Raw genomic sequence first — 57,671 nt, forward strand, 5'->3', positions numbered from 1 at the left:
ACATTCCGCAGCAGGATTTGATTGGACATCAGCTGGCGTTGCCGCGTCTGCATCATGACGATGAGATTGGCCTGCTGGTGCGCAGTTACAACCTCAATCAGCAGCTGGTCCAGCGCCACAGCGAAGAGCAGACGGACAACGCAATGCGTTTTCCGGTCTCCGAACTGCCGAACAAAGCGTTCCTGATGGGGCTGCTTGAACAGGTTGTGGCGCGTCAGCAAACCACGGCGCTGATGATTGTCACCTGTGAAACGCTGCGCGACACGGCGGGCGTGCTGAAAGAGGCGCAGCGGGAAATCCTGCTACTGACGCTGGTGGAGAAGCTAAAATCGGTGCTGTCGCCGAGAATGGTGCTCGCACAGATTAGCGGTTACGATTTTGCCATTATCGCCCACGGCGTCAAAGAGCCGTGGCACGCGATTACTCTAGGTCAGCAAGTACTCACTATCATTAATGAGCGACTGCCGGTACAGGGGATCCAACTGCGTCCGAGCTGCTGCATTGGCGTGGCGATGTATTATGGCGATCTCAGCGCCGAACAGCTCTACGGACGCGCGGTCTCGGCGGCGTTTACCGCCCGACACAAAGGAAAAAACCAGATACAGTTCTTCGACCCTGAGCAGATGGAAGCGGCCCAGAAACGGCTAACCGAAGAGAGTGATATTCTTACCGCTCTGGACAACCACCGCTTTGCCCTGTGGTTACAGCCTCAGGTGGAGATGAGCAGCGGCAAGGTGGTGAGTGCCGAAGCGTTGCTGCGCATGCAACAGCCGGACGGAAGCTGGGAATTGCCGGAAGGGATGATTGAACGTATTGAATCCTGCGGCCTGATGGTCACCGTGGGCCATTGGGTGCTGGAGGAGTCCTGCCGCCAGCTCGCGGCCTGGCAGGAGCGGGGGATCACGCTACCGCTGTCGGTCAATCTGTCGGCGCTCCAGTTGATGCACCCGAATATGGTGTCAGACATGCTGGAACTGTTAAACCGTTACCGTATCCAGCCGGGCATGCTCATTCTGGAAGTGACAGAGAGTCGGCGGATCGACGACCCGAATGCCGCCGTGACGATACTGCGTCCGTTGCGTAACGCAGGCGTGCGTATTGCGCTGGACGATTTCGGCATGGGCTACGCGGGGCTGCGCCAGCTCCAGCATATGAAATCCCTGCCAATCGATGTGCTGAAAATCGACAAAATGTTTGTCGATGGTCTGCCAGAAGATAACAGCATGATCTCGGCCATTATCCTGTTGGCGCGTAGCCTGAATCTGCAGATGGTGGCGGAAGGCGTCGAGACCGAAGCCCAGCGTGAATGGCTGGCGCAGGCGGGCGTTGAAATCGCTCAGGGCTTCCTTTATGCCCGTGCTGTACCCGCAGAAACCTTCGAAGAACGTTACCTGAAGCACAATTGACGTGATTACAATACTTTAAAAAGGTCCGGCTTGTGCGAGCCAGCTCAAGGTTTTTAACATTTTTGTTTCAATTATGATCCTTGTGCATTTCTGCCATGTTGTCTGGGTGTTATTTTAAGGCCGCAGGTTAACCAAAACCTTACAAGACCTGTGGTTTTTACTTCAAGGACACCTTATGAAAATCTCTCTGTTTAAAAGCCTCTACTTTCAGGTCCTGACAGCAATAGCCATTGGTATTCTCCTTGGCCATTACTACCCTGAAATTGGCGCACAAATGAAACCGCTTGGCGACGCGTTCGTTAAGCTGATTAAGATGATCATCGCCCCTGTCATCTTCTGTACTGTCGTGACCGGCATTGCAGGTATGGAAAGCATGAAGGCAGTGGGCCGTACAGGTGCGGTTGCGCTCCTTTACTTTGAGATTGTCAGTACGATTGCGTTGATAATTGGTCTTATCATCGTCAACGTCGTACAACCCGGTGCCGGAATGAACGTCGACCCGGCAAGCCTTGATGCGCAAGCGGTCGCGGTCTATGCCGCTCAGGCGAAAGACCAGGGCATTGTTGCCTTCCTGATGGATGTGATACCGGGCAGCGTCATTGGCGCCTTTGCCAGCGGCAACATCCTGCAGGTTCTGCTGTTTGCGGTATTGTTTGGTTTTGCCCTGCATCGTCTGGGCAGCAAAGGTCAGTTGATTTTCAACGTGATTGAAAGCTTCTCGCAGGTCATTTTCGGCATCATCAATATGATCATGCGCCTGGCGCCAATCGGGGCGTTCGGGGCGATGGCCTTTACGATTGGGAAATATGGTGTCGGTACGCTGGTGCAGTTGGGGCAGTTGATTATCTGCTTTTACATCACCTGTATCGTGTTTGTGGTGGTGGTTCTGGGTTCAATTGCCCGCGCCACAGGCTTCAGCATCTTTAAATTTATCCGTTATATCCGTGAAGAACTGCTTATTGTGCTGGGTACGTCCTCTTCCGAGTCCGCGCTGCCGCGTATGCTCGACAAGATGGAGAAACTCGGCTGTCGCAAGTCGGTCGTGGGGCTGGTTATTCCCACCGGGTATTCGTTTAACCTTGATGGGACATCGATATATCTGACGATGGCGGCGGTGTTTATCGCCCAGGCCACCAACAGTCATATGGATATCTTCCATCAGATTACGTTGCTGGTGGTTCTGCTGCTCTCCTCTAAAGGGGCGGCGGGCGTCACCGGAAGTGGCTTTATCGTGCTGGCGGCGACCATCTCTGCGGTTGGTCATCTGCCGATTGCCGGCCTGGCGCTTATCCTGGGTATCGACCGCTTTATGTCTGAAGCTCGTGCGCTGACCAACCTGGTCGGTAACGGTGTGGCAACGGTGGTTGTGGCGAAGTGGGTGAAGGAACTGGACCACAAGAAGCTTGACGATGTGCTGAATAATCGTGCACCTGAAGGCAAAACGCACGAAATATCCTCTTAATCTCGACACTTATGACCGCAGTCCCTTGTGGGGCTGCGGCCTCCTGCGCATAATTGACCCCTGGGCCCGAATCCTTCAACATGGAGGTATCGGGTTTATTTCACTTCTTCCGTGACATTTTCATGTTCTTGCGGTCTAACACGAAGTGTTTTTAACGTCATATTCAGGCAAACCCAACAGGGGTTGTCTTTTTATTACCAGGATTGTTGATCAGGGGTTCACATGCAGGGCACAAAAATTCGACTTATAGCGGGCGGTTTGCTGATGATGGCCACTGCTGGCTATGTGCAGGCAGATGCGCTCCAGCCAGACCCGGCATGGCAACAGGGGACGCTGGCAAATGGTTTACAGTGGCAAGTGTTAGCCACCCCGCAGCGCCCCAGCGACCGTATCGAGGTCCGTCTGCTGGTAAATACCGGTTCGCTCACCGAAAGTACTCAACAGAGCGGTTTCAGTCATCTTATTCCCCGTATTGCGTTAACCCAGAGTGGCGGCCTCGATGCCGCACAGGTGCGTTCACTGTGGCAGCAGGGATTTGACCCTAAGCGTCCGATGCCGCCCGTGACGGTCTCTTACGATTCCACGCAGTACAATCTCAGCCTGCCCAATAACCGTAACGATCTGCTGAAAGAGTCGCTGAACTATCTGGCGAATACGATGGGCAAACTGACTATCACCCCTGAGGTCGTGAATCACGCGCTGAGCACGGAAGACATGGTCACCACGCTGCCCGTTGATACCAAAGAGGGCTGGTGGCGCTATCGTCTGAAAGGGTCAGCGCTGCTGGGCCACGATCCTGCCGAGCCGGTGAAAATGCCGGTGGATGCGGCGAAAGTTCATGATTTCTACCAGAAATGGTACACCCCGGATGCGATGACGCTGATTATCGTCGGTAACGTCGATGCGCGTTCGGTGGCCGAGCAAATCAACAAAACGTTTGGTGAACTGAAAGGTAAACGCGAAACGCCTGCGCCAGTGCCGACGCTTTCACCGCTGCGTGCGGAAGCGGTAAGCATCATGACCGACGCCGTGCGCCAGGATCGTCTCTCCGTGATGTGGGATACGCCATGGCAGCCGATTCGTGAGTCCGCTGCGCTGCTGCGCTACTGGCGCGCGGATTTAGCGCGTGAAGCGCTGTTCTGGCACATTCAGCAGGCGTTGAGCAAAAACAACGCGAAAGACATCGGCCTCGGCTTTGACTGTCGCGTGTTGTTCCAGCGCGCCCAGTGTGCTGTCAACATTGAATCGCCAAACGACAAGGTTACCGCCAATCTGAGCATGGTGGCGCGTGAACTGGCGAAAGTGCGTGATAACGGCCTGCCGGAAGAAGAGTTCAACGCGCTGGTAGCGCAAAAGAATCTGGAATTGCAGAAGCTGTTTGCGACCTACGCCCGTACCGATACCGATATTCTGATCGGTCAACGTCTGCGTTCGCTGCAAAATCAGGTCGTGGATATCGCGCCCGAGCAGTATCAGCGTTTGCGTCAGGATTTCCTGAACAGCCTGACCGTTGAAATGTTGAATCAGGATCTGCGTCAGCAGTTATCACAGGATATGGCGCTGATTCTGCTGCAGCCGAAAGGTGAGCCGGAATTCAACATGAAGGCGTTACAGGCGACGTGGGAACAGATTATGACCCCGGTTGCGGCAGCGGCGACGCCAGCTGAGACGGATGAAGTGCATCCTGAAGTGACAGATATTCCGGCGGCGCAGTAGTGAAATCACAGAATTGCTGAATGTTGCTCGTTTATCAGGCCTACGGAGACGATTTCTGTAGGCCTGATAAGGCGTTTACGCCGCCATCAGGCGCTGGTCGATTTTACTGCGGCATGGCGTCGCGTGGGATAATCGCCCCGCGATGCTGAATGACGGTGCTGGCTGTCAGGTGACCCCGTCTGGCGGCTTCGGCGGCATCGCCACCGGTTAAACGAACGGCCAGATACCCGGCGCTGAACGAGTCGCCAGCGGCAGTGGTATCGATCACTTTCTCTTTTGGCAGTTTTACCGCAGGAACGTCGATCGGTTCTTGACCGTCGACAGACACCAGGCAAGAATCTGCACCCCGTTTCACGACCACTTCCTGCACTCCCGCGGCATGCGTACGTGCGATCACCTCTTCAACCGGCTTCACGCCCCAGAGCGCATCTTCGTCGTCCAGCGTCAGGAAGGCGATATCGGTGCATTCCAGCATCTTCTGATAAACCTGCTGGGTCTCTTCTTTGCTGGCCCACAGGCGCGGACGGTAGTTGTTGTCGAAAATGACTTTCCCGCCGTTGGCGCGGCATTCGCGCAGCAGCGACAGCAGTTTGTCACGGCTCGATGGGCTCAGGATCGCGAGGCTGATACCGCTCAGGTAGAGATAGTCAAAGGTCGCCAGCGCTTCGCAAATGGCCGCTGACTGCTCGCTCTCCAGCCAGAATTTCGCCGCCGCTTCGTTACGCCAGTAATAGAACGTCCGCTCGCCGGTGCTGTCGGTCTCGATGTAGTAGAGGCCCGGCAGACGGTTTTCCATGCGCTGCGTCAGTGAGGTATCCACGTTTTCACCGTGCCATGACTCCAGCATCTGCTGGCTGAAACTGTCCGTGCCCAGTGCCGTGACGTAGTGTACGGAGAGTGCCGCAGCATCAACCTGACGGGCAATGTAAACGGAGGTATTCAATGTATCGCCACCGAATCCGCGCTGAACATCTGCGCCTTTCTGTGACAGCTCAATCATGCATTCGCCAATCACGGCAATCTTTTTGGACATAGTCGTGAACCTGCTTAGAAAAAGTTAGCGTTAGTGTGCGCTGTGGGTGTTGGGTGGTCAATCATATTAAAACAACGTTCCAAAATTTTTTTTGAGCCAGTCCGTATTCTGCGTTGATTTTTACAAACGCGTTTTCAATTTTGCGCGTGACCGAACATAAAGTTCTCCGCCTGAAGGCCGATAACCTTTGACGAGTCGGGGCAGTAACACACTTAATCACGGGACATCTGAGATGATAAACCAGGTTATCCAGCAGCTAAGCAATTCCGAGGCGAGCGTTGAAAGCTTGCAGGATCGGCGCTTTTGGCTGCAGTGCGAGCGTGCTTACACTCACCAGCCGATTTACCAGACCAACGGACGCCTGTTAGCGGTTGAACTGCTGACGGTGGTGACGCATCCGGACAATCCGACCCAACGTATCGCTCCCGATCGCTATTTTGCCGGGGTGGCAGTGCGCCATCGCGTTGATATTGTCAAAGAACAACTTCAGTTGCTGGAGCAAAAGGCTGACTTTTTCCAGCGTCATGAATTACTGGCCTCCGTGAATGTCGATGGTCCAACGCTGCTCACCATGCGCCAGCAGCCCAACATTGTGCAGATGATTGAACGGATGCCGTGGCTGCGTTTTGAACTGGTAGAACATATTCATCTGCCAAAAGAATCCTCCTTCGCCAGCATGTGCGAGTTTGGCCCGCTGTGGCTGGATGATTTCGGGACCGGGATGGCTAACTTCTCTGCCCTGAACGAGGTCCGCTATGACTACATCAAAATCGCGCGCGAACTGTTCGTGATGCTTCGCCAGACGCCTGAGGGGCGCAATCTCTTTACCATGCTGCTGCAACTGATGAACCGCTATTGCCGCGGCGTGATCGTTGAAGGAGTGGAAACGCTGGAAGAGTGGCGCGATGTACAACGTTCGCCTGCCTTTGCCGCACAAGGCTATTTTCTGTCGCGCCCGGTCCCATTTTCCCATCTCGATGAGGTCATTCTGTCACTGTAAAAACCGGCGGTTTCCGCTAACTCCGTCTGGCTGGACTATCTTTAGGACAGGCAAGGGAAGACGTGAGGACGCTAACTATGACCAAAGCCGGAAAAATAACGACAGTAATAACAGGGACTTTCTTGTTGTTGATCGTTGTCGTTATCGTACTGATAGCGACATTTGACTGGAACCGTCTCAAACCGACCATCAACCAGAAAGTCTCTACCGAACTTAACCGACCGTTCGCCATTCGTGGTGATTTGGGTGTCGTCTGGGAGCGCCAAAAGCAGGAGACCGGCTGGCGCAGTTGGGTGCCGTGGCCGCACGTGCATGCTGAAGATATTATCCTCGGCAATCCCCCCGATATTCCCGAGGTGACGATGGTGCACCTTCCCCGCGTTGAAGCGACGCTCGCGCCGCTGGCGCTGTTAAGCAAAACCGTCTGGCTGCCGTGGATCAAACTGGTGAAACCCGATGCGCGGCTGATTCGCCTGTCTGAGAAGAACAATAACTGGACATTTGACCTGGCAGGCGCAGAAAACAAAGACGCCAATGCCAAACCTTCTGCCTGGTCTTTCCGGCTGGACACGATTCTCTTCGATCAGGGGCGGATCGCCATTGACGATAAGGTCAGCAACGCGGATATCGAGATCCTGGTCGATCCGCTGGGCAAGCCGTTGCCGTTCAGTGAAGTGACGGGAAGCAAAGCAAAAGGCGATAACGCGAAGGTTGAAGATTACGTGTTTGGCCTGAAGGCACAGGGGCGATACAACGGCGAACCGCTTACTGGAACGGGAAAGATGGGCGGTATGCTGGCGCTGCGTAGCGAAGGCGCCGCGTTTCCAGTGCAGGCTGATTTACGCTCCGGCAATACCCGAGTGGCGCTGGTGGGCGTGGTTAAGGACCCAATGAAGATGGGCGGCGTCGATCTGCAACTGAAATTCTCCGGGGATTCACTGGGCGAGCTGTACGATCTGACGGGGGTGCTGCTGCCGGATACGCCGCCGTTCGAAACGGACGGTCGGCTGGTGGCGAAAATCGATACCAACGCCTCGTCGGTGTTTGACTACCGGGAGTTCAATGGGCGAATCGGCGACAGCGATATTCATGGCTCGCTGACCTATACGACGGGGAAACCGCGTCCGAAACTGGAAGGCGACGTGGAATCACGCCAGCTCAGGCTGGCGGATCTGGGGCCGCTGATCGGCGTTGATTCCGGTAAAGGCGCGGAGAAAGCGCAGCGCTCAGAACAGAAAAAGGGGGAAAAGAGCATACAGCCAGCGGACAAAGTGCTGCCCTATGACCGCTTCGAAACGGACAAATGGAACGTGATGGACGCCGACGTGCGCTTCAAAGGGCGGCGTATTGAACATGGCAGCAGTCTGCCGATCCGCGATCTCTCAACCCACATCATTCTGCAGAATGCCGATCTGCGCCTGCAACCGCTGAAGTTTGGTCTGGCGGGTGGCAGCATCAGTTCAACGATTCATCTGGAAGGCGACAAAAAGCCGATGCAGGGGCGCGCAGATATTCAGGCGCGGCGCTTAAAACTGAAAGAACTGATGCCGAACGTCGAACTGATGCAGAAAACGCTGGGTGAAATGAACGGTGACGCCGAACTTCGCGGCAGCGGGAACTCCGTGGCGGCGCTGCTGGGCAACAGCAATGGCAACCTGAAACTGCTGATGAACGACGGGTTGATCAGCCGCAACCTGATGGAGATCGTTGGCCTGAACGTCGGGAACTACATTGTCGGGCAGATCTTTGGCGATGACGAAGTGCGGGTCAACTGTGCGGCGGCGAATCTCGATATTGTGAACGGCGTGGCGCGTCCGCAAATTTTTGCATTCGACACCGAAAATGCGCTGATCAACGTCACCGGGACGGCGAGCTTTGCCTCAGAACAGCTGGATTTGACCATCGACCCGGAAAGCAAAGGTATCCGCATCATTACCTTGCGTTCACCGCTGTATGTACGCGGAACGTTTAAGGATCCGCAGGCGGGGGTAAAAGCCGGTCCGCTGATTGCCCGTGGCGCGGTGGCTGCGGCGCTGGCGACGTTAGTGACGCCCGCCGCTGCGCTGCTGGCGCTGATTTCACCCTCGGAAGGGGATGCCAACCAGTGCCGGATGATTTTATCGCAGATGAAGAAATGATGGTGTGGTCTGCGTTGTGCCGGGTGGCGCTTGCGCTTACCCGGCCTACGGAAGTGGGGGTGTTTGTAGGCCGGGTAAGGCGTAGCCGCCACCCGGCATGTAAAGATTACAGCGACTGGTGACGCGTCTCATGGGTTAACAGCAGCGCGATCAGCGTTAACGCCGCCATAGACGCGAGATAGGTCCCTACTGCCGCCAGCCCATAGTTGGACTGTAACCATGCAGCGATATACGGCGCAACGGACGCGCCCAGAATCGAAGAGACATTATAGGAGAACGATGCGCCGGTGTAGCGCACTTCGGTCGGGAACAGTTCAGGCAGCAGTGCGCCCATCGGCCCAAACGTCAACCCCATCAGACTCAGCCCCAGCAGCAGGAAGGCGAAGACCAGCGCCGGATTGCCGGATCCCAGCAGCGGTTTAAAGGCGAACAGCGCGAACAGGATAATCATCGTGGTGATGATGACCATGCTCTTGCGACGACCAAAGGCGTCAGCGAGCAGGCCAGCAACCGGTACCATCACGCCAAAGCCAATGACCGCCATCATCAGCATCCACAACACTTCATTACGCGGCAGGCCCAGACCGACCGGCGCAGCGGCGGTACTGAACGTCATCGAATACACGGTCATGATATAAAACAGCGTATAGGTCGCCAGCATGATGAACGTGCCAAGGATCGTCACGCGAACGTGTTTGGTCAGCAGGGTTCCGAGCGGGATTTTCACCTGCTTTTTCGCGGCAGCCACTTTGGCGAAGACCGGCGTCTCATGCAGCGACACGCGGACATACAGACCGATAATCACCAGCACCGCCGAGAAGATAAACGGTACGCGCCAGCCCCAGCTCATGAACTGCTCATCGGTCAGCAGCCAGGAGAGCAGCAGGAAGGTGCCGTTGGCAAAGAAGAAGCCAATGGGGGCACCCAGCTGCGGGAACGAACCGTACAGCGCACGCTTACGCGGCGGGGCATTCTCTGTTGCCAGCAGCGCCGCACCGCCCCATTCTCCGCCCAGTCCCAGCCCCTGACCAAAACGTGCCAGCGCCAGCAGCAGCGGGGCGAAGATGCCAATGGTGGCGTAGCCGGGCAGCAGGCCGATGATCACCGTCGAGATCCCCATTGTCAGCAAAGACGCCACCAGCGTCACTTTACGCCCTACCCGGTCGCCAAAGTGGCCGAAGAGCGCGGAACCAATCGGGCGCGCGACAAAGGCGATAGCGAACGTGGCGAGCGACTGTAGCGTTGCCGCCGTCGGGTCGCCCTGCGGGAAGAAGATGTGCGGGAAGACAATCACGGCGGCGGTCGCATAGATGTAGAAGTCGAAGAACTCAATGGCAGTGCCAATGAGCGAGGCGACGACAACTTTATTGCGCGAATTGACCGGGGTATGTTCCTGCTCGTTATCGAGTGTGGTGGCGGTTGCTTGCATAGTATTTTCTTATTTTTGGCGAACGAACGGCCATATTACGCACAGCAAAAGCGACATTTCAATCTGTAACAACCGCTCAACATGGTTAAAAATCAGGCAAAAAGCGGATAATGTTTATGCCTGCGATTTCTCGTCCATGAAATGCTTCACACAATTTTAAAATTAGTGGATAAAACTGGTTTTTGGTTAAATAAAAGTTAAGGGCTGGATTTAAATGCTGAATGAGTGAGGCGATGCGGAAGTAAGTGCCTGACCATATTGCCGGATGACGGCGCAAGCGCCTGATCCGGCCTACGATTTGCGATGTTTTGTAGGCCGGATAAGCGCAGCGCCATCCGGCAGAGGGTGAGAATCAACGGTGCGTTTTGCCCGGCATCCGGGGATCGTCCTTGTACTCGGCGGTCGCAATCCACGCCGCGCAGAACAGCGTCAGGCGCGCGAAAAAGTAGAAGAACGCCATCAGCCCCAGCACGGAACCAAACGCCGCGCCGGAGGGCGATTTCACCAGCGCCGGCAGGGTCCAGGTCATGATGATTTTAATGACTTCAAAGCCAATCGCCGCAATCAGCGTGCCGCGAATCAACGCTTTTTTACGTGGGCGATGACGCGGTAAGCGCCAGAAAATCCAGAAGAACAGCAGATAGTTAGCGAAAATAGAGATCGCCAGGCCAATCAGCCGCCAGGTGGGCTTCAGCCACTCTATGCTGTCGAGGTAGAGGGCAGAGATAATCATCTGCTGCGCTGAACCGGCGACCGAGGTGATCGACAGCGTCACAATCAGCGCAATCAACAGGCCAATCAGAGAGATAAAATCACGCAGGTATTTGATCCAGATTTTCTCCTGATCCTGTGGCGTGCGTTCCCAGACGTCCCGCGACTGGGCGCGTATCGCCTCGCGCAGGTTACCCATCCAGTTAATCCCGGAGTAGAGGGCAATCCCTAATCCGACCAGGCCGACGGTGGTACGCTGCTGGACAGCCGTATTGATGGTGCTTTTCAGCGTAGCGGCAAGCGTCGGGTCGCTGACGTTCATCAGGATTTTATTGAAGATGTCCTGCAACAGCGTGGGATGTGAGGCGAGAATAAAGCCCGCGGCGGCAAACGACACCATCAGGATGGGGATCATCGACAAAAACGAGAAGTAGGTGATGGCCGCGCCGAACTGATTCCCTAACCGATCGTTAAAGCGTTCTGCCGCGCGGAGCAGGTGCGCAATTACCGGGATGCGCTGGATTTTTTCGACGGTGGTGGTCACCGTTTTCAGCTTCTCGCTGGCGGCGTTTTTCATCTCGTGCTTTGCGGCCCCGGCTGTGTCGACTTTGCGTACCGGGTCGTGTTCAAGTTCCTCAGTGGGGCGTTTTACGTCGTTATCCTGCATCATCAGGTCAGGCGTCCTTCTTTTGTTAATTCTCTGGACAGTATAGCGTCTCAGCCCACGTAGTCCTTCATCACGCCGGTCAGCCACTCCATAAACAGGTGCACGCGGCGTGAAAGATTACGCCGGTGCGGGTAGAGCAGCGATACCGGCATCGGCGAGGCGCGGTACTGCGGGAGCACCTCAACAAGCGTACCGCTGCGTAACGCCTCACGAACCCCGACACGAGGAACCTGAATAATTCCCAGCCCTGCCAGACAGGCGGCGTGATAGGTTTCGGTGCTGTTTACCGTCAGAGTGCCGCCGGTTTTAATCCACTGCGTCCCGCTGCTGGTGGCGATTTCAAAACCCGGAGGTCGTGTCCCCAGGTTTAGCGAGTAGTGCACCACTGCGTGGGAAGCGAGATCCTCCAGGCTTTCCGGATAGCCAAAACGCGCCAGGTACTGCGGGCTGGCGCAGTTGATCACGGTAAGCTTGCCCAGCGGGCGGGCGATCAGACCGGAATCCTTTAGCGTGCCGACCCGCACCACGCAGTCAAAACCTTCGCGGATCAAATCCACCAGCCGATCGCTGCTGCTGAGCTCCAGCTCGATTCCCGGATACTGCTGTAAAAAGGCGGGTAGTCGAGGGATCACCAGATTTCGTGCGACGCCAACCGGCATATCGACCCGTAATTTGCCGCTGATACTGGTGGGATCGTGCTGGAACAGACCATCCAGTTCATCCAGATTGCTCAACAAGTCTTTCGCCCGCTCGTAGTAGACCATGCCGTCTTGCGTCAGTTGTACCCGCCGCGTGGTGCGGTGCAAAAGCTGAGTCCCCAGATGGTTCTCCAGCGCCTGAATCTGGCGCGATACGCTACCTTTAGGGAGTCCCAGGGTGTCGGCAGCGCGAGAAAAACTCTCCAGCTCCGCGACACGAATGAATAACTGCATTGCATGAATTTTATCCATTCTATGACCCTATTGTTGTTCCGGATGAAACAGTTATGCGCAATTAGCGACATTTATTGTTTTTCTATCACCTAATAAGCTTTATCTCAATCAACACAACAGATGAAATGAGGTTTCTTATGACGCAACGTATCGCATTGGTGACCGGCGGGAGCCGCGGACTGGGTAAAAACGCCGCGCTTAAGCTGGCGGACAAAGGAACGGATATTCTCTTTACCTATCACAGCCAACAGCAGGCAGCGCTGGATGTCGTCGCTGAAATTGAGCAAAAGGGCAGGAAAGCGGCGGCAATTCAACTGAATGTCGGTGATACGGCTGGCTTTGTCGCTTTCGCCGCCGAGGTGAAAACGCAGTTGCAAACCCGCTGGAATCGACAGACGTTTGATTATTTAGTGAACAACGCCGGAATCGGCTTATATGCGCCCTTTGCCGACACGTCAGAAGAGATGTTTGACGAACTGATGCGCATCCATTTTAAAGGCCCGTTTTTCCTGACGCAGCACCTGCTGCCGCTGATCAACGAAGGCGGGCGTATTCTTAATGTTTCAACCGGGCTGGCGCGTTTTGCGTTGCCGGGGTACGCCGCCTACGCATCCATGAAGGGGGCGATGGAAGTGCTGACACGTTACCAGGCGAAAGAACTTGGTGCGCGTGGGATCTCGGTCAACGCCATCGCGCCCGGCGCGATTGAAACCGACTTTGGCGGTGGACGCCTGCGGGATAATAAAGAGCTGAATGCGTACGTGGCTTCGCAAACGGCCCTGGGCCGCGCCGGTCTTCCCGATGATATTGGCGATGCGATCGCCGCGTTACTCAGCGACGAGCTGGCCTGGATGACGGCGCAGCGTATCGAAGTTTCGGGAGGGATGTTCCTGTAAGCCGAATTCAGCGAGCCGTTGTGCTTGCTGAATGAACATGAAATGCGAATTTTAATTCTGTTACATAATTCCGCGCAGGAGACAATTTCTTTTCTCATGCGCGTTCGTTATTCTTTCCGTGATTTAATATTCAATTAATTTAAGAAGTGGTGAGATATAAGGAATGTCTTACTTTATTGCCTGCTTTCTATACCTGAATGTAATTCTCATGTTTCAGCTGTAAAAATTTATTTTTTTACTTTTCTCCCATCCCGATATCTGTAGAATGACCCTCCGCCAAATGGCGAATGTTTATTTTACCCGTCGGGTAATACCCTTCCCCTCCTTAATATTATTATCGAAAACGGTGGAGAGAGTAATGAAAATCATCATGTTTGACAGGCAGTCAATATTTATTCATGGAATGAAAATCAGTTTACAACAGCGAATTCCAGGAGTGAGTATTCAGGGTGTCAGTCAGGCCGATGAACTCTGGTACAAACTGGAAGAGAACCCGGAAGCCCTGCTTATGCTGGACGGCGATCTTGACGGCGAATTCTGCCGTTGGCTTCTGCAAAAAATGGTGCAACAGTTTCCACTCGTCAAAACCTTAATTATCGCGACAGACTGCGGTAAAAAAGGGTTGCAGGAGCTGGCGCAATATAACGTTTTGGCCATTATTCCACGCGATTCTGAGGCGGAAAAATTTGCGCTGGCGATCAATAGCGTCGCGATGGGGATGATGTTTTTACCCGGCGAATGGTTAACGACGCCGCCCACAGAATGCCGCGATATTAATGCGCTAAGCGCTCGTCAACGAGAGATTCTCGCGATGCTGGCGTCAGGTGAGTCAAATAAGGAAATTGGCCGAGCGCTAAATATTAGTACCGGAACGGTGAAGGCGCATCTTGAATCACTCTATCGCCGACTGGATGTTAAAAATCGCACCCAGGCGGCCATGCTGTTGGTTCAGTCGTAATAATCTGTAGTTATATTACGACCGGAGATCCTGCGGTCGTAATATATTCCTGTTTTAATAACCCCAGCAGCCAGTCATTCTGCCAGCGCTGTTGCAGCCAGTAGCTCTCCCTGAGCGTGCCTTCCAGTACAAATCCCACTTTTTCCAGCACATGTCTGGAAGCCTGATTACCTTCAGTGACGCAGGCGGTCAGACGGCGCAGGCCACCGCAGGTAAATGCGTAATCACAGACGGCCCGTAACGATTCTGTCCCGTATCCCTTTCCCTGCGCGTCAGGCGCCAACAAAAAGCCAACCTCGGCACACGCTTCTGCGCGATGAATGTAGCCCGTTACACCGAGGGGATTGTGGGTTTCGTTATCGCACAGGATCAGACACAGCCAGTGCGGGTCACCCGGATGCCATGCCGGTAAGCGAGAATCGAACGCTTCCCGAATCTCGCCCTCGCTTCGCGCGTCTGCCACATGGCGCATCACATTCCTATCTTGCTGGAGTGCGAGAAAAAAAGGCCAGTCGGCAGGGGCGATAGGGCGGCAGGTCAGACGGGCTGTTTTCAGTATGGGCACGGGCTCTCTCCTGAGATATTTCTCAATGTTCACGTAGCGGTCACTGTAATAATTATTGAACTTGTTATATCTATAAAAACTAATAATTAAAACAAAGAACTAAAACAAAATTAATGACCTCCGCATGGGGGCACTTTTGGCGAAGGAAGAGAATGACAATTAGCGTTTTGACGACACGCACGACCTTTGAGCACTGCCTGGGGATTATCCGCCAGGCCTCGGTGGAGATCCTGCTGCTGCTGGGGGTGCATGCCTCCGACGGTAAAGATCCGCGCTGGTTTCTGGAACATCTGGATCAGGCCCGGCTGAATCTGGGCGGCTGGAGCCAGGTCGCCAGGCGTTTGCACCTTAACGACGCTCAGTTGAGCCAGTTCACGCTGCAACTGCGCCATCTTCAGCAGTGCGTACCGCAATATGACAGCGGGCAGGAGGTCAGTGAAAACCAACTGATTGCCGCTCTGCGCGTGGTCAGGTCGCTGGAACAACTGCGCCATCATCAGTCGTTACTTAATTTTAAAACAGAGATTGAAGAGGCGGACCACAGTCAGCAAGTGCGCGCAGAGCGGCAGTTACGCGCGATTGAACTGACCCTGACCGCGCTGATCTCGCAGATGTGGCCGGATAAAACGCAGCTCAATAATTACCTTAAAGACAACTTTGGCGCGGATAAGCTCAGGCGCTGGATTAAGCTGGGCGAACGCCAGGATCCGCTGAATGGCATGCGTTTTGGTGAGCTGGCGCTGATGATTGTCGATAAGAAGATTTTTACCCGCCACTATTCCGGAATCTTTAACGATGCCTCAGTGCTGACCCTGTTTGTCGAACCGCGTCTGACGCTGCGGGTGTTTCTCGATGACTGTCGGCAGGCTCGTAACACGGTGCTGGCCGGAGAGCCGCTGTCATCAGCACAGTTGACGCTACTCTCCTGTCAGTTTCAGCATATTGTCCGTCCCGTCCAGCGTGCCTATGAACAGGGACGCGCCCGCATTAACCCGGCAACGTTGATGATTGTGGAAGAGGGGCAACTGGCACAGTTTTGGGAGGACGCGCGGAAAAAGGACCGTCAGGCCGGGGGGGACACAGAGGAAATTGGCGAATCTGTTGAACCGCCGCGTAAGCGCTCGCTGCGTACGGCAGAAGAACGTGAGCAGCTGATCACGGGCGTGCTCTGGGGCGCGGTGGGGCTCATGGTGATCGCCATCCTGGGCGGCGGTGCGTGGTTAGTGAGTTCGCAGCCGCCCGCGCCCTCGCCGAACATCAAGATCACTCAGGCGGAACCTAAGCGCGAATTGCCTTCCGCACGCGAAATGGTGACGCAGATGGGCATCACCTGGGATGTGTTTAACATGCGTGCGGCGATAGACAGGAATGACAGCCGGGTCACCGCGCTCTTTTTGCAGGGCGGCATGAACTGGCAGGTCTCGTGGACCGAAGCGGCGTTTGCCCGCAACAATACGGATGTCCTTGAGTTGCTGTTGCGTTATCCCTCACAGATGGATGAAAACAAACCCTGTCGCCGGTTTATCAACACGGTTGGTCACGCGATGTCTGGCGGCGCGCCGTTGACGAGTCAACACAAAGCCTATTTGCGGCGCTTTTGCACGGTGCCTGCGGTGGTATCGCGACAGCAGCATGATACCGAGCAGGCAGAGAGACGCTATCGTGCCGATCCCAGCGCGGATAACAAGAAGTGGCTGAAAATCCAGAGCGCCGTTTATGAGGTGATCCGTTAGCCATTACGGCTCCCCATACAACCCGATTAAACGGCGCGCGACGCCGTTGGTCCAGCCAAAGCCATCCTGCAACGGATATTCCCCGCCGCCGCCTTCGCGCGGGGTGCCGCTGGCGATGTGGTATTTCTCAATGAGCTTATGGTGCTGCTGATAAAAGTGATTCACCGTCTGGAGCCAGCTATGGGCGATTTCATCTCCCAACGCATCATCGCCGTACATCTTAAAGCCCTGAATCGCCATCCACTGTAGCGGTGCCCAGCCGTTGGGTTTATCCCACTGTTCGCCCGTTTCGTATTCGGAGGCCATAATACCGCCGGGGGTCAACAGACGGGTACGCACGGTATCTCCCAGCCGATCGGCCTGTTCATGGGTCGCCATCCCGACGTAGAGCGGAACGATGCTGGCGGCAGAAAACAGCGCCATTTGCTCACGCCGCCAGTCATAGTCGCGGTAGCAGCCATTTTCCTCATCCCACAAATAGCGATTGATGGCAGCCCGCCGGTTGCTCGCCTTCTGGCGGAACTGCGCTTCAACGTCGCGCTCCCCTTTCAGCGCCGAGATATTGGCAATAGCGCTCTCCAGTTTGAACAGGAACGCGTTGAGATCGATAGGGATAAACTGCGTAGTGCGAATGCTTGCCAGTCGCCCGGCGTCGCGCAGCCAACGGGAGGAGTAATCCCAGCCGGATGCCGCGCCCGCACGCAGATCGCGGTACACCTCATTCGGTGGACGTCCTGAGTGTTTGGCGGTTTCCACATCCTCCAGCCATGACTCATCGCGCGGCGTGTCGCGGTCATCCCAGTAGCGGTTAAGCAGGGAACCGTCCGGCATCCTGACGACATGACGATAGGCCTGATTGAGCACCAGCGACTCTGCGCCGTCCATCCAGAAGGCATACTCCATTTTCAGATGATCGAGGTAGCGCCGTGCGCCGCGTACGCCGTCCTCCTCGAACAGCTCGACCATCAGCGCAAACACCGGCGGCTGCGAGCGGCTGAGATAATAGGTGCGGTTGCCGTTCGGAATGTGACCGTAGTTTTCAATCATCCATGCGAAGTTATCCGCCATACACTTCAGCAGGTCTTCTCGACCGCTTTCCGCGAGGCCCAGCATGGTGAAATAGGAGTCCCAGTAGTAGGTTTCGCTGAATCGACCACCCGGTACGATATAGGACTGCGGCAGTGCCAGCAGCGATGACCACGGAATGTGATCCTGCGGTTCACGGGTTAGCACCGGCCACAGCTGGTCGATATGCTCTTTCAGGGAATTTTCGGGGTTGGAGACATATTCGGTACCGTACTCTTCCGGTAACCAGAAATGATTTTCAACAAAGCGTCGCAGGTCGAAGTCCCGATGACGGCGGACTTTACGGTAGCGAATCAGGATATCGAGCGGATCCATTTTCGGCGCGCAGTCAGGAAAGGTTTTGCTGTCGGCAAAAATCTTTGAGCACTGAACGTGCTCAAAGAGTTCCAGATAACGGTCGGCTGGCGTCAGCGCGTCAGAGGCGGGAAGCCCCTCGATCATCTCAGGTTCCGGCTCTGCCTCGATCATCTCATCCAGCTTTAACTCGCACGGATCCGTTTCGTAGAAAAGATCGACGTCGATCGTGAATTCCTCTGACGGGGCGTGTTGTAGTTTCTGGTTGATCATAATGAGAAAGGCCTCCGGATTGCGTCGTAAAAGATACGGGTGTTGCCCGGCTGTCTTTTAAGCGTAGACATTCGCTTCGATACGTGGGGGATAAAGCGTGCGGTAGATCACGTTTATATAGCATCCATAAATGAACACTTTTGTATATCCGACTGATTTATAAATGATTAATGGATGACGGAAAAGTTGGAAAGAAAAACAAAATTAGGAACATTCGTTCAGCCCTCAGTCTGGTATGAGATATAGCATAGCAATGGGGAGTATTATCTATCGATACTTTTAGTTAACTAACACGATTATCATTATTTTGCATTTTCTATAGATAATCTGTCTAAACAGTGTCTGCTATTATCGATGATATTCATGGGACGTTTGAATAATGGGAAAATGGAATGAATAGAGAACTGGAAATCCTTATCGATCAGAATACATGGCCTAAAAAAAATAAACTACCACACTTTCCAAAAAGTTTTCATAACGGTTCTATTATTGATAATATCAATATCCCTTCCATGCTTTTGATGATAGGTTATTTAACGACGCCGACCTCATCGACAGGCGTTTCGTTAAGTGAATTTTGGGCGTGGATAAGATATCTTTCAGCTGTTACCAACGATAAAGATATGCGTCTGACGGATAGTTTCTACGCTCTTGATGCCCACCAAAAAACAATACTGAGTGATGATTTTGGTATGGGCGTTCCTATGCTTTGGTTAATGTCCTCTCTTTCACTCAATCAGATTGTGGATGGTAATTATTTTATACAAAAAATAGCCGCATCCGTTAATGCAAAATCCGTAAGAACAGGTAAGCGCGGACCTAATAAGACCCCTGATTTTGTAGCCAAAGATCATTATGGCGACTGGCATGTTATCGAATGTAAAGGTACTCAATCAGGACCCGAATACAGCGATAAGCAACTGGGGATAAAAGGGAAGAAAGGTACGGGTGGGATAGTACAAAAGAAATCGATTGTTTTCCCGACAGGGCATACCGGACAAAGGCTAGCCTGTGGCTTGAGTATCGGTATTGAGAACCGTAGCTCAAGCCTTCTGAAAATCGTGGATCCGGAACCCGACGAACCCTTTGAGGTCGATGAACAGAATATGATCTATGCCGAGGATGCGATTACTCGTGGTGCGATATCCAAATATCTGCGTTTGTCCGGGCTGGAAATCACAGCTGAACGTATTGCGGCCCCTTTGGGACGTACTCCTGATGTAAATCGATATAAAAGTCGAACGGCTGAAAGTCATCGTGTGGAATGGGTTAAAGAACGGGAACAGCGATCTTATTTTGAGCTTCGCCAGTTTCTGGATACACAAAAAATAAAAAAACATTTTAACGGTCGAGAGCGCGTTATTGAACTACCCAGGTCTGTGGTCGTAGACGATAAAATAATCTCTAAAGTTATTATCAGACAAGAGATAAATAATGAAGCAATAGAAGATCTTTTAATACGTCAATATAATGATGGGCCTATTGTCGAGTCTTTTGCTTATCGACTTGCGACTGCACGAAGAAATCGTATTATGTCGACAGAATTTGCATCTCGACTGAATTTTGGTGAAATTTTTCAATCGGAAATTATCTTATCCAGATAAGACGCGATACATGCCTTATTGAACAAGACTTATCCGGGTAGATAAGTCTTGTTATTTTAACGATTAACGCATGGTCACGAACTCTTCCGCTGCCGTCGGGTGAATGGCGACGGTATTGTCGAAGTCTTTCTTGGTGGCGCCCATTTTCAGCGCCACCGCAAAGCCCTGCAACATTTCGTCCATGCCAAAGCCGATGCCGTGGATGCCGACGATTTTCTCTTCCGGGCCAACGCAGACTAACTTCATACGGCACGGCTGACGGTGCGAGGTCACCGCGGTATACATTGCGGTAAATGAGGATTTATACACTTTCACCTGATCGTCGCCATACTGCTCGCGCGCCTGCGGTTCAGTCAGACCCACGGTGCCAATCGGCGGGTGGCTGAAGACCACGGTCGGGATGTTGCTGTAGTCCAGATGTTCGTCCGGCTTGTTGTTAAACAGACGCTCGGAAAGACGACGGCCTGCCGCAACGGCAACCGGAGTCAGCTCGACGGCACCGGTATTGTCACCGACGGCATAAATTCCATCCACGCTGGTGTTCTGGTATTTATCGACAACGATATACCCTTTTTCGTTGGTTTTTACCCCAGTCGCGGCCAGGTTGAAGTTATCGGTGGCCGGTTCGCGACCAATCGCCCAAATCAGGCAATCGACCGTTTCGCTGCGACCGTCTTCCAGTTCGAGCGTCAGGCTACCGTCGGCATTTTTTATCACCGCTTTCGGGATCGCATGGGTATGGAGCGCCGGCCCTTCGGCATTCATCACTTCGACCAGGGTTTCGGTGATCATCGGATCAAAGCTGCGCAGCGGCGCGTGTTTACGCACGAACAGATGGGTTTTGGCCCCCAGACCGTTAATCACGCCCGCCAGTTCCACGGCGATATAACCGGCACCGACAACGGCGACGCGCTCAGGCAGGGCTGGCAGTTCAAAGAAACCGTCGGAGTCGATACCGTATTCCACGCCCGGAATATTCGGGTGGCTCGGACGACCGCCGGTGGCAATCAGGATATGGTCAGCGGTAATGGTCTCACCGTTGACTTCGATCGTTTTGGCATCGACGAAGCGGGCAAAGCCTTTGATCACATCAACGTTATTCTTACCCAGCACGTTGTCATACGAGGTGTGAATGCGGTCGATATAGGCGGTACGGCTGGCAATCAGCGTATCCCAGTTGAATTTATTGATCGTGGTGTCAAACCCGTAGTCCGGGCCGTACAGGTGGATCGCTTCACGGATTTGTGCAGCATGCCACATCACTTTTTTCGGGACGCAACCAACGTTGACGCAGGTGCCGCCCAGTTCTTTGGCTTCAATCAGCGCACACTTCTGGCCGTACATGGCTGCACGGTTAATCGAGGCGATACCGCCGCTACCACCGCCGATGGCGATGTAGTCATAATGCTTGCTCATGAGTCTTATCCTTCCATTCTGATTGCCGCGATTGTATACCTGAAATCACCAGGTTTCACCGATGGCTGCGATTACTCTGGCACGATCCAGTTTACCGAGGTATGCCCGGTACCTGCTGGCACCAGCTTGCTGTGTAGCCAGGGCAGCACGGTGTTCATTTGCGCTTCCAGCTTCCATGGCGGGTTGATCACAATCATGCCGGAGGCGGTCATGCCGCGCTGGTCGCTGTCCGGGCGCACCGCCAGCTCAATTTGCAGGATTTTACGGATACCGGTCGCTTCCAGGTCATGCACCATGCGCTTGATTTGCTGACGCAATACGACCGGATACCACAGGGCATATGTCCCGGTGGCAAAACGTTTATAGCCTTCGTTGATCCCGGCGACGACGGCCTGATAGTCCGATTTAATTTCGTAAGGTGGGTCGATGAGGATCAAGCCGCGACGGGAGACCGGCGGTAGCTTCGCCTTCAACTGCTGATAACCATCGGCACGGGCCACGCGGGCACGCTCATCTTTCTGGAATTCTCCTCGCAGCAGCGGGAAGTCGCTCGGGTGTAACTCAGTCAGGTGCAGACTGTCCTGCGCGCGTAGCAGCTGACGGGCAATAAGCGGAGAACCCGGGTAGTAACGCAGCTGTCCGCTGCGGTTAAAGTGTTTGACCACGCCAATGTATGGCTCCAGCTCGGCAGGCAGATCGTCCTGCTGCCAGACGCGAGCGATGCCTTCCAGGTATTCGCCGGTACGTTCAGCCTGCTCGCTGCTTAGCTGATAACGGCCCGCGCCTGCATGGGTGTCCAGATAGAGAAACGGTTTATCTTTCTCTTTAAGCGACTCGATGATCAGGCTCTGAACCGTGTGTTTAAGGACGTCGGCGTGGTTGCCAGCGTGGAAGCTGTGGCGATAACTGAGCATGGGTAAACGTGTTCCAGGTTATAAACGTAGGCCCGAGCAGCGTCACGCTTTCGGGCGAAAAAAAGCATATCGCCACAGTATACAGAAAAGTCACCGCTGCCGCGAAAGCGCAACGCCTGGCATTGAAATTCACTACACTTAACCCCATGCTACATACATTACATGGCGGATGGCGACGCTAACGCGTCTTATCCGACTTACGGGTCCCTGCCTTTGTAGGTCGGGTAAGGCGCAGCCGCCACCCGACAACAACGCGCATACGCGTTTGTTTCCCCCTTTTTAACCAGGACTGTGCATATGACGAATCCATTACTGACTCCCTTCGAACTGCCGCCGTTTTCCGCAATCAAGCCTGAGCATGTTGTTCCCGCCGTCACCAAAGCGCTGAACGACTGCCGTGAGAATGTGGAACGTGTGGTCGCGCAGGGCGCACCGTATTCCTGGGAAAATCTTTGCCAACCACTTGCGGAAGTCGATGACGTCCTGGGGCGTATTTTTTCTCCGGTCAGCCATCTGAATTCAGTGAAAAACAGCCCGGAACTGCGCGAAGCCTATGAGCAAACCCTGCCGCTGTTGTCGGAATACAGCACCTGGGTTGGTCAGCATGAAGGTCTGTATAAGGCATACCGCGACCTGCGTGATGGCGACCATTACGCCACACTCAATACCGCGCAGAAAAAAGCCGTTGATAATGCGCTGCGTGATTTTGAACTCTCCGGGATTGGCCTGCCGAAAGAAAAACAGCAGCGTTACGGAGAGATCGCCACCCGCCTGTCTGAGCTTGGCAACCTGTACAGCAACAACGTGCTCGACGCCACCATGGGCTGGACGAAGCTGATTACTGACGAAGCAGAGCTAGCCGGGATGCCGGAAAGCGCGCTGGCGGCGGCGAAAGCGCAGGCTGAAGCGAAAGAGCAGGAAGGGTATCTGCTGACGCTGGATATCCCGAGCTATCTGCCGGTGATGACCTACTGCGACAATCCGGCATTGCGTGAGGAGATGTACCGCGCCTATGTGACCCGCGCCTCCGATCAGGGGCCGAACGCCGGTAAATGGGATAACAGCCCGGTGATGGAAGAGATTCTCACCCTGCGTCATGAACTGGCGCAACTGCTGGGCTTTGAAAGCTACGCCTTTAAATCGCTCGCCACTAAAATGGCGGAAAACCCGCAGCAGGTGCTGGGGTTCTTAACCGATCTGGCAAAACGCGCGCGTCCGCAGGGCGAGAAAGAGCTGGCGCAACTGCGTGCTTTCGCAAAAGCAGAGTTTGGCGTTGATGAGCTGAACCCGTGGGATATCGCGTACTACAGCGAAAAACAGAAACAGCACCTTTACAGCATCAGCGACGAACAGTTGCGTCCGTACTTCCCGGAAAACAAAGCGGTGAACGGCCTGTTTGAAGTGGTGAAGCGCATATACGGCATCACCGCGAAAGAGCGTCACGATGTGGATGTCTGGCATCCGGACGTGCGGTTCTTCGAACTGTATGACGAAAACAACGAACTGCGCGGCAGTTTCTATCTTGACCTGTACGCCCGTGAAAACAAACGCGGCGGGGCGTGGATGGACGACTGCGTCGGTCAGATGCGCAAAGCGGACGGTTCTCTGCAAAAACCGGTCGCCTACCTGACCTGTAACTTTAACCGCCCGGTCAACGGCAAACCGGCGCTGTTTACCCATGACGAAGTGATCACCCTGTTCCACGAGTTTGGTCACGGCCTGCACCACATGTTGACCCGTATCGAAACCGCAGGGGTTTCCGGGATCAACGGCGTGCCGTGGGATGCGGTCGAACTGCCGAGCCAGTTTATGGAAAACTGGTGCTGGGAGCCGGACGCGCTGGCGTTTATCTCCGGTCATTACGAGACGGGCGAACCGCTGCCGAAAGAACTGCTGGATAAAATGCTGGCGGCGAAGAACTACCAGGCGGCGCTGTTCATCCTGCGTCAGCTGGAGTTCGGTCTGTTTGACTTCCGTCTGCATGCGGAATTTGACCCGCAGCAAGGGGCAAAAATCCTTGAAACGCTGGCGGAGATTAAAAAACAGGTCGCCGTGGTGCCGGGACCGTCATGGGGCCGCTTCCCGCATGCCTTCAGCCATATTTTCGCCGGCGGCTACGCGGCGGGATATTACAGCTATCTGTGGGCTGACGTGCTGGCTGCGGATGCCTTCTCCCGCTTCGAAGACGAGGGGATTTTCAACCGCGATACCGGTCAGTCGTTCCTCGACAATATCCTGACGCGCGGCGGCTCCGAAGAACCCATGGAACTGTTCAAACGCTTCCGTGGCCGCGAGCCGCAGCTCGACGCGATGCTGGAGCATTACGGAATCAAAGGTTAATTTACCCGTCATACTTCAAGCCGCCTCTTCGGCAACTGCACTCATTCACCCTGGTCGCGTACTGTTTGTACGCTCCCAGGGATTTATTCCCTTGTTGCCTCGATGCAACTCGAATTATTTAGGGTAAAGCGGAAGTGAAAATCTGCTTAATTGATGAAACGGGCGCCGGAGACGGCGCCTTATCTGTTCTGGCTGCCCGCTGGGGGCTGGAACACGATGAAGACCATCTGATGGCGCTGGTGCTGACTGCGGAACATCTGGAGTTGCGTAAACGTGATGAACCGAAGCTCGGCGGCATTTTCGTCGATTTTGTCGGCGGGGCGATGGCGCACCGGCGCAAATTTGGCGGCGGTCGCGGCGAGGCGGTCGCCAAAGCGGTCGGTATCAAAGGCGATTATTTGCCGGATGTGGTGGATGCCACGGCAGGGCTGGGACGTGATGCCTTTGTCCTTGCCTGCGTCGGCTGTCATGTGCGGATGCTGGAACGTAACCCGGTGGTGGCGGCGTTGCTCGACGACGGACTGGCACGCGGCTATGCCGATGCGGAAATTGGCCCGTGGTTGCAGGCGCGTTTGCAGTTGATTCATGCTTCCAGCCTGACGGCGCTGACCGATATCACGCCGCGTCCGCAGGTGGTTTATCTCGATCCTATGTTTCCCCATAAGCAGAAAAGCGCGCTGGTGAAGAAAGAGATGCGGGTATTTCAGTCGCTGGTGGGACCGGATCTGGACGCTGACGGTCTGCTCGAACCTGCGCGTCAACTCGCGACTAAACGCGTGGTGGTGAAACGTCCGGACTATGCGCCGCCGCTGGCGGATGTCGCCACGCCGAATGCGGTGGTGACCAAAGGGCACCGGTTTGATATTTATGCCGGCACGCCTTTGGCGGATTAACAAATTGCCTGATGGCGCTGCGCTTATCAGGCCTACGATTTAGCGTCGTTTGTCGTTTGTCGTTTGTCGTTTGTCTTTTGTAGGCCGGATAAGGCGTGAGCCGCCATCCGGCAATACGGATTACACAAATGGTGCCAGAGGATCGGCAATCTCAAACGCGACGGCTTTATCGGCCTTCGGCGGGTAGATAAGCTCACGAGTAATCGACAGCTTCAGTTTCTTCGCCTCGGCACGCGTCAGTTTTACCTGCTGATCCCATCCTTCGGTATAGACCGCACCCCAGGCCCCCAAATCCAGACAGGTGACGTAGTTTTCCTGACGATACGGCAGGGGGGCGACGTCCAGCAGGCTGGCTGCGGCATTGTTCCCGGCAAATTTACCCAGCAGGATCGCATGCTGGCAGGTCATTAATGCGTGATTGCCCTTATCGTCAGTGGCGGCGTAAGCCACATCGCCGGTGGCATAAATATCGTCATAACCCACCACTTGCAGGTTAGCGTTGACGTGCAGACGACCCTGACGGTCGCGTGGGGCATCAATTTGTGTCGTCAGATCGTTAGCCTGGACACCCACGGTCCAGATGACGGTCTGTGAAGCGATAGTTCGTCCGTCCTTCAGCGTAACGCCTGAGGCATTCACGCTTTCCACGTCGGCGTTTACCTGCCATTCCACACCCAGTTCAGCCGAGGCTTCGACAATGACGTTACGCAATGCGTTGCTGTAGCGTGAACCTGGCTGGGGGCCGCGTTCTACTACGACTACTCTGGTCTTAGCTTCAGCACCAAAAATGTCGCGCAGACGGCCCGGCAGCTCCAGCGCCATTTCAATGCCGGTAAAACCGCCCCCGCAGACGACCACGGTATTACGCGCTTCACTCTCGGGTTGGCTTGCCAGACTCTGTAAATGCTTTTCAAGTACAGCGGCACTTTCCAGCTGATCCAAATCGAAGGCGTGGGCCTGCGCACCGGCCACCTGCGAGCGGTTTACGTGACTGCCACTGGCGAGGACTAAGCGGTCATAGCGCTGCAAACGCGTTTCACCGCTGGCATCCGTCCAGCTCACTTCTTTTGATGCGGGAAGGATCTGGCTGACCGTCCCACGCAGAAAGTTAACGCCGGTAACATCGAACAGCGGCTGGAGCGGGGCAACGAGTGTTTCAACCGCATTTTCATAAAAACGCGGACGAACGCGCAGCTCGGGCTGCGGAGCAATGACGGTGATATCAATGTGTGGGTTGGCCTCTTTCTCAAGCAGCCGGGCCGCGCTAAGCGCTGCCCACATCCCTGAGAAACCTGCACCGACGATCAGAATCTGTTTACGCATGATGGTTTTATCCGGTAGTCATGATGGTTAATTTACTCGGATTTTATTTGTCGTAGTTAAAAGATGCAATGTGATTTCATTCTTTACGGGGAGGTAGTGGCGTAAAATGCATTTATCGTATTGAAAATTAATGAATTAAATATTTTATCTCAATGGGTTTCTTCTTCTCATCTGGAATGATGATGATGAAAAAGCTACAATAACTCAGAATTATTTTGGCTGAGATAAGAGCATGGCATTCTACAGTTCCGGGGTTGAGTACGGCATTCATAGCCTGATGTGTATGGTGGATAGCAAAGGGGACGCCCGCGATATGAGCGTGCGCGAAATTGCCGATCTGCAAAGCGTGCCCTACGACTATCTGGCCAAAATATTTACCCGTTTGTCGAAGGCGGGACTGGTGCGTAGCATCGAGGGGAAAGGCGGCGGTTTTCAGCTTGCCAGACCTGCCGAGCACATTACGGTGCTGGATGTGGTTAACGCTATCGACGGTGACAAGCGCATCTTTGAATGTCGGGAGATTCGCCAGCGACTCGCGGTTTTTGAGGAACAACCGCCCGCGTGGGCCTGTGAAGGGATCTGCGGCGTACGCTCGGTGATGGATATGGCGCAGCAGCGTATGGAAGAGGCATTAGGACAGCATACGATTCTGGACCTGGCGCGCAAAATGTATCGCAAAGCACCCGAGACCTTTGTGGTCGAAGTGCAGGAATGGATCAACGTACGCAAAGGATGAACGAAATCAGGCCGGATAGGGCGTTTACGCTACCATCCGGCACCGGTTTGACTGCCCGATAGCGTAACGCTATCGGGCCTGCGAAGGGTTATGATGATTGATGGCTATCCGGCGTATTAATCATCCGGTTCAGCCACGGCACCATCAGCGCCATCACAACCGTGACCGCCAGCGTCACTAATCCGATTTTACTGAACACGCCGGTATAGACAGGCAGTGTCTGCAACGGGTCGGTGATGTTCTCCGGTACGGCGGTAAAGGTGGCGACATAGCCCCCCAGCAGAAACGCGGCGGCCTGCGTCAGGAACCACATCCCGAGGATAAAGCCCATCAGATGCTGCGGCACCAGCGCCGCCACCATTGCCAGTCCCAGCGCGCTAATCAGCAGCTCGCCCAGACTCTGGAACAGATAGACCAGCACGATAAACCACGGCGACGTCAGCCCCTGCGCGTCGGCAAACCACATCCCTGCGGCGGCGGCGGTCAGAAAGCCCAGCGAGCACAGGAACATCCCGAGGGTAAACTTCATCGGCATCGTCAGGTCTTTACCTTTGCTGCCCAGACGCGTGTAGATAGCCGCCAGCACCGGACTGGCAACCACCACCCAGAACGGGTTGAGCGCCTGGAAACTCACCGGGTTAAGGGTGAAACCGAGGATCTCATGGTGAACGTTGTTGATGGCAAAGAAGTTCAGCGAAGTGGGCATCTGCGCATACAGAATGTAAAACAGTACCGCTTCAAGCATCAGGATAAACGCCACAAACATCTTGTTGCGACCGGTTTTATCCAGTTTGAAGGCCTGGCGGAAGAAGATAATCGTCACCACAAGCGACAACACAATCAGCACCAGGTTGGCGATTTTCACGTTGTGCATCAGCCAGGCGCAGAGGAAGACCATCGCCACGGTGCCAATCAGGACGTACAACAGATTGCGGAAGCTCATCGGCAGATGGTCTGGCTCGGAACCGATATCTTTCACCATACCGCGGCAGGCGAAATAGACCAGCAGCGCGACAATCAGTCCCGCCCCGCACAGGTTGTAGGTGACGGCGTAGCCAAACTTATCCGCGATCACCGGCGCCAGCGACAGCGACAGCAGCGAACCGATGTTAATCGACATGTAGAACAGGGTGAAGGCGCCATCCAGACGCGGATCTTTTGGCGGATAGCATTTGGAGAGCAGGCTTGCCGGGTTCGCCTTAAACAGGCCGTTGCCGACGGCAATCGTCCCAAGAGCGATAAAAATGAGGTCCGGTTTGAGCAACGACATTCCCGTCATAAAGTAGCCGAGTGCCAGTACAACAGCGCCCAGCACCAGCGTCCGTTTGGTGCCGAGCAGGTGGTCGCCAACGTAACCCCCAATTGAGATCAGACCGTACACCAGTGCGGCGAAGGCGCCGAAGGTGATAAACGCCTGTTCCTGCGAGAATCCGAGTTGCTTAACAAAGAAAACCGCCAGGATACCCTGAACGCCGTAATAGCCAAATCGTTCCCATAACTCGACAAAAAAGATCATGAAGAACGGGCGGGGTTGCTGCAGCAAACCCGTAGGTGCAGATGTATTCATATTGCTTCGCCTTTCAATGCCATCCCGAAAAGTATGAACGCGTAATACAAAACGCGCCGAAAAAGTCTGACTCTGTTATAGACTGCGGCTATTAGCCGGTGGTGTAGAGTATTATACAGATTGATTTCGTTCTAATCAGTTGATCACACTAATTATGATTAATGAGGTGGGAGGTTGTACTGATCGTTTTCGGGAATGACAGAAACAAAAACGCCCGCAAAGGCGGGCGCTCTGACATGGCCGGGGAATCCGGCTGGACGTGTTTTACTCTTCTTCGTCGCGCAGTGGAACAATCAGCATGTCGACGTGAACGGTGTTGATTAACTGACGTGCGGAGGACATCAGTTTGCTCCAGAAGTCCTGGTGGTGACCACAAACAACCAGGTCCATGTCGTATTTCTTGATAGCGTCTACCAGCACCTGACCCAGATCGCCGCTGCCGCTCAGGGTTTCGGTGATCGGATAGCCTGCGTTAGTGGACAGTTCGGTCAGCGCGTGGTGGGTTTCTTCAGAAATGCGTTTTTGCATATCGCCCAGATTGACGTCAATCAGGCCGGTATAAAGGTCAGAGTAGTTTACATCAACGTGGATCAGGGAAACCTTTGCGTTGTACGGACGTGCCATAGAGACCGCTTTTTCGACCAGAACTTTGCTTTCCGGTGAAAGATCAACCGCGATGAGAATGTGTTTGTAAGCCATAGTATTACTCCTTCCATAAAGTTGTCGATGACCAGCCAGCTAGCGATTTTTCTACCTTTTCATCACTCGCGTCCTGCGAACTGTGCGGTATGTCTACGCGGGGCTAGCTCAGCCGCGATGGATTGTAGAGACTATCCTTACATTATAGCGACCTGGATAATCCGTCAATCCGCCTTGCTTACCAGATAGTTAAACAAAAAATTTAGATAATTGCATTGATAGTGATTAACCTTCTGGCAAAAAAATTAACTGATCTCCTACACTATTTAGAGAGCCGCTCAAATGATAAGCTCAAAATGAGCGGTTTTTAGTCGTACTTTTTCATTGACTGTCTGGCAGGTTTCGGGGAGCGGTAGTCCCGGAGCGGAGCTCCGTGGGCGGGTCGCCGGGGAGGTCGTATGATAAGCACCGTTGCATTATTCTGGGCGTTATGTGTTGTTTGCATTGTGAATATGGCGCGCTATTTCTCGTCTTTACGCGCGCTGCTCGTGGTACTTCGTGGTTGCGATCCTTTGCTCTATCAATATGTAGATGGGGGCGGCTTTTTCACCTCGCACGGCCAACCCAATAAGCAGGTACGCCTGGTGTGGTATATCTACGCCCAGCGATACCGCGATCATCATGATGATGAATTCATCCGCCGCTGTGAACGGGTACGTCGTCAGTTCATTTTGACCAGCGCGCTGTGCGGGCTCGTGGTGATCAGTCTTATTGCTTTGATGATTTGGCACTGAGCGTAAAAAAGCGGGCCAGTTTCCTGACCCGCTTGCTTCGGTAACTTCTTTTCTCTTTTCGCTTAGATAAGCTTCAGCGAGATCCAGTACAGCGTACCGGACAGCAGGATCGCGGCGGGTAATGTGAACACCCACGCCATCAGAATGCTGGTCACCGTTTTACGTTGCAGACCCCCACCGTCGACAACCATCGTCCCCGCCACAGAGGAGGAGAGAACGTGGGTGGTGGATACCGGCATCCCGGTGTAGCTGGCGAGACCAATAGAGACGGCTGCTGTCATCTGTGCAGACATTCCCTGAGCATAGGTCATGCCTTTCTTACCAATCTTCTCACCGATGGTGGTTGCCACACGGCGCCAGCCGATCATGGTACCAATACCCAGCGCCAGCGCGACCGCCATGATTATCCAGATAGGCGCATACTCAATGGTGCTCAGCATATCGGTTTTCAGTTTCTTCAGCAGACGCTGGTCGTCAGCGCTCACGCCCGGCAGCTTCGTTACTTTATCGGTCGTATCGGAGATGCACAGCATGATGCGACGCAGTTGGCCGCGCTGCTCAACGCTCAGCTTGTCATAGCTTTCCACGTTGTTCGACAACATCGCCTTCGCGCGATCCAGCGCGTTAATGGTGTTTGCCGGATGGCAGTGGAATTCCGTCGGCTGCGTTGCGGCCGGTTCCGGAGACGGAATCAGCTGATCGACGCCCGTCACTTTCTTCAGCAGATCGGGATGCTGCTGGAAGTAGATTTCGACGTTATTGATGGCATCACGGGTACGGGTGATTTCGTAACCCGAAGCGTTCATGTTCACCACGAAGCCTGCCGGTGCCACACCAATCAGAACCAGCATAACCAGACCAATGCCTTTCTGACCGTCGTTCGCACCATGCGAGAAGGCGACGCCGATAGCCGAGAGAATCAGGGCGATACGGGTCCAGAACGGCGGCTTTTTCTTACCGTCTTTCTTTTCACGTTCAGCTGGGGTGAGGTGAATACGGGCGCGTTTTTTGGTTCCGCTCCAGTAGCGACGCAGAATGAAAATCAGGCCGCCTGCGACCACCAGACCAACGATGGGCGAGACGATCAGCGAGGCAAAAATGCCCATGACTTTCGGGATATTGAGTGCGTCCACCACTGAGGTGCCGGTCATCAGCGCATTGGTTAAACCGATGCCGATAATCGCGCCAATCAGCGTGTGAGAGCTGGATGCGGGTAAACCAAAGTACCAGGTACCCAGGTTCCAGATGATGGCGGCGAGCAGCATGGAGAACACCATCGCAAGTCCATGCGAAGATCCCATGTTGAGCAGGAGATCGGTCGGTAACATATGCACGATGGCATAGGCTACGCTGAGACCGCCCAGCAGCACACCAAAGAAGTTGAACACGGCAGCCATGACCACCGCAAGCTGCGAGCGCATCGCACGGGTGTAGATCACGGTTGCAACTGCGTTGGCTGTATCATGGAAGCCGTTAATTGCTTCGTAGAACAGCACAAAAGCCAGAGCAAGCAATAATAAAAGCCCGGTATGTAAATCCAGGCCAGCAAACAAATGTAGCATAGGACGTTACGCCATCTTGAGGACATGAACGCGGCGCATTATCAGTGACTTTAGCGGCGCGGGCAAAGTGAAATATAGACTTTTTTTGATTTAACGTCTGAATACAATAGTGCCTATAAAGAATTATCTTATATATTTCATGCAAATACTTCTTCCTGAGGATTTTCTCGCTGGTGCGACCACTGAGATAACTTTACAATTCACGCCCTGAATTCAGAGAGGAACGTAAAGTGGAAAGGTTTGATGCCATTATTATAGGCGCTGGCGCGGCAGGTATGTTCTGTGCAGCACAGGCAGGACAGGCTGGCAGTCGGGTGCTGCTCATTGATAATGGTAAGAAGCCTGGCCGCAAGATCCTCATGTCCGGTGGGGGTCGCTGCAACTTTACGAACCTTTATGTTGAGCCGGCGGCCTATTTGAGTCAGAACCCGCATTTTTGCAAGTCTGCGCTGGCGCGATATACCCAGTGGGATTTTATCGATCTCGTCGGTAAGCACGGTATCGCCTGGCATGAAAAAACGCTCGGGCAGCTTTTTTGCGATGATTCCGCCCAGCAAATCGTCGATATGCTGGTGGCGGAATGCGAAAAAGGCAATGTGACCCTGCGCTTACGTTGTGAAGTTCTGAGCGTTGCGCAGGATGATGACGGTTTTACGCTGGAGCTGAACGGGGCCACCGTCGGCGCGAAAAAGCTGGTGATTGCTTCCGGCGGGCTGTCGATGCCGGGTCTGGGCGCGACGCCGTTTGGCTATAAAATTGCCGAGCAGTTTGGCCTGAAGGTTCTGCCTACCCGCGCCGGGCTGGTGCCGTTTACCCTGCACAAGCCGCTGCTGGAGCAGCTTCAGGTGCTCTCTGGCGTTTCCGTCCCGTCGGTTATCACCGCGCAGGACGGCACCGTCTTTCGCGAAAATCTGCTGTTTACCCATCGTGGCCTTTCAGGCCCGGCGGTTTTACAGATTTCCAGCTTCTGGCAGCCTGGCGAATTTGTCAGCATCAATTTACTGCCGGATGTCAGCCTGAATGATGTTCTTGACGAACAGCGCAGCGCTCATCCGAATCAAAGCCTGAAAAACACGCTGGCGATGCTGCTGCCGAAGCGTCTGGTGGAGTGCCTGCAACAGCTCGGTCAGATCCCTGATGTCTCGCTTAAACAGCTCAACGTTCGTGACCAGCAGACGCTGATTGACACATTGACCGACTGGCGGGTACAGCCGAACGGCACCGAAGGGTATCGCACGGCGGAAGTGACGCTCGGTGGGGTAGACACCCACGAACTGTCGTCACGGACCATGGAAGCGCGCAAGGTACCGGGTCTCTACTTTATTGGCGAAGTGATGGACGTCACCGGCTGGCTGGGGGGGTACAACTTCCAGTGGGCGTGGTCCAGCGCCTGGGCCTGTGCGCAGGATTTGGCTGGGGCGTGAATTATTCACCTCGTATATCATTACAAACCATAAGCGAATAGACATCATCCATAATGATGCTAGTATTTCATTGATACTAGCTATGAGTATGCGTGTTTCATTTACGGCCAGGAACGCTGATGATGACAACATTACTACCCGATTTTCGCACCTCTCTGTCATTCACTTTCCTTCACGGCGAGCGTCGTTATGACGCCTGTACGCCGCCTGGTCATCCTCACTTTTTCCTTCTTATCCCGGAGGGAAGATACCGCTGAACGCCCGTTCAGTGGGGTTTTGTGACACGCATTGTTTGATAACAGGGATTATGGCGGGTCGATTATGGACAACATTAAGCGTCATCTGACGTGGTGGGTTTTGGGCGTATTGGTGGTGGTTGCTGCCGGTGTGTGGTGGGTACTACGGCCCGCAGGCGTACCGGAAGGTTTTGCTGCCAGCAACGGACGAATCGAGGCGACGGAAGTCGATATCGCGACCAAAATCGCCGGGCGTATTGATGCCATTCTGGTGAACGAAGGGCAGTTTGTTCGCCAGGGCGAGGTGTTGGCGAAGATGGATACCCGCGTGTTGCAGGAGCAACGGCTGGAAGCCATTGCGCAAATCAAAGAGGCCGAAAGCGCCGTGGCGGCAGCGCGGGCGCTGCTTGAACAGCGCCAGAGCGAAACCCGCGCCGCCCAGTCGGTGGTGAAACAGCGCGAAGCCGAACTGGATTCCGTCTCCAAACGTCACGTCCGTTCCCGCTCGCTCTCCCAGCGTGGCGCGGTATCGGCGCAACAACTGGATGACGATCGCGCCGCCGCCGAAAGCGCGCGCGCGGCACTGGAATCGGCAAAGGCGCAGGTCAGTGCGACGAAAGCGGCAATTGAAGCCGCGCGCACCAGCATTATTCAGGCACAAACCCGTGTCGACGCGGCGCAGGCGACCGAACGACGGATTGTCGCGGACATCGAAGACAGCGAGCTTAAAGCTCCGCGTGATGGCCGGGTTCAGTACCGCGTGGCGGAACCCGGTGAAGTGCTGGCAGCGGGCGGTCGGGTGCTGAATATGGTCGATCTCAGCGATGTCTACATGACGTTCTTCCTGCCTACCGAACAGGCGGGTCTGCTGAAGATTGGCGGCGAAGCGCGTCTGGTGCTTGATGCCGCGCCGGATCTGCGCATTCCTGCCACCATCAGTTTCGTCGCCAGCGTCGCGCAGTTCACGCCGAAAACCGTCGAAACCAGCGATGAGCGTCTGAAGCTGATGTTTCGCGTCAAGGCGCGCATCCCACCGGAATTACTCCAGCAGCATCTGGAATATGTCAAAACCGGATTGCCAGGCATGGCGTGGGTGCGGTTGAACGAACAGACTCCCTGGCCTGATTCGCTGGCGGTGAGGTTGCCGCAATGACCCCTCTGGCGCGGGTTCCCGTTCCTCCCGTGGTGCACCTTGACGGCGTGAGTCAGCATTACGGGACCACGGTGGCGCTGAATAACATCACGCTGGATATCCCTGCGCGCTGCATGGTGGGTTTGATCGGTCCCGATGGCGTGGGAAAATCAAGCCTGCTGTCGCTTATCTCCGGCGCAAGGGTGATTGAGCAAGGCAACGTCATGGTTCTGGGCGGCGATATGCGCGATCCGAAGCACCGCCGTGACGTCTGTCCGCGCATTGCCTGGATGCCGCAGGGACTGGGGAAAAACCTTTACCACACGCTGTCGGTATACGAAAACGTCGATTTCTTCGCTCGCCTGTTTGGGCATGACAAAGCCGAGCGCGAAGCGCGGATTACGGAACTACTGAACAGCACGGGCCTGGCTCCGTTTCGCGATCGTCCGGCGGGGAAACTCTCGGGCGGTATGAAACAAAAGCTGGGGCTGTGCTGTGCGCTGATCCATGACCCGGAGTTATTGATTCTGGATGAACCGACCACCGGCGTCGATCCCCTGTCCCGTGCCCAGTTCTGGGATCTGATCGACAGCATCCGCCAGCGGCAGACGAACATGAGCGTGCTGGTGGCGACGGCGTATATGGAAGAGGCCGAGCGCTTCGACTGGCTGGTGGCGATGAACGCGGGTGAGGTACTGGCAACCGGCAGCGCGCAGGAACTCCGCGATAAAACCGCCAGTGAGACGCTGGAGCAGGCGTTTATCGGCCTGTTACCAGAGGCGCAGCGCCAGGCGTATCAGCCGGTGGTGATTCCGCCGTATCATGCGGAACAGGAAGCGATCGCCATAGAGGCGAAAGACCTGACCATGCGCTTCGGTAATTTCGTCGCTGTCGATCACGTCAACTTTCGCATACCGCGTGGGGAGATCTTTGGCTTCCTCGGTTCCAACGGCTGCGGTAAATCGACCACCATGAAGATGCTGACCGGGCTGTTGCCTGCCAGTGAAGGCGAGGCCTGGCTGTTTGGTCAACCGGTCGACCCGAAAGATATCGATACCCGTCGCCGGGTGGGCTACATGTCGCAGGCATTTTCACTGTACAGCGAACTGACGGTACGACAGAACCTGGAACTCCACGCGCGACTGTTTCACATCCCGGAAGCGGAGATTCCTCAGCGCGTTCAGGAGATGAGCGAACGTTTTATGCTGGCGGAGGTGGAGGATACGTTACCCGAGTCGCTCCCGCTCGGCATTCGCCAGCGACTGTCGCTGGCGGTGGCGGTGATCCATCGCCCGGAAATGCTGATCCTCGACGAACCGACTTCCGGCGTCGACCCGGTGGCCAGGGATATGTTCTGGCAACTGATGGTCGATTTGTCGCGCCGGGACAAAGTCACCATTTTCATCTCCACCCACTTTATGAACGAAGCCGAGCGCTGCGACCGTATGTCGCTGATGCACGCCGGAAAAGTGCTTGCCAGCGGTACGCCGCAGGAGCTGGTGGAACGGCGCGGAGCCGCCAACCTGGAAGCGGCGTTTATCTCCTGGTTACAGGAGGCGGTGGGTTCAGCACCAGAAGCCCTGGTGCCGGTGGAAACAAATCATAAAGAGGTCACGCCGCCGCGTCAGGGATTCAGCCTGCGGCGACTGTTCAGCTACAGCCGTCGCGAAGCGCTGGAACTGCGTCGCGATCCGGTGCGCTCGACGCTGGCACTGCTGGGGACGGTGATTCTGATGCTGATTATGGGCTACGGCATCAGCATGGACGTCGAAAATCTGCGCTTTGCCGTACTCGATCGCGATCAAACCGTCAGCAGCCAGGCATGGTCATTAAATCTGGCGGGCTCACGTTACTTCATTGAACAGCCGCCGCTAATCAGCTATGACGATCTCGACCGGCGGATGCGTTCCGGCGAGGTGGCGGTAGCCATCGAAATCCCGCCTAACTTTGGCCGCGATATTGCGCGCGGGACGCCGGTGGATATTGGTGTCTGGGTGGATGGCGCCATGCCCAGCCGCGCTGAGACGGTGAAAGGCTACGTGCAGGCGATGCACCAGAGTTGGCTACAGGATGTGGCGAGCCGCCAGCCGACGCCGGTGGGGCAGAGCGGACTCATGACTATTGAGACCCGCTATCGCTATAACCCGGATGTGAAGAGCCTGCCGGCGATTGTTCCGGCGGTGATCCCGCTGCTGTTGATGATGATTCCGTCGATGCTGAGTGCGTTGAGCGTGGTACGGGAAAAAGAGCTGGGATCGATCATTAACCTGTACGTGACGCCTACCACCCGCAGCGAGTTCTTGCTCGGTAAACAGTTGCCGTATATCGCGCTGGGGATGCTCAATTTCCTGCTGCTCTGCGCCCTGTCGGTGTTTGTTTTTGGCGTGCCGCACAAAGGCAGTTTCCTCACGCTCAGTCTGGCGGCGCTGCTGTATGTCATCATCGCCACCGGGATAGGGCTGCTGATCTCCACGTTTATGAAGAGTCAGATTGCGGCGATTTTTGGCACCTCCATCATCACCCTGATCCCGGCGACGCAGTTCTCCGGGATGATCGATCCGGTGGCCTCGCTGGAAGGGCCGGGGCGGTGGATCGGCGAGATCTACCCCACCAGCCATTTCCTGACGATCGCCCGGGGGACTTTCTCGAAAGCATTGGATCTCACCGATCTCTGGCCGCTGTTTGTGCCGCTGCTGGTAGCCATTCCGGTGGTGATGGGGCTGAGCGTGCTGTTGCTGAAAAAACAGGAGGGGTGATGCGCCGATTACGCAATATTTATAATTTAGGCATCAAGGAGTTGCGTAGCCTGCTGGGCGATAAGGCGATGCTGACGCTGATCGTGTTTGCTTTTACCGTCTCAGTGTATTCCTCCGCTACCGTACTGCCGGGGTCGCTGCATCTCGCGCCAATTGCCATTGCCGATATGGACCAGTCGCAGCTCTCGAATCGTATCGTCAACAGCTTCTATCGCCCGTGGTTTTTACCGCCGGAGATGATCACCGCTGACGAAATGGACGCCGGGCTGGATGCAGGCCGCTATACCTTTGCAGTCAACATTCCGCCCAACTTTCAGCGGGACGTGCTGGCCGGAAGGCAGCCGGATATTCAGGTGAACGTTGACGCCACGCGCATGAGCCAAGCGTTCACCGGCAACAGTTACATCCAGAATATCATCAACGGCGAAGTGAACAGTTTTGTCGCCCGCTATCGGGATAACAGCGAGCCGCTGGTTTCGCTGGAGACCCGAATGCGCTTTAACCCGAACCTCGATCCGGCATGGTTTGGCGGGGTGATGGCGATCATCAATAACATCACCATGCTGGCGATTGTGCTGACCGGATCGGCGCTGATCCGCGAGCGTGAGCACGGCACGGTGGAACACCTGCTGGTGATGCCGGTAACGCCGTTTGAGATCATGATGGCGAAGGTCTGGTCGATGGGGCTGGTGGTGCTGGTGGTCTCGGGGCTGTCACTAATGCTGATGGTGAAAGGCGTGCTCGGCGTGCCGATTGAAGGGTCTATTCCGCTGTTCATGCTGGGTGTGGCACTGAGTCTCTTTGCGACCACCTCGATCGGCATTTTCATGGGTACGCTGGCGCGCTCCATGCCACAACTGGGGCTGCTGATGATTCTGGTGCTGTTGCCGCTGCAAATGCTTTCCGGCGGTTCCACGCCGCGCGAAAGCATGCCGCAGGCGGTGCAGGACATCATGCTGACCATGCCAACCACGCACTTTGTCAGCCTCGCCCAGGCGATACTCTATCGCGGTGCCGGGTTCAGCATCGTCTGGCCGCAGTTTCTGACGTTACTCGCCATCGGCGGCGCATTCTTCCTGATAGCGTTACTGCGCTTTCGAAAGACGATTGGCACGATGGCGTAATGTTGAGGCTCGCAGCGAACGGTAGGCCTGATAAGCGTAGCGCCATCAGGCCTAGTTTGCCGGATGGCGGCTGCGCCTTATCCGGCCTACGGGAGCACAAAATGTAGGCCGGGCAAGCGAAGCGCCCCCGGCAGTGGTTTGCCGGATGATGGCTGCGCCTTATCCGGCCTACGGGAGCACAAAATGTAGGCCGGGCAAGCGAAGCGCCCCCGGCAGCATCGTTGACGGTTACTCTTCCTTCGGAAGGCACTGCAAATGGCCGTGGCGCACGCCGCGCTGGGCAATGACATCATCGGCAAAATGCTGAACATCGCCCATATCGCCTTTCAGGACGGCAATCTCCAGACAGTCGTCATGATTGATATGGACATGCAGTGTGGCAACCGACAAATCATGGTGATGGTGCTGGGTCGACACAATGCGGCTGGCTAAGTCACGCTTCTCATGTTCATACACATAGGAGAGCACCGCAAAACCCTGGGTGCCGTGCTCCTGGGTGGTTTCCTGCGCCAGCGCGCCGCGCAGAATGTCACGAATTGCTTCGGAGCGGTTGTTGTAACCACGACGCTGGCTCAGGCTGTCCAGCGTTTCCAGTAAATCGTCATCAAGCGTGATGGTGACTCGTTGCATCAGATATCAACCTTACGAAATGGCGCGACGGCGCACGGGGAATGCGGGGAGTACCGCCTTTTGTAGCACACGACCGGCCTCGGAGGAAAAGGTTAATGCCTCTCCTACGGTCCGGGTTTCAACGATCTGCCCGTCCTCCATCACCATTACGCGATGACAAAAACGCTCCACCAGCCGCAGATCGTGGGTGATAAACAGACAGGCGGTGCCAAACTGCTGCTGTAGTTTCTTGAGCAGACGGATGACCCCCGCCTGCAATACCAGATCGAGATTCGATACCGCTTCATCGAGAATCAACAGTTTCGGCTCCACCACCAGCGCGCGAGCCAGACAGACGCGCTGGAGCTGACCACCGCTGAGCTGTGGCGGACGTTTATCCAGCAGGTTTTCATCCAGATCCACCGCGTGGAGCATCTCACGAACCCGCGCCAGCTGCCCGGCTTTGGACAGCGAGAGTAAATGACGCATCGGCTCACGCAGGATCTCGCTGACGGTTTTACGCGGATTCACCGCGCTGATGGAATCCTGAAAGACCATCTGGATATCGCGGCGAAACGCTTTTTGTCTGGACCGGTTCAGTTTTGCCAGCGGTTCACCGCGCCAGTTCACGCTCCCCTGGCTGGGCGATTCCAGCCCGACCAGCAGACGTGCCAGCGTACTTTTCCCGCAGCCGCTGCGCCCCAACAGGGCAACGGTTTCGCCGCTTTTCAGGTTCAGGGAGAGCTCTTTGAGTACCTGCTGATGCTGATGTTTTCCCCCCAGGCTGGCGTGGGCGTAGTGATGAGAGAGATCAGTGACGCTGAGTAAAGTCATGAGGCTAACTCCATACCGTACAGGGCGAGATGCGCCGACACCAGACCGCGGGTAATGGCGTGTTTGGGGGCCCTGAACAGGGCTTCCACCTCGCCCTGTTCGACGATGTTTCCGTTATCCATCACCGCCACGTCGTCGGCCAGTCGTGCGACCACGCCCATGTCATGAGTCACTAGCAGCATACCCGGTGCCCGGTTCTGCATAATGTTCTCCAGCAGATCGAGGATGCGCGCCTGCGCCACCACATCCAGATCGGTGGTTGGCTCATCGGCGACGATAAACGGCGCATCGGACAGGAGCGCCATCGCGATCATCATGCGTTGTAGCATGCCGCCGCTCATCTCGAACGGATAGAGCTTCAGTACGCGCTCGGCGTGCTCCAGACCAACGGCTTCCAGTGCGCGGATAAGCGTGGTGTCATCTGCCGGTTTACCCAACGCCTGGCAGGTTTCCCGCGCGTGGGTCGCCATCGTATGCAGCGGATTAAACGCGCTGCGCGGGTTTTGCATAATGGTGGCGATGGTGAACCCGCGCAGGGAGCAAGGGGGCACCGGCTTACCGTCAGCAAGAAGCGTTCCGCTTGTCTGGCGAACGCCCGCGGGTAAAATCCCGAGCGCCGCCGCGCAGGTCAGCGATTTTCCGCTACCGCTGCCACCCACCAGCGCCAGCACGCGTCCGCGTTTGAGCGATAACGACACGCCGTGCACCAGCGGGCGATCGGCCTGTAAGGCAATGTTTTGCAGTTCAATTTGCTGTGGCATCAGTGGGCGTGCTCCGTGACAAGGTGAGGATCCAGGTGATCGCGCAGGGCATCACCCACCATGTTGAAGGCCATCACGGTGATAAACAGCGCCAGCCCCGGCCAGAACATTTGCAGCGGCTGGGTCCAGATATACTGGCGGGCGTCGTTAATCATCACCCCCCATTCCGCCGTGGGCGCCGTCACGCCAAGACCGAGAAATGACATCCCGGCAACGTGCAGCATCATGTGACCAATATCCAGCGTGGCCAGCACCAGCAGCGAGGGGATCACCGCCCCGGCCAGATGATCGATAAACACCCGGATATGACCCGCGCCGGAAAGCCGCGAGGCGAGAACAAACTCGCGCTGGCGCAGGGAGATGACCAGGCTGCGCACCATCCGCGCATACCACGCCCAGTGCGACAGAGCGATGGCGATAATCACGTTGGTGAGTCCCGTACCTAACACGCCGACCATAAAGAACGACAGGATGGAGGTCGGGAAGGTCATAAACATATCGGCGACGCGCATAGTGGCCTGATCGACGCGTCCCCCCAACAGTCCGGCGCTACCGCCAACGATAAGCCCCAGCGCCAGCACCAGCAGCAGACAGGCCATCACTGAACCCAGCGACACGCGGGTGGCGGCCAGCAGGCGAGAGAAAATATCGCGTCCCAGATGATCGGTTCCCAGCCAGTGCTGGCTGTCCGGTGCCAGCAGACGCGACGGTAAATCGATCGCCTGCGGATCATACGGCAGCCACCACTGGCTGGTTAGCGCAATCACCGCCAGCAGGGCGATGACGACCATGGCCAGACGAACCGACCAGCGTGAAGAGAAGAAAAAGTTCACGAGTGCGCTCCTTCATGACGACGAATACGCGGGTCCAGCGCGGCGTTCAGCAGATCAACAATCAGGTTACAGACCACGAAAACCACCACCATCATCAGTGTAAAGCACTGAATCACCGGGTAGTCGCGGTTAAATATGGCCGAGACGGCATAGCGACCGACGCCCGGCCAGGCAAAGATGTTCTCGATAATCATCGTCCCGCCAATCAGTTCGCCGATGTGCATCCCGACTGCGGTCACCACCGGCAGCGAGGCGTTACGCAGAATATGACGGCGTTCGGTTTGTTTATCGTTCAGCCCGCGCAGGCGCGCCCAGGTGACGTGGCGCTGCCCGGAGACTTCCAGCATGCTGGCGCGCAACAGTCGCGCGTTAATCGCCAGAGACATGAAGGCTATCGACACCGCCGGTAAAATGAGGTGCTGCCAGTCGCCGTAGCCCATCGCGGGCAGCCACTGCAGCCAGACCGAAAAGAACATCACCAGCAGGAAGGCGAGCCAGAAGTTGGGCATCGACACGCCGAGAAAGGCTATCAGTCGCACGACGAAATCCGGCAGACGGTCGCGGTGACGCGCCGCCCAGATGCCGAGCGGTACAGAGGTCAGCAGGATCAGCACCAGCGCCGCGCCGGCCAGTTCCAGCGTCGCGGGCAGGAAGTTCAGCATGTCATCCAGCACCGGGCGCTGGGTGGCGAACGAAATACCAAAGTCCAGATGCAGCGCTTTCCATAGCCAGGTGCCGTACTGCACGACCAGCGGCTGATCGAGCCCCAGCATCACACGGGTTGAGGCCACCATTTCCGGCGTGGGTGGCAGATTCGACAGGCGCAGATAGTCGAGCGCCGGGTCGCCGGTGCCCAGGCGTAACATCAGGAAGATGATCACCGAGGCGGCGAAAATCATCGGAATCAGCAGCAGGATGCGCCGCAGGACATAACGCAACATCAGGGTTTCACCGGTTTAATCTGTTCAAACGGAATTTCAGAGGTGATAGGCGCGTACGGAATCGTGCCCAGTTCAGGTCTGGCGACCACCATCATCGAGACATAGCTGATGGGCAGATAGACCGCGTCGTTGTGCAGGCGGGTCAGAATGTCTTTATACAGCGCCTGACGCTGCGTTTCGTCGGTCGTTTCCAGCACTTCGCTAATCTCTTTATCAATCAGCGGTTTGTCGGTTAAACCCTGCTGTGCCTGGTAATCCGCATGGGACGGCACGCGCATCGAACTCATAAAGGCGTGCGGGTCATACGGCGCGCCCCAGGTGCGATTGAAGATTATGCCGAAGCGACCATCGCGCTGGCGGGCGTAAATGCTGCTCTCTTCTTCGCCGATAAGCGCGATGTCGACGCCAACCTGACGCATATCGGCCTGGATAATTTCCGCCATCGACTTACTTAGCGCATCGGTACCAATAAATGACAGCTCAATGCGCAGCGGCTGGCCGTTTTTCTCACGAATCGCTTTGCCTGCGGGTAGCTGCCAGCCGGCTTTTTCCAGCCGATCTTTCGCCTGTTGCGGGTCGTACTGACGTGGTTTCAGGCCAACGTTGGCATAAGGGACCGTCGGGGCGAACAGCGTATCGGCGACCTGCTGCGTGCCGTACAGCGCGTTGTCGATCAACGATTTTTTGTTCACTGCATAGTTCAGCGCTTCGCGCACCGCCAGTTCATTGGTCGGCGCTTTGGCTGAGTTGAGCGCCAGCATCACCGTTTCAATCGGCTGAGAAAGCTGGGTGCGGTAGTTTGGGTTCTGACTAAAACGGGCGAAGGTATCGAGCGGCAACAGTCCTTCGTTGCCGTACAGCAGATCGATATCGCCGGTTTCAAACGCCACGGCGCGGGTGGTGGGGTCCGGAATCACTTTGACGGTAATCTTTTGAATCTGCGGCTTTTCACCCCAGTAGCGATCGTTGCGCACCAGCACATCGTACTGATTGAGCTTTGACTCTTGCAGCACCCACGGACCGGTGCCAATGGGGGCTTTAATGCCGCGCATTGTTTCGTTGTCTTTAAATTGTGACGGCGCAATAAAGCGGAAAGGACGCGGCAGCGCCAGTTCCTGCAAAAAGGGGTAATAGGCGCTTTTCAGGGTGATTTGTAGCTGGTTTTTGTCTAGCGCGCTGACGTCGACTATCTGATTAACCAGTTCCAGCCAGGCGTGGCGCTGACGGTTGTCGAGCACCACGCGAAAGTTTTCCGCCGCGGCATGCGCGTCGAACGCTTCGCCGTTCGAGAAGGTCACATCATCACGCAGGGTGAAGGTCCAGGTCTTGCCATCTGCTGAGTGGGTCCAGCTTTTCGCCAGCCACGGAATGACCGACCCGTCCGCCTGATACTTCACCAGTGGTTCATAGACCATGCTCTGGGCGAACATCTGGTTAGGGGTATACAGATGGGGGTTAAGCGGCCCAACGTTGACCGGCCAGGCGGTAGTGATTTCATCAGTGGCAGCGGCGTGCGTGAGGAATGACGCACAGGCCAGCAGCGCAAAAAGTGTGCGGCGTAGTCTGGACAAAATGGTGATCCCGAATGATGTAGAGGTACGACTTAATGAGTATGACGATTCTAAGGAATCATCATACTTTTGACGTGTTCTGGATCAAGAGAAGGGCGGTCAAACGCGTGAATTATACGAAAATCGTATGTTTGCGATGTCAGACCGTTTCCAGCCACTGCACCGCGTCTGCGGTCAACGTAAAGGGCGTGGGGGTGCAGACGGCGAGGCTCAGGTTGTCGAACTGGCAATGGCTCAGCGAAAGCCCGGAGTCGAAGGTGCTGTCGACGCTGACGATTTGCCACGCGCTGCCGCCGCGCTGTTTCACGATCGCCTCTTTTTGCGTCCAGATACGCCAGAACGCGGCGAGTTGCCGATCCGGATGTTCCGCTTCCACTTCGGCATGTTCCCCGAGGCTGAAGACCGCATTTGCCAGCGAGCGCCAGTTGGCGCGCGGGCGGATCACTTCGAGATCGCAACCCACTTCGCCCTCGTCGCTCAGCAGCAGGGCGATGTCATCACCGCTGTGGCTCAGATTGAACCATAGCGACGTCTCCGGTGAAAAAGCGGGTTTCCCCTGTTCGCCGTAAACAATCTCCGGCAGCGGCGAGAGGGCATGGGAAAGCAGAACGCGACCCGCCAGCCAGCGCGCGCGTCGAGGACCCTTCGGCGCCAGATTGGATAGCGCAGACGGTAAGGGGCCTGCGCTGAGTGTCGAAACTTTTCCCAGTACGATCCGATACATGTCAGGACCAACGTTTGATGATGATGGACGTATTGATGCCGCCAAACGCAAAATTGTTGCTCTGTAAGAATTCACAATCAATCTTACGGGCTTCACCCATAATGTAATCCAGCGCGCCGCAGTTGGCGTCGGGCTGTTTTAAGTTTAGCGTAGGCGCAAACCAGCCTTCACGCATCATTTGTAAGCTCATCCAGGCTTCCAGCGCGCCACAGGCACCAAGGGTATGCCCAAAATAACTTTTCAGCGAGGAGATTGGCACATTATCGCCATAAATTGCGGCGGTTGCCTGACTTTCCGCAATATCGCCACGATCGGTTGCCGTACCGTGCGCGGAAATATAACCCATATCCAGCGCGCTTAACCCCGCCATTTTTAGCGACTGCTCCATGCAAATCTGCATGGTTTCCCGCTGTGGCTGGGTGATATGCGCGGCGTCGCAGTTGGTGGCAAAGCCGATGATTTCGCCGTAAATCGTTGCGCCGCGCGCTTTGGCGTGCTCAAGTTCTTCAAGGATCAGCGTCCCGGCGCCTTCGCCAATCACTAGCCCATCGCGCTGTTCATCGAACGGCGACGGCGTAGTTTTGGGTTGTTCGTTACGCTGGCTGGTGGCGAACAGGGTATCAAAGACCGCGGCTTCTGACGGACACAGTTCTTCCGCGCCGCCTGCCACCATCACGGTTTGATAACCGTGGCGAATCGCTTCCCATGCATAGCCAATGGCCTGGCTGCCGGACGTACAGGCGCTGGACGTTGGGATCACGCGCCCGCGCAGGCCGAAAAACAGTCCGGTGTTGACGGCGGTGGTGTGCGGCATCATCTGCACATAGGTGGTGCCGGTGATGTTATTGGTGTGCTTTTCGGTCAGCATGGTGGCAAATTCGCTCACCGGGCCGGTGCTGCCGGTGGATGAACCATACGCGATACCGGTCTCCCCGTTGGTGAGTACCTCATCGCCGAGCAGCCCTGCCTGTTCGAGCGCCAGTTCGGTGGCGCGGGTAGACATCAACGACACGCGACCCATCGCGCGAATACGCTTACGGGTGTAATGCTCCGGCAGCGTAAAGTCATCGATTGGCGCACCCAGCAGGGTATGCAGCCCGTCATAAACCTGCCATTCCGGCATTTTGCGCACGGCGTTTTCATAGGCCCGCAGTCTGGCGGAAACGTCCTGCCAGTTTTCCCCAAAGGCGGTGACGCCACCCATGCCCGTAATCACCACGCGACGCGTCATAACATCCCTCCATTGATGGAAATCACCTGACGGGTGACGTAGCCCGCCACGTCCGACATCAAATAGCTGGCAAGCCCGGCGACTTCGTCCGCCTGACCCATGCGTTTCATTGGGATCATCGCCATCGCTTCTTTCAGCGCGGTCTCTTCCATTTCGATCATGCCGGTGTCGATAAGCCCCGGCGCGATGCAGTTGACGGTAATTTTGCGTTTCGCGAGTTCCATCGCCAGCGCTTTAGTGGCACCGATAATCCCGGCTTTGGCGGCACTGTAGTTCACCTGCCCACGATTGCCCATCACGCCGGACACCGACGACAGGGTGATGACTCGACCGCCCTGACGCGCGCCGATCATCGGCATGATGCACGGCTGAATGACGTTATAAAAACTGTCGAGGTTGGTATGGATAACCGTGTCCCAGTCGCTGTCGCTCAGCGCCGGGAAGGCGGCATCGCGGGTCACGCCTGCATTGCTGACCACGCCGTACCACGCGCCATGTTCCTCGATATCCTGCTCCAGTACCTCGCGACACTGCTCGCGGTTCGCCACGTCGAAACTGAGCAAACGCCCTGCGCCGCCGACGGCGAGAATGGCATCCAACGTCTCCTGCGCGCCCTGCGCATCACGGTGATAGTGGACGCCGACCACAAAGCCGTCCGCAGCCAACTGGCGGGCGATAGCGCGACCGATCCCCTTGCTGGCGCCGGTAACCAAAACTGAACGACTCATGCGGACGCTCCTTGTTGAAATAGAGAGTGAAGTTCTTCTGCCGACGGCTGGAAGGTATTGACGCGGCCTGTCGCCAGCGTCTCCAGGTCGGCGGTAATTGCGCATTCAAAGCTGCCGAAACGTTCGTCCTGCATCAGCAACTTGACGGTAATCGTTAATGTTCGTCCTGCGGGCAGAACGCCTGCCGCGCAAATCAATTCGCGCGCGCCGAGCACCATCCCGAGCGAAATCGCCCCCTGACCCTGCTGGTGGCGGTGCCAGCCGGACCAGACGCCGACGGTCTGCGCCATCAGCTCCAGCGCGAACCAGCCGGGTAAATTCCCCTGCGGGTCAAGAAATGGTGCCAGAATACCGTCTCTCGTCACAATGACGCGACAGACGGCGGTGTCTTCGCGCACGCTGACAACGTTGTCCAGCAGCAGCATGGGGGCGTCGTGCGGCAGGTATTCGCCGGGCGATAAATAGTGGCTCATGACATTCTCCCGAGCAGAATACTGGCGTTATTGCCGCCAAAGGCGAACGAATTTGACAAGATAAACGGGCGTTCAAGCGGTTGCGGTTGCTCGATGATGCCGCAGGGCGGCAGCGTCGGATCGCGCGGCGACAGGCTGAAATCCTGCGCTGGCAGCGGTAAGTCACGCTGCAGAATCAACATGCTGAGCGCCGCTTCGGTTACCCCCGCCGCGCCCAGCGTGTGGCCGGTCAGGTGTTTGGTTGAGCTGCACGGGACACGCTCTCCAAACAGCGCGTTGACCACCTTTGATTCAATCTGGTCGTTAAGCGGCGTGGCGGTGCCATGCAGATTGATGTAGCCCACCTGTTCAGGCGTGATACCCGCATCGTTCAGCGCCTGCTGGATGGCGCGAATGGCGCCTTCGCCTTCCGGATGCGGGGCAGAAATATGGTGCGCGTCGCTGGATTCTCCCACGCCGAGCAGCGCGATGGGCTGCGGCTCGCGGGTCAGCAGCATCAGCGCCGCGCCTTCGCCAATGGTAATACCGCTGCGGTCGCGACCAAATGGCAGACAGCGCGTGGGCGAGAGCGATTCCAGACTATGGAAGCCGTTGATCGGCATCCGACTCAGGGTATCTGCGCCGCCGACGATGGCGACGTCTGCCAGACCCGACTCAATCAAGCGGCGTCCGCTGATAATCGCGCGGGCGCTGGAGGAGCAGGCGGTGGAAAGGGTGAATGCCGGACCGTCCAGCCTTAGCCAGTGGCTGAGAAAGCGCGACGGGTCGCCCAGCTCCTGTTGCGGATACTGCCAGTGACGGCTCTCTTCACCGTTCAGCGTCAGATTAACGTGCCTGTCGCCTTCGTCCAGACCGGAAGTGCTGGTGCCGAGCACCACCGCAACGCGACTGTGACCATAGCGCGCAATGGCCTCATCAACCTGCGGTTGGATCTGCCCGAGCGCGGCCAGCAGCAGCTGATTGTTGCGCGAACGATGGGCGCTAAAGTCGTCGGGAATGGCGGGCAGTTCGCCGTCCACGCCAGCGAGCACCGCGTGAGGATGCCCCTGTAACCAGCCGGCGCGCGGGCGCATACCGGGCGCCACGCCGCGCGACAGGTTGGCGGCAATCTCATCGGTATCGTTGCCCAGCGCGTTAATCATGCCCACCGCAGAAATGTAAATCATATCAGTCACCCAGGTATTGAATGGTGATGTGGTATTTAAAGACATGCTGTTCGATGCTGATAGGCTCGCGCTTGCCTTTGCGGTTCAGGTAGGTGATTTCTGTCACCAGCTTGCCACGGGCATTACGCAGTTCACGCGTGTCGCCGCTGTCCGTCAGCGTCCAGCCTTTCGGCAACTGCGGCTGCCAGGCGCTAATGGGCCAGTGGCTGAGCATGACGTCTGCCAGCACCTGACTGGCGGGCGGCAGTTGTGGAACCACGATGGACTGCTCGGTGTGCAGCCCTTTGTCATCGTAGGTCACGAGGAACAGACGAATGCCGACCGACGACAGCCCCGCCAGCGCGATCTTTTTGTCATCAGCATTCAGCATCACCAGCAGCGACTGCGTTTTGCCGTTAAAGCTGCCGGTGAGCAATTGCTGAGCGTTCACTGCCGGAGAAATGCCCGGCGCAGGCAGCGTCACCCGCGTGCCCGGCTCCAGCCATGCCTGGGGTCGGCCTTCTTGCGCCTTCTGCGAATGGCTGCAGCCGGTGAGGATCAGCGCGAAGAGGCACAGTGCTAATTGCCCGATGGCGCAACGCTTATCGGGCCTACGCCAACTTGTTGACCAGGTAGGCCGGATAAGGCGCAGCCGCCATCCGGCAAAAATACGTTTCATCATTTTCGTTTTTTCTCTTTTTTCGTCGGCATCGCCAGAGGGGAAAGCAGGAACGCGGTGAAAATGCCGCTAACCAGCACAATGCCAAAACTGCTGATCGCCTGGGTGGCGCTAAAGACCAGCATGCCGAGCGTCAGCAGCGTGGTCATCATTGCCAGCGAGATGGCTAACAGGGAGGTCAACGGCGTTCCGCGCGGATTACTGAAAAACAGCGTGTAGTTAATACCGATTCCCAGCACCAGTACCAGCGCCAGCAGCGAGAACAGATTGACCGCATGACCGCTCAATGACAGTACCGCCAGGCCACAGCCCAAAGACAGTACCGACGGCACGAGGCTAACGACGCCTCTGCGCCAGCCCAACCGGGCGATCGCGCCGCAGGCAATCACCGCCAGCGCGACAAACAGCAGGCCGGTCAGCACGTTACGGTACAGCGCAAACAGTGCGTCAAAGGTACTTTTGCGATCCACCCATGCGACGCCGGGGTATTTCTCGCTGAGCGCGTTGAGCGCGGCGCTTTGTTTGACGCCGTCTACCGGCACCAGTACACCGCTTTCGCCGTCGGCCAGGCTCAGCCACAGCAGTCGCCAGCCTTCGCTGGCCGGGCTGGCAAGCCAGGCATCGACGGTGACGGGCATAGGGGTGAGATCGGGGTTGACCGTCGTCAGTCCGGCGTTGTTCAGGGCGTGAGTGACGGCGGGCGCGGCGTTTCTCAGCAAGATGAGATCCTGCTGCTGACGGGGCAGTGAATTCAGCGGGATCGTGCGATAGCCGCTGAGCAGCCCCTCTTTTTTCGCCTGTACCAGCGCCGGGACAAAGGCCTCCAGCCGTTCCAGCGTCTGCTGCGCGGAGTCGCCGTACACCACAAACCACTTCTGATCGACGCTCTGTCCGGTCAGCGCGGTAATAGTCTTTTCCTGTGCCAGAATGTGCTGCGGTAGCGCCTGCAACTGCGAGATATCGTCGTCCACACGCAGGGTCGCCAGCCCGGCCAGCGCGAAAAGCGCGAGTGCCACCGGCAGACCCACGGAGAGTTTTTTATTGCGTCGCCAGGCGGCAAGCCAGCGCAGCATCAACACCATCGCCGGAACCGGGCGCACCGGTAGCCCACGGCACAGCCACGGGTGCCAGAAAATCACGGTCAGGCAGGAGGCGCTCAGCCCCACGGCCGCAAACACCGCCATCTGGCGAATGCCGGGGAAGGGGGCGAGCATCATAATCAGGTACGCCGCGACGGTGGTCAGCAGCGCCAGCAACAGCGCGTTACGCACTTTCGCCAGGCTTTCCCAGGGCGAGGTTTCAGCGCCGTGTACCATCCGTTCGGTCAGGTAGTACAGAGTGTAGTCGGCGGAGATGCCAATGATGCTCATGCTCATCACCAGCGTCATCAGATGCAGTTCACCGAAGGTAAGCAGCGTGACGACGGTTCCCGCCAGCGCGCCCACGGCAATCGACAGCAGACACAGCAGCAGCGGACGCAGCGAACGGAACACCGCGACAATCAGTAGCAGCACGCCCAGCACCGTCGCCACACCGAGCGTGGAAACATCCTGCTTTGCCTGCTGGCTGGCGTAATCGCTGTAGAATACCGTTCCTCGCGACAGCAACTGCGCCTGCGGATAGCGCGCTTTCAGCTCCCCTTCAAGCGTGCCGAGCGTGGTCACCAGATGATGCGTCTGTTGCATATCGAACGATGAACCGGCCAGTTCGCCATGCAGCAGATACCAGTAGTTTCCCTGGCTGTCCTGCGCGACTAACCAGCCGTCCATCAGCCGCAGACGTTGACCGTTTTCGGCCATCGCCAGCTGTGAGCCGCGCATGAGCATCAGCGGGTCGTTTTGGAGTTCTTTACCGCTGACGCCGGAAAACGCGGAATAGAGCTGAGAAAGAATCCATTGCGCCTGCGCCTCGCCGCCGTTTTGCAAACGGGCACGGGTCTGCGGGTCGATCAGGCCGTTGCGATGCTGCCAGAAGAACGCGCCCCACGCCTGTTGGCTGTCGGCATCCATCGGGCCTTTCACCTCTGCCAATGCCTGTGACTGTTGCAGCATCGCCAGCCAGTCGCGGGCGATCGTCGGATCGGCCTTTTTGCCGGGACTGACCAGCCAGACCAGTTGACGGTCAAGACGCTGCATAAAGCCGTCATTCAGGCTCGGGGGAATCGCCCCCAGCGCCTGTTTTGGCAGCATCGCCAGTACGCTGCTATTGAGCCGCGCCTGAGGCAGCAACATCAGCAACACGCCCAGCATCATAATGCAGGCGATTCCCCATAACAGCGCGGGGCGTTTACTGTGCGGCAAAGCGTTGGCGTTCGTCATCGGTCAGTTGCGCAGGCGTCAGTTGGTGTTGAGAAAGTGCGATATCGGTGCGGTCGCCCTGTTTGTCGTTCAGCTCAATGCGTTCCAGATACGTTTTCCCTGCCAAATCGATCGTGGCAAAGATCTTATCCAGCGGCGTGGTGATCGGCGTCAGGCGCAGGGTCCAGCGGCCTTCTCCGCTGTCAGCAAATTCCACGCGGAAGTTTTGCTCCAGCACCTTGCGGTCGGCCTGAAACAGCCCGCGCAGCAGGTGGTTAAACTGGAACATCTGCGGGTTGTTGTCGGCGGTGATGGTCTGTGGCGGCTGACCGTTGATGGCCTGTACCATTCGCGTATCGTCCAGCAGCAGCTGCATCGGGAACGGCCGGGTCTGATCCCACAACAGTCCCTGGTCGCGGGCGATCAACATCGTTCCCGCGGATCGCAACGGCTGCGGCAGATCCTTAATCGTCCGGGTTTGATCGAAATGTGCGCGGATCACCGGCTGTTCGGTAAAGCGCTGTTGCAACTCGTCAAGCGTCAGGGCGCTGACGAACGGGCTAATGAGCAGCGCCAGCAGCGGCAGAAACCTCATGGCATCACCCCCATGCGTTCAAACAGTATGTCCGGGCAGACGAAGCACATCTCGCGGCTTTTCTCTTCCACTGCGACCTGAATGGTGTACCCCGTGGTCGCGCGTTTCCCGCTTTCGGCGTCGAAAATTTCATAGCCAATGCGCAGGCGGTTTTCGAACTCTTCCAGGCGTGCGCGTACGCGAATGCGCTGCTCAAAGGTCAACGGATTGCGGTATTTGACGCGGGTATCCACCACCGGCCACAGGTAGCCGGAGGCTTTCATCTGGCGATAGCCGTAGTCGAACTGGTTAAGCAGCGCTTCGCGGGCGATCTCGAAGTAACGGAAATAGTTGCCGTGCCACGCCACGCCCATCATATCGACGTCGTGAAACGGAATGGTCAGCTCGACTTCAGCCGTAAAGCGGGGATCGTTCAGCACCCTTTACTCCTTGTTTTTGGGTTCCGGCAACTGCCAGAAATCGAAAAAGTTAAACCAGTCGAGCGGCGACTGTAGCGCGTAGTGCTCAAGGCGTTCGGCATAGCGGTCGATGGTCTGCTGTAGCGCCTGTTGGCGGTCGGCGCGCGGCAATACCAGCGGGTCGGCGAATGGCTCGCAGTGAATGCACAGCTTCTCCTGCTGGCGTAGAGCAAAGAGGAGATCCACCGGGCAGCGCAAAATCGAGGCGAGGATAAACGGCCCCTGTGGGAACGGGGCGGCTTGCCCCATAAAACGGCTCCAGCAGACGCGCCATTCGCCGCCGCGCTGCGGATTCACCGCGATGCGGTCGCCGACGATGGCAATCCATTCTCCACGCTCCAGCTTCTCTTTGAGCGCAATGGCGGTGTCCGGGCCGATGTCGGTCACCGGCATCAGGTTGAGTCCGGCCTGCGGCGCCATTTCTTCCATAATCTGCTTAAAGCGCCGGGCGTTATCGCTGAATACCAGCGCGTTGATGGTTTTGCTGCCCTGCAACTGCGCCAGCGCGCGGCAGGCTTCAACATCGCCCAGGTGCGAGGCCAGCAGCAGTTTACCGCGGGGATCGCTGACGTTCAGCGCGGCTTCTGCCCCAGGCGCAAATACCACGTCGCGGCCAAAATGCAGCTCACCGCGCCAACTGGCGATTTTATCGAGCATCGCGTTGCCGAAGCGCAGGAAGTGTTGATAGCTGGTGAGGTTAGCCGGCACGGGTCTCTGGTGCGCGGTCAACTGCGCACGCACGCGGGCGATCCAGTTCTGTGAAGCGCGGCGCGCGGGGGCTGCGGTCAGCCAGTACACGCCGACAACAGGCCAGAGCAGCAGCGTGAACGCCCTACGCCCCAGCAGACGCCATACCCACAGCATCAGACGCATTCCCCATAGCCCTTTCACTTCCTGCTGCCGCGCCCAGTGCGGTGACGCTCGACGCAACAGCAGCGACGGGATGCGGGGCAACATGCCGAAGAACAGGCGCGTGTGCATCAGTGAAATACGACAGTTATCTTTGAAGGCATCGAAATGCGACAGCCCATCCGGCGGATACGTCACGCGGGTCGGGACAAAATAGCTGGGGGTGCCCTGCCACCAGAGACGCACCATCACTTCGGTGTCGAAATCCATCCGCTTGCCAAGCGTGACCCGCTGCGCCAGTTGGCGCGTGGGGCTGACCGGGTAGACGCGAAAGCCGCACATGCTGTCTTTCAGTTGCAGCGAAAGGGTTTCAATCCACACCCAGACGTGGGTTATCCAGCGTCCGTACAGGCGCGAACGGGGAATGGAATCATCGTAAATCGGCTGTCCGGAGATCAGCGCGGCGGGGTGCGCCTGTGCCAGTTCCAGCAGCTTTGGAATGTCTTCAATCGCATGTTGACCGTCGGCGTCGACCTGGACGGCATGGGTAAATCCGGCCTCTGCGGCCGCCTCTAATCCGCGGATCACCGCCGCGCCCTTGCCGGCGTTTTCCGCCAGACGAATTAAGGTCAGGTTTGCGGTGCCTGCGGCGAGCCTGTCCAGTTCCTGCTGCGTAGCCGCGTCGCTGCCGTCGTCCACCACAATACACGGCAGATTAAACGGCTGCAGACGCGCCAGCACGCGCGACATCATCGCGCCGTGGTTGTAGCAGGGGATCAGCACGCAGGGGGACAAGGTCAACGACATAGCCGGATCTTCCCGCTGCTGGCGGTATGGCGCGCGTCGCCATCGTGGCGCTGATAGCTGAACGTCAGGATCTGACGTGCTTCCTGCCAGCTCAGGGTTAACGTGACGGTGTTTTCCGGCAGCAGCGGTGCCTGGAACTTCACGTTCTGAATGCTGTGAAAACGCCAGCCGGGGGCGAGCAGGGTGGTGGCATAGTGTATCACCCAGTCCATCTGCGCGACGCCCGGCAGCAGCGGCTGCACGGCAAAATGGCCGCTGAACCAGAAAAGGGAAGGATCAAGATGCAGGACGACCTCAATCTGTTGGGGCTGTGCCTGATGGCGCTCAATTTCATGGGGTATCATGAAACAACTCCTGTAATTGCGCATAGACACGCTTATTCATACTGTTGACCGGGATTTCGTCGATGACCCGCCAGTAACGCGGTACGGCGACCGGCTCCAGCCACGGCAGCAGCGCCCGTCGCCACGTCAGCTCCTGGGTTTTTCCGCCGCTGTTCTGCCAGCGCTGGCGCGCCTCGTCATTCAGGACCAGCAGTACGCCCACCCCCTGGCGACCGCCACGCGCGATCGGCAGGGCGGCGACGTCGCGGATGCCCTCCAGCTCCAGCAGGCGTTGCTCAACTTCGCTGAGCGAAATGCGTTTCTCTTCAATTTTGACCACCCGCCCACGGCGTCCCATCAGGCGGAACTGGCCGTTTGGCTCAAACTGCAGGATATCGTCAAGCAGCAGACCGTTAGCGTCGGCGATCAGCGGAGAGAAGACGCGAAATGCTTCATCTTCTGCGGTAAATGACACGCCGGGGAAGGGCAGCCAGGTGACATTCTCTTGTTGACGATAGCGCCAGGCCAGAATGCCGGTCTCGGTGCTGCCGTAGATCTCATCCGGCCAGACGTTCAGCCAGGCGGCGGTCTGCGTCACGTCCTGCCACGGCAACATGCCGCCTGCCGAGAGGATCATGTCCACCGACGGCGCAGGAAGCTGGTGGTCGAGGCGTTTTAAAAACGCCGGACTGCTGATAAACACATAGCGATGTTCGTGGCCCAGCGCGGCCAGTTGCTCCGCATAGTAAAGCATGGCCGCATGCAGCGGCAGGCCCAGCGCCATCGGCAGGAAAATGCGGAACGTCAGACCGTACAGATGCTGTGGCACAACCGAGGCCACTATCCGGCAGCCTGCCAGGCGGTCGGCAAAGCGCGCTGCCAACAGTTCGGCTTCATGGTCCAGACGGTCAACGGGTTTAACGATACGTTTCGGCTGCCCGGTCGAGCCCGAGGTAAACAGCTCGATAAACGCATCATGGCGCAGGGGCGGGAAGATAAACGCCTCGTCGCTGAGCGTCATGGCTGAGCTGACAACCCACAGCGGCCCCTGCCAGCCGAGCGTTTTATCGCTCAGCACACCGTCAAACAACGCCCGCTGCTCGTCCAGCAAAGAGACGCGGTTATGCCCTGGAATCACGGGCGTTTTCCCCGCATGCAGGGTGGCCAGCAGCGCAACGATAAACAGATAGCTGTTTTCAAAACAGAGTGCCCAGCGACTGCCTTCCTGCTGTTGCAGGTGCGCCATCAACCGTGCGACATCGTGGCGCAAGTGACCGAGCGTCCAGTGGCGTTCGTCCAGCCAGGCGATGGGCGTGTTCGCCGGACGAGGGGAGGTGAGCCATTCGGCAAGCGTCAGGGTCTGCTTCATTGCAAATCTCGATTAATCATCCGACGGCGTATCAGCCATTCGCTGCCCATGAGCAGGCCCATCAGCAGGTAGGCAATCATGCCATTCCACGCGGTCCACATCGCCATATCGCCATGGAGAGCGGTAAACAGCGCCACGCCGCCATTGAAGATAAAAAAGGCGCACCAGATCTGCGTCACCCGGCGGGTGTAACGCACCGCCGCATCCGGGAGTTGGGGATCGCGCAATCGTGCCAGTCGTTCCACTATGGGCATGGAAGACCAGAGCGAGCCGCCAAAAACGGCGAGCATGACGGTGTTCACCACCACCGGATAAAACAGCAGAAGCTGATGGGTTTTAAGCAGGTAACTGGCGATGCACAGCGTGATACCCACCGCCGCCACCACCTGGGTGACCACGCGCAGCGGTCCCGCCTGTCGCCGGGTCTGGCGAAAGCGTAAGAACAGCAGCAGCGCCATCAGCGGCAGTAACCACTGCAGGCTGTGATGCGCCAGGCCAAACCAAATCAGGAAAGGCCAGGCGAGTAACAGCACGCCTGTCAGCACAGGCAATGTGCGAACGCCCGACACGACGAATCAGGCTTCTTTAAGCAGGCGTTCTACCGCGTCAACGACATCCTGCACGGTGCGTACGGCTTTGAACTCTTCCGGTTTGATCTTCTTACCGGTCTTTTTTTGCAGATGGACGATCATGTCGACCGCATCGATGCTGTCCAGCTCCAGATCTTCGTACAGACGCGCCTCAGGTTTAATGTCCTGTGGATCTATCTCAAACAGCTTAACCAGCAGCGCAGAGACTTCGTCATAGATGGCGTGTTGATCGGTCATAGCGGACTCTCCTCAGGCACGTTGCGCATTAATGAACGATGCCAGCGTGGCGACGGAGAAGAAGTGCTGACGCATCTCTTCGCTTTCCGCAGAAAGCACCACGCCGTACTGATTTTTTACCGCCAGTCCCAGTTCCAGGGCATCAATTGAGTCCAGTCCCAGGCCGTCGCCAAACAGCGCCGCCTCGGTTTCAATGTCGTCTGTCGACAGTTCGTCCAGATTCAATGTGGTTATGATGAGATTTTTAATTTCAAGATAAAGCGCTTGCATCATTAATTCCTGAGAGAGGTAACGTACCTGGTTGTAATTGAAGCAAAAGATGCCGGTTTAGCTGTCTTGCCGCCAGCGCCGGTTCTTGTAAATTTGCGTCGTAAAAGTGGTCGAGCTTCACCCGCTCGCGTACCTCGACGGTAAACAGCGGTTTAGTTGGCGGCACCTGATACCATTTGCTTTCTTTATCCAGCATGCGCTGGCTGCAATGGATGGTCACTACGCGAATATCGCTGCCGCAGCGCACGGCGATATTCGCCGCGCCGCGTTGCAGCGTCATGGCTTCGCCCGGACGGGTGCGGGTGCCTTCGGGGAAAATCAAAATCGTATCGCCCTGCGCCAGTCGTTGCTGACTGGCCGGTAACAGGGCGTCCGCCTGGCTGTTCACCAGATAATCCGCGGCGCGCACCACGCCGCTGAGAAATGGGTTCTTCAGCAGCGCGCTTTTCACCAGACAATCTGTTTCGGGCATCACCGACGCCAGCAGGACATAATCGATCAGGGTGGGGTGATTCGCGACCACCAGACATCCGCGTTCCTGGCGCAAAATATCCACCCCTTTCATCTGATAATCCAGCACGCCCAGCA

The 57,671-nt window shown here is 56.5% G+C and carries 52 protein-coding genes (2 of these 52 running past the window's edge); 18 read left to right on the plus strand and 34 right to left on the minus strand.

From position 1 onward, the window contains the following. From hmsP to ACERJC_RS16060, 3 genes are all read left to right on the plus strand, one after another. Positions 1-1,406: the 3' portion of a biofilm formation regulator HmsP gene (hmsP, locus tag ACERJC_RS16050; protein ID WP_373672057.1), read on the plus strand. It extends 583 nt beyond the left edge of the window; 1,406 of the gene's 1,989 nt are visible here — the last part of the coding sequence; the start codon falls outside the window, past its left edge; the stop codon is at positions 1,404-1,406. A gap of 175 nt (positions 1,407-1,581) precedes the next feature. Next, the gene (gene dctA, locus ACERJC_RS16055) at positions 1,582-2,868 is read left to right on the plus strand and encodes a C4-dicarboxylate transporter DctC (RefSeq protein ID WP_178825113.1); all 1,287 of its coding nucleotides are present in this window, start codon (positions 1,582-1,584) and stop codon (positions 2,866-2,868) included. 222 nt (positions 2,869-3,090) lie between these two features. Next, positions 3,091-4,584 carry a M16 family metallopeptidase gene (locus tag ACERJC_RS16060; protein WP_373672058.1) on the plus strand — a complete coding sequence of 498 codons (1,494 nt, stop codon included), beginning with the start codon at positions 3,091-3,093 and terminating at the stop codon, positions 4,582-4,584. A gap of 103 nt (positions 4,585-4,687) precedes the next feature. Here ACERJC_RS16060 and kdgK read toward each other — a convergent pair whose 3' ends face one another. Beyond that, positions 4,688-5,617: a 2-dehydro-3-deoxygluconokinase gene (gene kdgK, locus ACERJC_RS16065; protein WP_373672059.1), complete on the minus strand. Its 930-nt coding sequence runs from the start codon at positions 5,615-5,617 to the stop codon at positions 4,688-4,690. A gap of 232 nt (positions 5,618-5,849) precedes the next feature. On the opposite strand from kdgK, the gene pdeH reads away from it, so the two are divergent. Beyond that, positions 5,850-6,617, plus strand: coding sequence for a cyclic-guanylate-specific phosphodiesterase (gene pdeH / locus ACERJC_RS16070; protein WP_152400464.1), 768 nt, complete (start codon positions 5,850-5,852; stop codon positions 6,615-6,617). Positions 6,618-6,694: 77 nt separating this feature from the next. Next, positions 6,695-8,755: an AsmA family protein gene (locus ACERJC_RS16075; protein ID WP_373672060.1), complete on the plus strand. Its 2,061-nt coding sequence runs from the start codon at positions 6,695-6,697 to the stop codon at positions 8,753-8,755. 106 nt (positions 8,756-8,861) lie between these two features. Here the strand turns inward: ACERJC_RS16075 and ACERJC_RS16080 are convergent, their stop codons facing one another. The 3 genes from ACERJC_RS16080 to ACERJC_RS16090 form a co-directional block, all read right to left on the minus strand. Continuing rightward, positions 8,862-10,184, minus strand: a complete 1,323-nt coding sequence (locus ACERJC_RS16080) for an MFS transporter (protein ID WP_042323132.1) — start codon at positions 10,182-10,184, stop codon at positions 8,862-8,864. A gap of 352 nt (positions 10,185-10,536) precedes the next feature. Then, entirely contained in the window at positions 10,537-11,565 is a 1,029-nt protein-coding gene (gene yhjD, locus ACERJC_RS16085; RefSeq protein WP_152400459.1) for an inner membrane protein YhjD, read from the minus strand. Positions 11,566-11,612: 47 nt separating this feature from the next. After that, positions 11,613-12,512, minus strand: a complete 900-nt coding sequence (locus ACERJC_RS16090) for a LysR family transcriptional regulator (RefSeq protein ID WP_373672061.1) — start codon at positions 12,510-12,512, stop codon at positions 11,613-11,615. 119 nt (positions 12,513-12,631) lie between these two features. Here ACERJC_RS16090 and ACERJC_RS16095 point away from each other — a divergent pair, with 119 nt between their 5' ends. Both ACERJC_RS16095 and ACERJC_RS16100 read left to right on the plus strand, forming a co-directional pair. Next, positions 12,632-13,390 (plus strand): SDR family NAD(P)-dependent oxidoreductase, encoded by a 759-nt coding sequence (locus ACERJC_RS16095; protein ID WP_042323126.1) that lies wholly within the window; start codon positions 12,632-12,634, stop codon positions 13,388-13,390. Positions 13,391-13,748: 358 nt separating this feature from the next. Next, positions 13,749-14,348 (plus strand): response regulator transcription factor, encoded by a 600-nt coding sequence (locus tag ACERJC_RS16100; protein ID WP_373672062.1) that lies wholly within the window; start codon positions 13,749-13,751, stop codon positions 14,346-14,348. A 10-nt stretch (positions 14,349-14,358) separates the two neighbouring features. Here ACERJC_RS16100 and ACERJC_RS16105 read toward each other — a convergent pair whose 3' ends face one another. Further along, on the minus strand, positions 14,359-14,913 hold the full coding sequence (locus tag ACERJC_RS16105) for a GNAT family N-acetyltransferase (RefSeq protein ID WP_373672063.1): 555 nt from the start codon (positions 14,911-14,913) through the stop codon (positions 14,359-14,361). A gap of 152 nt (positions 14,914-15,065) precedes the next feature. Here ACERJC_RS16105 and ACERJC_RS16110 point away from each other — a divergent pair, with 152 nt between their 5' ends. Further along, positions 15,066-16,646, plus strand: coding sequence for an STY4199 family HEPN domain-containing protein (locus ACERJC_RS16110; protein WP_286631902.1), 1,581 nt, complete (start codon positions 15,066-15,068; stop codon positions 16,644-16,646). A gap of 3 nt (positions 16,647-16,649) precedes the next feature. Here ACERJC_RS16110 and ACERJC_RS16115 read toward each other — a convergent pair whose 3' ends face one another. Continuing rightward, the gene (locus ACERJC_RS16115; RefSeq protein ID WP_152400449.1) at positions 16,650-18,299 is read right to left on the minus strand and encodes an alpha,alpha-trehalase; all 1,650 of its coding nucleotides are present in this window, start codon (positions 18,297-18,299) and stop codon (positions 16,650-16,652) included. A gap of 392 nt (positions 18,300-18,691) precedes the next feature. Between ACERJC_RS16115 and ACERJC_RS16120 the strand changes: the two genes are divergently transcribed. Then, the gene (locus tag ACERJC_RS16120; RefSeq protein ID WP_373672064.1) at positions 18,692-19,903 is read left to right on the plus strand and encodes a hypothetical protein; all 1,212 of its coding nucleotides are present in this window, start codon (positions 18,692-18,694) and stop codon (positions 19,901-19,903) included. 63 nt (positions 19,904-19,966) lie between these two features. Here the strand turns inward: ACERJC_RS16120 and gorA are convergent, their stop codons facing one another. Then, a complete protein-coding gene (gene gorA, locus ACERJC_RS16125) occupies positions 19,967-21,319 on the minus strand; it encodes a glutathione-disulfide reductase (RefSeq protein ID WP_373672065.1) in 1,353 nt (450 codons plus the stop codon). A 71-nt stretch (positions 21,320-21,390) separates the two neighbouring features. Beyond that, complete coding sequence (locus ACERJC_RS16130; RefSeq protein ID WP_152400443.1) at positions 21,391-22,233, minus strand: 23S rRNA (adenine(2030)-N(6))-methyltransferase RlmJ; 843 nt, start codon at positions 22,231-22,233, stop codon at positions 21,391-21,393. A gap of 297 nt (positions 22,234-22,530) precedes the next feature. Between ACERJC_RS16130 and prlC the strand changes: the two genes are divergently transcribed. Continuing rightward, positions 22,531-24,573 (plus strand): oligopeptidase A, encoded by a 2,043-nt coding sequence (gene prlC, locus ACERJC_RS16135; protein ID WP_152400441.1) that lies wholly within the window; start codon positions 22,531-22,533, stop codon positions 24,571-24,573. Positions 24,574-24,707: 134 nt separating this feature from the next. Continuing rightward, positions 24,708-25,466, plus strand: coding sequence for a 16S rRNA (guanine(1516)-N(2))-methyltransferase RsmJ (gene rsmJ, locus ACERJC_RS16140; RefSeq protein WP_178827032.1), 759 nt, complete (start codon positions 24,708-24,710; stop codon positions 25,464-25,466). Between the two features lie 120 nt (positions 25,467-25,586). Here rsmJ and ACERJC_RS16145 read toward each other — a convergent pair whose 3' ends face one another. After that, positions 25,587-26,789, minus strand: coding sequence for an NAD(P)/FAD-dependent oxidoreductase (locus tag ACERJC_RS16145; protein ID WP_373672066.1), 1,203 nt, complete (start codon positions 26,787-26,789; stop codon positions 25,587-25,589). Positions 26,790-27,021: 232 nt separating this feature from the next. Between ACERJC_RS16145 and ACERJC_RS16150 the strand changes: the two genes are divergently transcribed. Next, positions 27,022-27,525, plus strand: a complete 504-nt coding sequence (locus tag ACERJC_RS16150) for an RrF2 family transcriptional regulator (protein ID WP_061076005.1) — start codon at positions 27,022-27,024, stop codon at positions 27,523-27,525. A gap of 88 nt (positions 27,526-27,613) precedes the next feature. Here ACERJC_RS16150 and dtpB read toward each other — a convergent pair whose 3' ends face one another. Together dtpB and uspA are read right to left on the minus strand one after the other, a co-directional pair. Continuing rightward, entirely contained in the window at positions 27,614-29,092 is a 1,479-nt protein-coding gene (gene dtpB, locus ACERJC_RS16155) for a dipeptide/tripeptide permease DtpB (protein ID WP_152400436.1), read from the minus strand. A gap of 264 nt (positions 29,093-29,356) precedes the next feature. Next, complete coding sequence (gene uspA, locus ACERJC_RS16160) at positions 29,357-29,791, minus strand: universal stress protein UspA (protein ID WP_000323571.1); 435 nt, start codon at positions 29,789-29,791, stop codon at positions 29,357-29,359. Between the two features lie 398 nt (positions 29,792-30,189). Between uspA and uspB the strand changes: the two genes are divergently transcribed. Further along, positions 30,190-30,525, plus strand: a complete 336-nt coding sequence (gene uspB / locus ACERJC_RS16165) for a universal stress protein UspB (protein ID WP_152400433.1) — start codon at positions 30,190-30,192, stop codon at positions 30,523-30,525. Positions 30,526-30,587: 62 nt separating this feature from the next. On the opposite strand, the gene pitA is transcribed toward uspB, so the two are convergent. After that, positions 30,588-32,087, minus strand: a complete 1,500-nt coding sequence (pitA, locus tag ACERJC_RS16170) for an inorganic phosphate transporter PitA (RefSeq protein WP_152400431.1) — start codon at positions 32,085-32,087, stop codon at positions 30,588-30,590. A gap of 230 nt (positions 32,088-32,317) precedes the next feature. Here pitA and ACERJC_RS16175 point away from each other — a divergent pair, with 230 nt between their 5' ends. From ACERJC_RS16175 to ACERJC_RS16195, 5 genes are all read left to right on the plus strand, one after another. Beyond that, entirely contained in the window at positions 32,318-33,511 is a 1,194-nt protein-coding gene (locus ACERJC_RS16175) for a BaiN/RdsA family NAD(P)/FAD-dependent oxidoreductase (protein ID WP_152400429.1), read from the plus strand. A 119-nt stretch (positions 33,512-33,630) separates the two neighbouring features. Further along, positions 33,631-33,768, plus strand: coding sequence for a hypothetical protein (locus ACERJC_RS16180; RefSeq protein ID WP_187696654.1), 138 nt, complete (start codon positions 33,631-33,633; stop codon positions 33,766-33,768). A 64-nt stretch (positions 33,769-33,832) separates the two neighbouring features. Then, the gene (locus tag ACERJC_RS16185; RefSeq protein ID WP_152400427.1) at positions 33,833-34,900 is read left to right on the plus strand and encodes an HlyD family secretion protein; all 1,068 of its coding nucleotides are present in this window, start codon (positions 33,833-33,835) and stop codon (positions 34,898-34,900) included. Continuing rightward, positions 34,897-37,635: a ribosome-associated ATPase/putative transporter RbbA gene (rbbA, locus tag ACERJC_RS16190; RefSeq protein WP_373672067.1), complete on the plus strand. Its 2,739-nt coding sequence runs from the start codon at positions 34,897-34,899 to the stop codon at positions 37,633-37,635. The genes ACERJC_RS16185 and rbbA overlap by 4 nt, the downstream gene beginning before the upstream one ends. Beyond that, positions 37,635-38,759 carry an ABC transporter permease gene (locus ACERJC_RS16195; RefSeq protein ID WP_195296113.1) on the plus strand — a complete coding sequence of 375 codons (1,125 nt, stop codon included), beginning with the start codon at positions 37,635-37,637 and terminating at the stop codon, positions 38,757-38,759. Before rbbA ends, ACERJC_RS16195 begins: the two co-directional genes overlap by 1 nt. Before the next feature lie 228 nt (positions 38,760-38,987). Here the strand turns inward: ACERJC_RS16195 and nikR are convergent, their stop codons facing one another. From nikR to ACERJC_RS16305, 22 genes are all read right to left on the minus strand, one after another. After that, complete coding sequence (gene nikR, locus ACERJC_RS16200) at positions 38,988-39,389, minus strand: nickel-responsive transcriptional regulator NikR (protein ID WP_042323093.1); 402 nt, start codon at positions 39,387-39,389, stop codon at positions 38,988-38,990. Positions 39,390-39,401: 12 nt separating this feature from the next. Then, positions 39,402-40,202 (minus strand): nickel import ATP-binding protein NikE, encoded by an 801-nt coding sequence (gene nikE / locus ACERJC_RS16205; protein ID WP_373672068.1) that lies wholly within the window; start codon positions 40,200-40,202, stop codon positions 39,402-39,404. Then, positions 40,199-40,963, minus strand: a complete 765-nt coding sequence (gene nikD, locus ACERJC_RS16210; RefSeq protein ID WP_373672069.1) for a nickel import ATP-binding protein NikD — start codon at positions 40,961-40,963, stop codon at positions 40,199-40,201. Before nikD ends, nikE begins: the two co-directional genes overlap by 4 nt. After that, a complete protein-coding gene (nikC, locus tag ACERJC_RS16215) occupies positions 40,963-41,796 on the minus strand; it encodes a nickel ABC transporter permease subunit NikC (RefSeq protein WP_046491674.1) in 834 nt (277 codons plus the stop codon). Before nikC ends, nikD begins: the two co-directional genes overlap by 1 nt. Continuing rightward, positions 41,793-42,737 carry a nickel ABC transporter permease subunit NikB gene (nikB, locus tag ACERJC_RS16220; protein ID WP_152400416.1) on the minus strand — a complete coding sequence of 315 codons (945 nt, stop codon included), beginning with the start codon at positions 42,735-42,737 and terminating at the stop codon, positions 41,793-41,795. Before nikB ends, nikC begins: the two co-directional genes overlap by 4 nt. Further along, entirely contained in the window at positions 42,737-44,311 is a 1,575-nt protein-coding gene (nikA, locus tag ACERJC_RS16225; protein ID WP_373672128.1) for a nickel ABC transporter substrate-binding protein, read from the minus strand. Before nikA ends, nikB begins: the two co-directional genes overlap by 1 nt. A gap of 136 nt (positions 44,312-44,447) precedes the next feature. Continuing rightward, positions 44,448-45,032 carry a 4'-phosphopantetheinyl transferase AcpT gene (gene acpT / locus ACERJC_RS16230; protein WP_373672070.1) on the minus strand — a complete coding sequence of 195 codons (585 nt, stop codon included), beginning with the start codon at positions 45,030-45,032 and terminating at the stop codon, positions 44,448-44,450. A 1-nt stretch (position 45,033) separates the two neighbouring features. Next, entirely contained in the window at positions 45,034-46,263 is a 1,230-nt protein-coding gene (locus ACERJC_RS16235) for a beta-ketoacyl-ACP synthase (RefSeq protein ID WP_286631882.1), read from the minus strand. Continuing rightward, positions 46,260-46,991, minus strand: a complete 732-nt coding sequence (locus ACERJC_RS16240; protein ID WP_373672071.1) for a 3-ketoacyl-ACP reductase FabG2 — start codon at positions 46,989-46,991, stop codon at positions 46,260-46,262. Before ACERJC_RS16240 ends, ACERJC_RS16235 begins: the two co-directional genes overlap by 4 nt. Further along, positions 46,988-47,464 (minus strand): hotdog family protein, encoded by a 477-nt coding sequence (locus tag ACERJC_RS16245; RefSeq protein ID WP_373672072.1) that lies wholly within the window; start codon positions 47,462-47,464, stop codon positions 46,988-46,990. Before ACERJC_RS16245 ends, ACERJC_RS16240 begins: the two co-directional genes overlap by 4 nt. Continuing rightward, complete coding sequence (locus ACERJC_RS16250) at positions 47,461-48,630, minus strand: beta-ketoacyl-[acyl-carrier-protein] synthase family protein (RefSeq protein WP_373672073.1); 1,170 nt, start codon at positions 48,628-48,630, stop codon at positions 47,461-47,463. Before ACERJC_RS16250 ends, ACERJC_RS16245 begins: the two co-directional genes overlap by 4 nt. A 1-nt stretch (position 48,631) precedes the next feature. After that, entirely contained in the window at positions 48,632-49,291 is a 660-nt protein-coding gene (locus ACERJC_RS16255) for a DUF3261 domain-containing protein (protein ID WP_373672074.1), read from the minus strand. Beyond that, positions 49,288-51,606: an MMPL family transporter gene (locus tag ACERJC_RS16260; protein ID WP_286631878.1), complete on the minus strand. Its 2,319-nt coding sequence runs from the start codon at positions 51,604-51,606 to the stop codon at positions 49,288-49,290. Before ACERJC_RS16260 ends, ACERJC_RS16255 begins: the two co-directional genes overlap by 4 nt. Next, positions 51,575-52,180, minus strand: coding sequence for a LolA family protein (locus tag ACERJC_RS16265; protein WP_200112895.1), 606 nt, complete (start codon positions 52,178-52,180; stop codon positions 51,575-51,577). The genes ACERJC_RS16260 and ACERJC_RS16265 overlap by 32 nt, the downstream gene beginning before the upstream one ends. Continuing rightward, on the minus strand, positions 52,177-52,599 hold the full coding sequence (locus ACERJC_RS16270; RefSeq protein ID WP_152400398.1) for an acyl-CoA thioesterase: 423 nt from the start codon (positions 52,597-52,599) through the stop codon (positions 52,177-52,179). The genes ACERJC_RS16265 and ACERJC_RS16270 overlap by 4 nt, the downstream gene beginning before the upstream one ends. A 3-nt stretch (positions 52,600-52,602) precedes the next feature. Then, a complete protein-coding gene (locus ACERJC_RS16275) occupies positions 52,603-54,294 on the minus strand; it encodes a glycosyltransferase family 2 protein (RefSeq protein ID WP_371896300.1) in 1,692 nt (563 codons plus the stop codon). Further along, a complete protein-coding gene (locus ACERJC_RS16280; RefSeq protein ID WP_373672075.1) occupies positions 54,285-54,638 on the minus strand; it encodes an ApeI family dehydratase in 354 nt (117 codons plus the stop codon). The genes ACERJC_RS16275 and ACERJC_RS16280 overlap by 10 nt, the downstream gene beginning before the upstream one ends. Further along, on the minus strand, positions 54,625-55,986 hold the full coding sequence (locus ACERJC_RS16285; RefSeq protein ID WP_286631870.1) for an AMP-binding protein: 1,362 nt from the start codon (positions 55,984-55,986) through the stop codon (positions 54,625-54,627). The genes ACERJC_RS16280 and ACERJC_RS16285 overlap by 14 nt, the downstream gene beginning before the upstream one ends. After that, positions 55,983-56,555, minus strand: a complete 573-nt coding sequence (locus ACERJC_RS16290; RefSeq protein ID WP_373672076.1) for a COG4648 family protein — start codon at positions 56,553-56,555, stop codon at positions 55,983-55,985. Before ACERJC_RS16290 ends, ACERJC_RS16285 begins: the two co-directional genes overlap by 4 nt. Positions 56,556-56,561: 6 nt before the next feature. After that, positions 56,562-56,813, minus strand: a complete 252-nt coding sequence (locus ACERJC_RS16295; protein WP_042323056.1) for an acyl carrier protein — start codon at positions 56,811-56,813, stop codon at positions 56,562-56,564. 12 nt (positions 56,814-56,825) lie between these two features. Beyond that, positions 56,826-57,083, minus strand: coding sequence for a phosphopantetheine-binding protein (locus ACERJC_RS16300; protein ID WP_042323054.1), 258 nt, complete (start codon positions 57,081-57,083; stop codon positions 56,826-56,828). Then, a protein-coding gene (locus ACERJC_RS16305; RefSeq protein WP_371305785.1) for a lysophospholipid acyltransferase family protein crosses the window boundary here: on the minus strand, positions 57,064-57,671 show its 3' portion. It continues 226 nt past the right edge of the window; only the last 608 of its 834 coding nucleotides appear in the window; its start codon lies off the right edge, out of view; it ends in the stop codon at positions 57,064-57,066. The genes ACERJC_RS16300 and ACERJC_RS16305 overlap by 20 nt, the downstream gene beginning before the upstream one ends.

It is taken from the genome of Citrobacter telavivensis, from assembly GCF_041807075.1.
In the GTDB taxonomy this organism is placed as follows: domain Bacteria; phylum Pseudomonadota; class Gammaproteobacteria; order Enterobacterales; family Enterobacteriaceae; genus Citrobacter_A; species Citrobacter_A telavivensis.

Bases quoted from the DNA above. Each gene is read 5' to 3' on its own strand.
- prlC (WP_152400441.1), top strand. From the start codon at position 22,531: ATGACGAATCCATTACTGACTCCCTTCGAACTGCCGCCGTTTTCCGCA.
- nikB (WP_152400416.1), bottom strand. From the start codon at position 42,737: ATGTTGCGTTATGTCCTGCGGCGCATCCTGCTGCTGATTCCGATGATT.
- gorA (WP_373672065.1), bottom strand. From the start codon at position 21,319: ATGAGCAAGCATTATGACTACATCGCCATCGGCGGTGGTAGCGGCGGT.
- ACERJC_RS16300 (WP_042323054.1), bottom strand. From the start codon at position 57,083: ATGCAAGCGCTTTATCTTGAAATTAAAAATCTCATCATAACCACATTG.
- kdgK (WP_373672059.1), bottom strand. From the start codon at position 5,617: ATGTCCAAAAAGATTGCCGTGATTGGCGAATGCATGATTGAGCTGTCA.
- ACERJC_RS16075 (WP_373672060.1), top strand. From the start codon at position 6,695: ATGACCAAAGCCGGAAAAATAACGACAGTAATAACAGGGACTTTCTTG.
- pdeH (WP_152400464.1), top strand. From the start codon at position 5,850: ATGATAAACCAGGTTATCCAGCAGCTAAGCAATTCCGAGGCGAGCGTT.
- ACERJC_RS16255 (WP_373672074.1), bottom strand. From the start codon at position 49,291: ATGATGAAACGTATTTTTGCCGGATGGCGGCTGCGCCTTATCCGGCCT.
- ACERJC_RS16185 (WP_152400427.1), top strand. From the start codon at position 33,833: ATGGACAACATTAAGCGTCATCTGACGTGGTGGGTTTTGGGCGTATTG.
- ACERJC_RS16240 (WP_373672071.1), bottom strand. From the start codon at position 46,991: ATGAGTCGTTCAGTTTTGGTTACCGGCGCCAGCAAGGGGATCGGTCGC.
- ACERJC_RS16095 (WP_042323126.1), top strand. From the start codon at position 12,632: ATGACGCAACGTATCGCATTGGTGACCGGCGGGAGCCGCGGACTGGGT.
- ACERJC_RS16195 (WP_195296113.1), top strand. From the start codon at position 37,635: ATGCGCCGATTACGCAATATTTATAATTTAGGCATCAAGGAGTTGCGT.
- ACERJC_RS16060 (WP_373672058.1), top strand. From the start codon at position 3,091: ATGCAGGGCACAAAAATTCGACTTATAGCGGGCGGTTTGCTGATGATG.
- ACERJC_RS16295 (WP_042323056.1), bottom strand. From the start codon at position 56,813: ATGACCGATCAACACGCCATCTATGACGAAGTCTCTGCGCTGCTGGTT.
- nikE (WP_373672068.1), bottom strand. From the start codon at position 40,202: ATGACTTTACTCAGCGTCACTGATCTCTCTCATCACTACGCCCACGCC.
- ACERJC_RS16280 (WP_373672075.1), bottom strand. From the start codon at position 54,638: ATGATACCCCATGAAATTGAGCGCCATCAGGCACAGCCCCAACAGATT.
- ACERJC_RS16235 (WP_286631882.1), bottom strand. From the start codon at position 46,263: ATGACGCGTCGCGTGGTGATTACGGGCATGGGTGGCGTCACCGCCTTT.
- ACERJC_RS16150 (WP_061076005.1), top strand. From the start codon at position 27,022: ATGGCATTCTACAGTTCCGGGGTTGAGTACGGCATTCATAGCCTGATG.
- ACERJC_RS16250 (WP_373672073.1), bottom strand. From the start codon at position 48,630: ATGATTTACATTTCTGCGGTGGGCATGATTAACGCGCTGGGCAACGAT.
- ACERJC_RS16120 (WP_373672064.1), top strand. From the start codon at position 18,692: ATGAATAGAGAACTGGAAATCCTTATCGATCAGAATACATGGCCTAAA.
- ACERJC_RS16110 (WP_286631902.1), top strand. From the start codon at position 15,066: ATGACAATTAGCGTTTTGACGACACGCACGACCTTTGAGCACTGCCTG.
- dctA (WP_178825113.1), top strand. From the start codon at position 1,582: ATGAAAATCTCTCTGTTTAAAAGCCTCTACTTTCAGGTCCTGACAGCA.
- ACERJC_RS16275 (WP_371896300.1), bottom strand. From the start codon at position 54,294: ATGTCGTTGACCTTGTCCCCCTGCGTGCTGATCCCCTGCTACAACCAC.
- ACERJC_RS16080 (WP_042323132.1), bottom strand. From the start codon at position 10,184: ATGCAAGCAACCGCCACCACACTCGATAACGAGCAGGAACATACCCCG.
- ACERJC_RS16115 (WP_152400449.1), bottom strand. From the start codon at position 18,299: ATGATCAACCAGAAACTACAACACGCCCCGTCAGAGGAATTCACGATC.
- rbbA (WP_373672067.1), top strand. From the start codon at position 34,897: ATGACCCCTCTGGCGCGGGTTCCCGTTCCTCCCGTGGTGCACCTTGAC.
- ACERJC_RS16130 (WP_152400443.1), bottom strand. From the start codon at position 22,233: ATGCTCAGTTATCGCCACAGCTTCCACGCTGGCAACCACGCCGACGTC.
- ACERJC_RS16145 (WP_373672066.1), bottom strand. From the start codon at position 26,789: ATGCGTAAACAGATTCTGATCGTCGGTGCAGGTTTCTCAGGGATGTGG.
- uspA (WP_000323571.1), bottom strand. From the start codon at position 29,791: ATGGCTTACAAACACATTCTCATCGCGGTTGATCTTTCACCGGAAAGC.
- uspB (WP_152400433.1), top strand. From the start codon at position 30,190: ATGATAAGCACCGTTGCATTATTCTGGGCGTTATGTGTTGTTTGCATT.
- ACERJC_RS16265 (WP_200112895.1), bottom strand. From the start codon at position 52,180: ATGAGGTTTCTGCCGCTGCTGGCGCTGCTCATTAGCCCGTTCGTCAGC.
- dtpB (WP_152400436.1), bottom strand. From the start codon at position 29,092: ATGAATACATCTGCACCTACGGGTTTGCTGCAGCAACCCCGCCCGTTC.
- pitA (WP_152400431.1), bottom strand. From the start codon at position 32,087: ATGCTACATTTGTTTGCTGGCCTGGATTTACATACCGGGCTTTTATTA.
- ACERJC_RS16245 (WP_373672072.1), bottom strand. From the start codon at position 47,464: ATGAGCCACTATTTATCGCCCGGCGAATACCTGCCGCACGACGCCCCC.
- acpT (WP_373672070.1), bottom strand. From the start codon at position 45,032: ATGTATCGGATCGTACTGGGAAAAGTTTCGACACTCAGCGCAGGCCCC.
- ACERJC_RS16180 (WP_187696654.1), top strand. From the start codon at position 33,631: ATGATGACAACATTACTACCCGATTTTCGCACCTCTCTGTCATTCACT.
- nikD (WP_373672069.1), bottom strand. From the start codon at position 40,963: ATGCCACAGCAAATTGAACTGCAAAACATTGCCTTACAGGCCGATCGC.
- ACERJC_RS16100 (WP_373672062.1), top strand. From the start codon at position 13,749: ATGAAAATCATCATGTTTGACAGGCAGTCAATATTTATTCATGGAATG.
- ACERJC_RS16260 (WP_286631878.1), bottom strand. From the start codon at position 51,606: ATGACGAACGCCAACGCTTTGCCGCACAGTAAACGCCCCGCGCTGTTA.
- ACERJC_RS16090 (WP_373672061.1), bottom strand. From the start codon at position 12,512: ATGGATAAAATTCATGCAATGCAGTTATTCATTCGTGTCGCGGAGCTG.
- nikR (WP_042323093.1), bottom strand. From the start codon at position 39,389: ATGCAACGAGTCACCATCACGCTTGATGACGATTTACTGGAAACGCTG.
- ACERJC_RS16285 (WP_286631870.1), bottom strand. From the start codon at position 55,986: ATGAAGCAGACCCTGACGCTTGCCGAATGGCTCACCTCCCCTCGTCCG.
- yhjD (WP_152400459.1), bottom strand. From the start codon at position 11,565: ATGATGCAGGATAACGACGTAAAACGCCCCACTGAGGAACTTGAACAC.